Annotated in this window: 50 protein-coding genes and 2 pseudogenes; 26 read left to right on the forward strand and 26 right to left on the reverse strand. The window is 44.0% G+C overall.

Annotated features, from left to right (window positions below):
- The 3 genes from AB4323_RS15750 to AB4323_RS15760 all read right to left on the reverse strand — a co-directional run.
- Nucleotides 1–380 (reverse strand): transposase (locus AB4323_RS15750; protein ID WP_372152857.1); only part of this gene is annotated, 380 nt, incomplete at its 3' end.
- 82 nt (nucleotides 381–462) lie between these two features.
- On the reverse strand, nucleotides 463–753 hold the full coding sequence (locus AB4323_RS15755) for a type II toxin-antitoxin system RelE/ParE family toxin (RefSeq protein WP_005377002.1): 291 nt from the start codon (nucleotides 751–753) through the stop codon (nucleotides 463–465).
- Complete coding sequence (locus tag AB4323_RS15760) at nucleotides 743–991, reverse strand: type II toxin-antitoxin system Phd/YefM family antitoxin (RefSeq protein WP_229648144.1); 249 nt, start codon at nucleotides 989–991, stop codon at nucleotides 743–745. The genes AB4323_RS15755 and AB4323_RS15760 overlap by 11 nt, the downstream gene beginning before the upstream one ends.
- Nucleotides 992–1,195: 204 nt before the next feature.
- On the opposite strand from AB4323_RS15760, the gene AB4323_RS15765 reads away from it, so the two are divergent.
- Nucleotides 1,196–1,696 carry a hypothetical protein gene (locus AB4323_RS15765; RefSeq protein WP_104216111.1) on the forward strand — a complete coding sequence of 167 codons (501 nt, stop codon included), beginning with the start codon at nucleotides 1,196–1,198 and terminating at the stop codon, nucleotides 1,694–1,696.
- 61 nt (nucleotides 1,697–1,757) lie between these two features.
- On the opposite strand, the gene AB4323_RS15770 is transcribed toward AB4323_RS15765, so the two are convergent.
- The gene (locus AB4323_RS15770; RefSeq protein ID WP_102332896.1) at nucleotides 1,758–2,156 is read right to left on the reverse strand and encodes a hypothetical protein; all 399 of its coding nucleotides are present in this window, start codon (nucleotides 2,154–2,156) and stop codon (nucleotides 1,758–1,760) included.
- 96 nt (nucleotides 2,157–2,252) lie between these two features.
- Nucleotides 2,253–3,824 carry an EAL domain-containing protein gene (locus AB4323_RS15775; RefSeq protein ID WP_229648143.1) on the reverse strand — a complete coding sequence of 524 codons (1,572 nt, stop codon included), beginning with the start codon at nucleotides 3,822–3,824 and terminating at the stop codon, nucleotides 2,253–2,255.
- A gap of 345 nt (nucleotides 3,825–4,169) precedes the next feature.
- Here AB4323_RS15775 and AB4323_RS15780 point away from each other — a divergent pair, with 345 nt between their 5' ends.
- Both AB4323_RS15780 and AB4323_RS15785 read left to right on the forward strand, forming a co-directional pair.
- Nucleotides 4,170–4,580 (forward strand): lysozyme inhibitor LprI family protein, encoded by a 411-nt coding sequence (locus tag AB4323_RS15780; RefSeq protein WP_017067713.1) that lies wholly within the window; start codon nucleotides 4,170–4,172, stop codon nucleotides 4,578–4,580.
- 182 nt (nucleotides 4,581–4,762) lie between these two features.
- Nucleotides 4,763–5,554, forward strand: coding sequence for a carbon-nitrogen hydrolase family protein (locus AB4323_RS15785; protein WP_372146747.1), 792 nt, complete (start codon nucleotides 4,763–4,765; stop codon nucleotides 5,552–5,554).
- A 102-nt stretch (nucleotides 5,555–5,656) separates the two neighbouring features.
- Here the strand turns inward: AB4323_RS15785 and AB4323_RS15790 are convergent, their stop codons facing one another.
- From AB4323_RS15790 to AB4323_RS15825, 8 genes are all read right to left on the reverse strand, one after another.
- A complete protein-coding gene (locus tag AB4323_RS15790; protein ID WP_102428318.1) occupies nucleotides 5,657–8,116 on the reverse strand; it encodes a CHASE3 domain-containing protein in 2,460 nt (819 codons plus the stop codon).
- Between the two features lie 219 nt (nucleotides 8,117–8,335).
- Nucleotides 8,336–9,337, reverse strand: a complete 1,002-nt coding sequence (locus AB4323_RS15795; RefSeq protein ID WP_372152859.1) for a substrate-binding domain-containing protein — start codon at nucleotides 9,335–9,337, stop codon at nucleotides 8,336–8,338.
- 152 nt (nucleotides 9,338–9,489) lie between these two features.
- The gene (rbsK, locus tag AB4323_RS15800) at nucleotides 9,490–10,434 is read right to left on the reverse strand and encodes a ribokinase (RefSeq protein WP_372152861.1); all 945 of its coding nucleotides are present in this window, start codon (nucleotides 10,432–10,434) and stop codon (nucleotides 9,490–9,492) included.
- Nucleotides 10,435–10,625: 191 nt separating this feature from the next.
- Complete coding sequence (gene rbsB / locus AB4323_RS15805; RefSeq protein ID WP_017060856.1) at nucleotides 10,626–11,504, reverse strand: ribose ABC transporter substrate-binding protein RbsB; 879 nt, start codon at nucleotides 11,502–11,504, stop codon at nucleotides 10,626–10,628.
- Nucleotides 11,505–11,653: 149 nt separating this feature from the next.
- Nucleotides 11,654–12,640 (reverse strand): ribose ABC transporter permease, encoded by a 987-nt coding sequence (rbsC, locus tag AB4323_RS15810; RefSeq protein WP_017060855.1) that lies wholly within the window; start codon nucleotides 12,638–12,640, stop codon nucleotides 11,654–11,656.
- A complete protein-coding gene (gene rbsA / locus AB4323_RS15815; RefSeq protein WP_009844906.1) occupies nucleotides 12,637–14,142 on the reverse strand; it encodes a ribose ABC transporter ATP-binding protein RbsA in 1,506 nt (501 codons plus the stop codon). Before rbsA ends, rbsC begins: the two co-directional genes overlap by 4 nt.
- Nucleotides 14,143–14,241: 99 nt before the next feature.
- Entirely contained in the window at nucleotides 14,242–14,661 is a 420-nt protein-coding gene (gene rbsD / locus AB4323_RS15820) for a D-ribose pyranase (RefSeq protein WP_017060853.1), read from the reverse strand.
- Between the two features lie 200 nt (nucleotides 14,662–14,861).
- The gene (locus AB4323_RS15825; protein WP_372105148.1) at nucleotides 14,862–15,176 is read right to left on the reverse strand and encodes a transcriptional regulator; all 315 of its coding nucleotides are present in this window, start codon (nucleotides 15,174–15,176) and stop codon (nucleotides 14,862–14,864) included.
- A 64-nt stretch (nucleotides 15,177–15,240) separates the two neighbouring features.
- On the opposite strand from AB4323_RS15825, the pseudogene AB4323_RS15830 reads away from it, so the two are divergent.
- A pseudogene (locus AB4323_RS15830) lies at nucleotides 15,241–15,711 on the forward strand (porin family protein); the annotation flags it as partial.
- Nucleotides 15,712–15,826: 115 nt separating this feature from the next.
- On the opposite strand, the gene AB4323_RS15835 reads toward AB4323_RS15830, so the two are convergent.
- Nucleotides 15,827–16,870 (reverse strand): endonuclease/exonuclease/phosphatase family protein, encoded by a 1,044-nt coding sequence (locus AB4323_RS15835; protein WP_372152863.1) that lies wholly within the window; start codon nucleotides 16,868–16,870, stop codon nucleotides 15,827–15,829.
- A gap of 412 nt (nucleotides 16,871–17,282) precedes the next feature.
- On the opposite strand from AB4323_RS15835, the gene AB4323_RS15840 reads away from it, so the two are divergent.
- The 14 genes from AB4323_RS15840 to AB4323_RS15905 all read left to right on the forward strand — a co-directional run bounded on the left by AB4323_RS15840 (nucleotide 17,283) and on the right by AB4323_RS15905 (nucleotide 36,773).
- A complete protein-coding gene (locus tag AB4323_RS15840; protein ID WP_372152865.1) occupies nucleotides 17,283–19,178 on the forward strand; it encodes an extracellular solute-binding protein in 1,896 nt (631 codons plus the stop codon).
- Between the two features lie 12 nt (nucleotides 19,179–19,190).
- On the forward strand, nucleotides 19,191–20,279 hold the full coding sequence (locus AB4323_RS15845; protein ID WP_010429108.1) for a microcin C ABC transporter permease YejB: 1,089 nt from the start codon (nucleotides 19,191–19,193) through the stop codon (nucleotides 20,277–20,279).
- 31 nt (nucleotides 20,280–20,310) lie between these two features.
- A complete protein-coding gene (locus AB4323_RS15850) occupies nucleotides 20,311–21,333 on the forward strand; it encodes an ABC transporter permease (protein WP_372131844.1) in 1,023 nt (340 codons plus the stop codon).
- A gap of 9 nt (nucleotides 21,334–21,342) precedes the next feature.
- Nucleotides 21,343–22,992 (forward strand): microcin C ABC transporter ATP-binding protein YejF, encoded by a 1,650-nt coding sequence (yejF, locus tag AB4323_RS15855; RefSeq protein WP_372152867.1) that lies wholly within the window; start codon nucleotides 21,343–21,345, stop codon nucleotides 22,990–22,992.
- A gap of 368 nt (nucleotides 22,993–23,360) precedes the next feature.
- On the forward strand, nucleotides 23,361–24,383 hold the full coding sequence (locus AB4323_RS15860) for an ABC transporter permease subunit (RefSeq protein WP_372152868.1): 1,023 nt from the start codon (nucleotides 23,361–23,363) through the stop codon (nucleotides 24,381–24,383).
- A gap of 2 nt (nucleotides 24,384–24,385) precedes the next feature.
- Nucleotides 24,386–25,429 (forward strand): ABC transporter permease, encoded by a 1,044-nt coding sequence (locus tag AB4323_RS15865; protein WP_029235249.1) that lies wholly within the window; start codon nucleotides 24,386–24,388, stop codon nucleotides 25,427–25,429.
- 16 nt (nucleotides 25,430–25,445) lie between these two features.
- The gene (locus AB4323_RS15870) at nucleotides 25,446–27,269 is read left to right on the forward strand and encodes an extracellular solute-binding protein (RefSeq protein ID WP_102332888.1); all 1,824 of its coding nucleotides are present in this window, start codon (nucleotides 25,446–25,448) and stop codon (nucleotides 27,267–27,269) included.
- Nucleotides 27,270–27,282: 13 nt separating this feature from the next.
- Complete coding sequence (locus AB4323_RS15875; protein ID WP_102332934.1) at nucleotides 27,283–28,152, forward strand: ABC transporter ATP-binding protein; 870 nt, start codon at nucleotides 27,283–27,285, stop codon at nucleotides 28,150–28,152.
- 2 nt (nucleotides 28,153–28,154) lie between these two features.
- A complete protein-coding gene (locus AB4323_RS15880) occupies nucleotides 28,155–28,988 on the forward strand; it encodes an ABC transporter ATP-binding protein (protein WP_017064735.1) in 834 nt (277 codons plus the stop codon).
- A gap of 55 nt (nucleotides 28,989–29,043) precedes the next feature.
- On the forward strand, nucleotides 29,044–29,883 hold the full coding sequence (locus AB4323_RS15885) for a hypothetical protein (protein ID WP_372152870.1): 840 nt from the start codon (nucleotides 29,044–29,046) through the stop codon (nucleotides 29,881–29,883).
- 72 nt (nucleotides 29,884–29,955) lie between these two features.
- Nucleotides 29,956–33,903 carry a zinc-dependent metalloprotease gene (locus tag AB4323_RS15890; RefSeq protein WP_102332887.1) on the forward strand — a complete coding sequence of 1,316 codons (3,948 nt, stop codon included), beginning with the start codon at nucleotides 29,956–29,958 and terminating at the stop codon, nucleotides 33,901–33,903.
- A gap of 240 nt (nucleotides 33,904–34,143) precedes the next feature.
- Nucleotides 34,144–34,848, forward strand: a complete 705-nt coding sequence (locus AB4323_RS15895; RefSeq protein ID WP_017064732.1) for a response regulator — start codon at nucleotides 34,144–34,146, stop codon at nucleotides 34,846–34,848.
- A 19-nt stretch (nucleotides 34,849–34,867) separates the two neighbouring features.
- On the forward strand, nucleotides 34,868–36,157 hold the full coding sequence (locus AB4323_RS15900; protein ID WP_017064731.1) for an ATP-binding protein: 1,290 nt from the start codon (nucleotides 34,868–34,870) through the stop codon (nucleotides 36,155–36,157).
- A 79-nt stretch (nucleotides 36,158–36,236) separates the two neighbouring features.
- On the forward strand, nucleotides 36,237–36,773 hold the full coding sequence (locus AB4323_RS15905) for an RNA-binding S4 domain-containing protein (RefSeq protein ID WP_017064730.1): 537 nt from the start codon (nucleotides 36,237–36,239) through the stop codon (nucleotides 36,771–36,773).
- A gap of 136 nt (nucleotides 36,774–36,909) precedes the next feature.
- On the opposite strand, the gene AB4323_RS15910 is transcribed toward AB4323_RS15905, so the two are convergent.
- Nucleotides 36,910–37,791 (reverse strand): LysR family transcriptional regulator, encoded by an 882-nt coding sequence (locus AB4323_RS15910; RefSeq protein ID WP_017064729.1) that lies wholly within the window; start codon nucleotides 37,789–37,791, stop codon nucleotides 36,910–36,912.
- 106 nt (nucleotides 37,792–37,897) lie between these two features.
- On the opposite strand from AB4323_RS15910, the gene AB4323_RS15915 reads away from it, so the two are divergent.
- Nucleotides 37,898–38,860: a nitrilase family protein gene (locus AB4323_RS15915; protein ID WP_372152872.1), complete on the forward strand. Its 963-nt coding sequence runs from the start codon at nucleotides 37,898–37,900 to the stop codon at nucleotides 38,858–38,860.
- A gap of 158 nt (nucleotides 38,861–39,018) precedes the next feature.
- On the opposite strand, the gene AB4323_RS15920 is transcribed toward AB4323_RS15915, so the two are convergent.
- The 10 genes from AB4323_RS15920 to AB4323_RS15965 all read right to left on the reverse strand — a co-directional run bounded on the left by AB4323_RS15920 (nucleotide 39,019) and on the right by AB4323_RS15965 (nucleotide 47,520).
- On the reverse strand, nucleotides 39,019–39,462 hold the full coding sequence (locus tag AB4323_RS15920) for a F0F1 ATP synthase subunit epsilon (protein WP_017060844.1): 444 nt from the start codon (nucleotides 39,460–39,462) through the stop codon (nucleotides 39,019–39,021).
- Between the two features lie 14 nt (nucleotides 39,463–39,476).
- Nucleotides 39,477–40,862 carry a F0F1 ATP synthase subunit beta gene (gene atpD / locus AB4323_RS15925; protein WP_017060843.1) on the reverse strand — a complete coding sequence of 462 codons (1,386 nt, stop codon included), beginning with the start codon at nucleotides 40,860–40,862 and terminating at the stop codon, nucleotides 39,477–39,479.
- A gap of 44 nt (nucleotides 40,863–40,906) precedes the next feature.
- Nucleotides 40,907–41,776 (reverse strand): F0F1 ATP synthase subunit gamma, encoded by an 870-nt coding sequence (atpG, locus tag AB4323_RS15930; protein WP_017064727.1) that lies wholly within the window; start codon nucleotides 41,774–41,776, stop codon nucleotides 40,907–40,909.
- A 46-nt stretch (nucleotides 41,777–41,822) separates the two neighbouring features.
- The gene (atpA, locus tag AB4323_RS15935) at nucleotides 41,823–43,364 is read right to left on the reverse strand and encodes a F0F1 ATP synthase subunit alpha (RefSeq protein WP_017060841.1); all 1,542 of its coding nucleotides are present in this window, start codon (nucleotides 43,362–43,364) and stop codon (nucleotides 41,823–41,825) included.
- 9 nt (nucleotides 43,365–43,373) lie between these two features.
- Nucleotides 43,374–43,925, reverse strand: a complete 552-nt coding sequence (locus AB4323_RS15940; RefSeq protein WP_017060840.1) for a F0F1 ATP synthase subunit delta — start codon at nucleotides 43,923–43,925, stop codon at nucleotides 43,374–43,376.
- 11 nt (nucleotides 43,926–43,936) lie between these two features.
- Nucleotides 43,937–44,407 carry a F0F1 ATP synthase subunit B gene (locus tag AB4323_RS15945; protein WP_017060839.1) on the reverse strand — a complete coding sequence of 157 codons (471 nt, stop codon included), beginning with the start codon at nucleotides 44,405–44,407 and terminating at the stop codon, nucleotides 43,937–43,939.
- A 54-nt stretch (nucleotides 44,408–44,461) separates the two neighbouring features.
- Complete coding sequence (gene atpE / locus AB4323_RS15950) at nucleotides 44,462–44,698, reverse strand: F0F1 ATP synthase subunit C (RefSeq protein WP_004730405.1); 237 nt, start codon at nucleotides 44,696–44,698, stop codon at nucleotides 44,462–44,464.
- 47 nt (nucleotides 44,699–44,745) lie between these two features.
- Nucleotides 44,746–45,516 carry a F0F1 ATP synthase subunit A gene (atpB, locus tag AB4323_RS15955; RefSeq protein ID WP_017060838.1) on the reverse strand — a complete coding sequence of 257 codons (771 nt, stop codon included), beginning with the start codon at nucleotides 45,514–45,516 and terminating at the stop codon, nucleotides 44,746–44,748.
- A gap of 1 nt (nucleotide 45,517) precedes the next feature.
- Nucleotides 45,518–45,919, reverse strand: coding sequence for an ATP synthase subunit I (locus tag AB4323_RS15960; RefSeq protein ID WP_372058259.1), 402 nt, complete (start codon nucleotides 45,917–45,919; stop codon nucleotides 45,518–45,520).
- A gap of 716 nt (nucleotides 45,920–46,635) precedes the next feature.
- On the reverse strand, nucleotides 46,636–47,520 hold the full coding sequence (locus AB4323_RS15965) for a LysR family transcriptional regulator (protein ID WP_017071346.1): 885 nt from the start codon (nucleotides 47,518–47,520) through the stop codon (nucleotides 46,636–46,638).
- 157 nt (nucleotides 47,521–47,677) lie between these two features.
- Between AB4323_RS15965 and AB4323_RS15970 the strand changes: the two genes are divergently transcribed.
- From AB4323_RS15970 to AB4323_RS16000, 7 genes and pseudogenes are all read left to right on the forward strand, one after another.
- Nucleotides 47,678–48,076, forward strand: a complete 399-nt coding sequence (locus AB4323_RS15970; protein ID WP_017060835.1) for a RidA family protein — start codon at nucleotides 47,678–47,680, stop codon at nucleotides 48,074–48,076.
- Between the two features lie 187 nt (nucleotides 48,077–48,263).
- Nucleotides 48,264–49,724 (forward strand): aldehyde dehydrogenase family protein, encoded by a 1,461-nt coding sequence (locus tag AB4323_RS15975; protein ID WP_017064725.1) that lies wholly within the window; start codon nucleotides 48,264–48,266, stop codon nucleotides 49,722–49,724.
- A 206-nt stretch (nucleotides 49,725–49,930) separates the two neighbouring features.
- A complete protein-coding gene (locus tag AB4323_RS15980) occupies nucleotides 49,931–50,926 on the forward strand; it encodes a membrane dipeptidase (protein ID WP_017060833.1) in 996 nt (331 codons plus the stop codon).
- 230 nt (nucleotides 50,927–51,156) lie between these two features.
- The gene (locus tag AB4323_RS15985; RefSeq protein ID WP_372152874.1) at nucleotides 51,157–52,764 is read left to right on the forward strand and encodes a BCCT family transporter; all 1,608 of its coding nucleotides are present in this window, start codon (nucleotides 51,157–51,159) and stop codon (nucleotides 52,762–52,764) included.
- A gap of 278 nt (nucleotides 52,765–53,042) precedes the next feature.
- A pseudogene (locus AB4323_RS15990) lies at nucleotides 53,043–54,868 on the forward strand (hypothetical protein).
- On the forward strand, nucleotides 54,865–55,602 hold the full coding sequence (locus AB4323_RS15995) for a DUF3726 domain-containing protein (protein WP_017064722.1): 738 nt from the start codon (nucleotides 54,865–54,867) through the stop codon (nucleotides 55,600–55,602). The pseudogene AB4323_RS15990 and the gene AB4323_RS15995 overlap by 4 nt, the downstream one beginning before the upstream one ends.
- A 396-nt stretch (nucleotides 55,603–55,998) precedes the next feature.
- Nucleotides 55,999–57,291, forward strand: coding sequence for an alpha/beta fold hydrolase (locus AB4323_RS16000; protein WP_372152875.1), 1,293 nt, complete (start codon nucleotides 55,999–56,001; stop codon nucleotides 57,289–57,291).
- A gap of 172 nt (nucleotides 57,292–57,463) precedes the next feature.
- Here AB4323_RS16000 and AB4323_RS16005 read toward each other — a convergent pair whose 3' ends face one another.
- The gene (locus AB4323_RS16005) at nucleotides 57,464–57,646 is read right to left on the reverse strand and encodes a hypothetical protein (protein WP_004730424.1); all 183 of its coding nucleotides are present in this window, start codon (nucleotides 57,644–57,646) and stop codon (nucleotides 57,464–57,466) included.
- Between the last annotated feature and the right edge of the window lie 25 nt (nucleotides 57,647–57,671).

Below are 57,671 nucleotides of genomic sequence, written 5' to 3' on the forward strand. Positions count from 1 at the left end.
CTCATTCTATGTACCGATAGGATGGCTTGTTGCTCTGGTGATTTTACGGGCACAAAGCGAGTGGATGGTCGCTGAACAGCTTCGCAGATAGCTACTGCATCATTAAGGTCGTTCTTCCCTTTAGTTCGATAAGGAACCACGTATTTAACGGCCATGATACGGACGTCATGACCCAGTTTATTGAGTGTTCTTGCCCAATAATGTGCACCACCACACGCTTCAACGCCTATACGCATGAGTGGCATATTTGCTATTGTAGTCAGTAGTTTAGAGCGGGTTACTGACTTATGAAGTATGACCTTACCATTTTGGTCTACGGCATGAAGACTAAAGTGGTTTTTAGCTAGGTCGATACCGCAGAAATAAGAATAATCAGACATGGTGCCTCCGATGCATTTAAGTACCACATAAGTGTGGCAGATCCTCGGTAGGGGGAATCCATGTCATTCGTTGATACCGCAATCAATCATCTAACCTTTTCATAGCTTTACGGTAAACATCGCTACGTTCGCGTTTTCCGACTGCTAAGACGGTTACAATGATGACATCGTCTTCAACTTTGTAGACGAGACGGTAGCCCGATTGGCGCAGCTTAATCTTATACATGTTGTCAGCTCCAGAGAGTTTTGAAGCCGGAACATGCGGGTTATCTAAACGCTCGATTAGCTTTTTCTTAAATTGTTGTTGAAGCGTTGAGCCAAGCTTTTTCCACTCTTTGAGTGCACTCTTTTTAAAGTCGAGTTTATAGGTCATCAATATTTACCGAAATACTCTCTTCAGATTCACGCTCTTTCGCAATAGTTAGTAGTTCAAGATCTTCGAGTCTGTCCATCATCATTTCGTACGTTTCGGCTGGTACGCAATAAAATGCTGGCTCATTTCGGTTCAGTACAGCAACAGGTTCACCGTAAGCACTAGTTGCAACTTTCATAGGGTTAGCTTTCAACTCAGTAATGCTTGCAGCAACATCGGCTAAAATTCTAGTGGTCATTTAATAGGTCTCTTAAGTGGTCTTTATTTTGGTCATTTTAGCCTCAATCAAGCGGTATAACAAGTTGCTTAAGAGTGATTCGCAACACGTGGCATTTTTACTATGCGTTGGTTTATGTGTTTAAGGTATTATGCGGACGCTAAGGTATTGGGTTGCTTATACCTTTACGCGGCGTTTGCCTAATCCAATAGTAAGTGAGTCTATATGACAGATAACATTTGGGAAGACAGAGAAACACCAAATCTTGAGCACATTCTCGAATTGTTCAACAACACTGAGTTGGGTGCATATCTAACAGGTCATTTATTGCTTGAGTCAGTATTAGTTCAATTAATAGAGTTGAAGCTTGATGATAGTGAGAAGATAAACCCATTTAACATGAGTTTTCCTAATAAGGTTAAGTTAGCGCTTAATCGCGGTTTAATTTGGCAATCAATGGCTGATTTTTTGATCGAAATGAATCGTATCAGAAACAGGTTAGCACATCGTTTAGGTGAGCCCATTACTTTTGATTTAGTCTTTGGTTTAGCCAAGGTTGCTCACTTGGGCGGCGTTGATTTTTCTGATGACACCATACATTCTGATTATCAGTTGTCTCAACAGTGGTATGGTATTCAAGGAATCATCCAAGAAATATTCCAAAATGCCGCACAAGACCTTTCATTTATAATAGAAGAGCATGGTGGGGAATTTCAGTTTGCTTAGGCTAACAAACGTTTAAGAATCAACCCAACCAAAGAGGGCGCCAATAACGGCGCCCTTTGTATTAGTTGGCAACGCTGTAAGTGTCGTAATTGCGAAGTAAGAAGATTGCGATACAGGCTGCGAGCATTGGCCAAGAGGCGAAGAACAGTAGGTTGTTGAACGGGTCCATGTATTTTCCAAAAGAGGAAAAGGTTGAGCCTGCATGAAGGACTAAAATGGCTCCGTAGGTGTACTTTTTCCACATGCCTACAACGAATGCGCCTAAAAATCCGAGCTGCGCGACACCCAGAGCCATCATCGCATTGTTCGAGATGTCGATGCCGTAAAAGCCAGACAGTACTTTTGTCGCGTGCTCAGGGACAAGGATCTTATCTAAGCCCCAGAACAAGAAGACGATAAAAATGCCGATTCTCAGCAGTAGTAGGCTAGTCGCCAGTTTGGTTTGAAGTGTCTTTTCCATGATATCCCTTGTGATGCATTCAATGATGCGATGGTTTAAATGTTCATCAAAGGAGACCCATAGCCTTCGCATTTTCTTTCGTTGTTTTTTAGTGCCTTATGTAACAAGGAATGTCTGGTTGGTTTGTTCCTCAACGTTATCTGACTCAAAATGCTGTTGCTTGAGTAAGCTGACAGTCAGGTTTATCGGCATCGGCTTATAAAAATAGAAGCCTTGGATATAGTCGACACCGAGCTTAGATAAGATTTTCACTTGGGATTCATACTCGACACCTTCGACGATGACTTGCATGCCTAAGGAGCGTGATAGTTGAAGCATGGACTCTAGCAAAGGGAGACCAAAGCTGGATTCGTCGGATATGTTTTTCACAAACACGCGATCGATTTTGAGAATGCTGAACGGGAACTGTCTTACGAAATCTAACCCTGCGTAGCCTGTACCAAAATCATCAATCGCGACTCTGACGCCCCTGTTCGATAGCTTGGTTAGGTTGTCTCTAATTTTGACCATGTCGGCATCAGAACATTCACCATATTCGGTTACTTCAAAAACCACCTGCTTGAGGATCTCAGGGTGTCTTTTAAAGATGCTGATCACTTTGTTAGAGAAGTTACTGTTAGACACTACGTTGCGGCTGATGTTGACGCTGATGTACTTTGAGTCGAACACATCTTGATTGCTTTTCAACGTCATTAATACTTTGCGCAGCACGAAGTAGGTGAGCTCCTCAATTAAGCCTAAGCTTTCAGCAAGCGGAATGAAAATAGCCGGGGAGACGTTACCTTCAATTGGGTCGTTCCATCGTAATAGTGACTCACAGCCGACGATCTCATTGGTGTTTTGGTTAACGATAGGCTGCATGTGAACATGAAGGTGTTGGTTTTTTAGCGCACTTGAAAGCGAATATTCTAAGCTGCGTTGGCTCTGCTTTTTATGCTTGATGGAAAGGAGAATAATGGTGGTGATTCCGGCCATCAAAAAGCCAAACCATAAATAACTCAACATGAAGTGAAGATAAAACTGATACCCAATGTATGAGGTGATGGTCAATGGGTAGGTGTTTGATTGTATCCGCACCTTGGCGATTGATGAGTCAATATCGGTAGGGTGGATATCTCTTTTGATCACTTCAACTTTGGCCTGTATTCCATGGCTGCTCAGGTTTGTTTCAACAAGGTCATAGATGAAGTGTGGCGGAATCATCAGGCTCACTCCGGCATCTTCTTTGTTCGAGAAAATGAGCATGATGGACTGAACTTGCGTGATGGCCGAGTTGGAATACGACAGGGTTGTTAAATTCGGGTCGTCATTGAGTCGCTGCCTGATGGTGCTGTATAGGCGAAATGAAACGTCACCATCGGTGGTTGAACAGTAAAATCGGTTCTGTTTATTGAATACCGCTGCTTCTTTTACCCAATCGGCTTCAAAAACGTTTTGTCGAAGCTGTCTAACGATCGCGTCGCATGACTGTTCAGGTCTAACTTCAGATAAAAAACGGTCGAACCTTGATTGGATCCCTTCTAACCTGGTTTCGACTAACCTTGATGTGTCTTCGGTTAATGTTTGGTAGTGATACGGTGTAAAAGGAATGAGCATTGCCATGGAAAAAAAGAAAGAGATGGCAAAGTAAAATGAAGTCTTGGCAATGTTTTGGTACTTGATATCCATAGTTGGAGAAGCGTTACCGATTTATGTGAGCATTCGATTTAATTTATAAAGTTAGCGTTTAGGTAGCAATATAAATAATTAATAGTGTGAGTGCAGGCACGAATTATTGATATAAATAATATGTTTTCTAGTTTTACCAGCAAAATCTGAGCGTTATCTCATTTATTTGAGTTGGCGAGGCGTCATTTTTGATGATTTATGCGGATAACAAATGCTTATATCCTGATAAATTTTATTGTTATTTGCTCTGGCTGAATGAGCTGAATGAGCTAAATATTGAGCCACGTTTAAATAAATAAAGTCACGACACGATTCGTTTTGGTGGTGGCAGCATAAAGGATGATTATGACAAAACTGATATCGGCACTCATAGCGGTGTGCTTCTCATTCTCTGCGTTGGCCTACGAAGGTGTTGTTGATTGCGAGAATGCGATGAATACCATCGAGATCAATCACTGTGCGGCAATTGAGTTGGAATCTGCACAAGCGGAACTGGATAAATACCTTGCAGCCAGCTTTGAGCACAATGCTTATGATGCTGAGCTGGTGGCGTCAATTAAGAAGGCTCAGGAGAGCTGGCAGGCGTACATGACAGCACATTGTGATTCTGTGTACACCCAATGGCGTGAAGGTTCTATTCGAGGGGTTATGGCGCTTTCCTGCAAGATGACGTTAACCAAGCAGCGCACGCATGAGGTGTGGGTGAATTTCTTAACCTATATGGACAGCACGCCTCCCGTTTTACCAGAGCCTTAATTAGCGCCGTAGGCAGATTTGAAATGCGTACAGGACTGTGCGCCTGCTTCAACCTTTGGCGTGCGAATAAGAAAGCGATAGGGGATTGCCTTACTCTGTCGTTCTTAGTTCTTAGTCTCTAGTTTGAAGTATTAAAGCTTGAAGCGTTACAGTTTGAAGTATTACCTAGCAAGGATTCGATTTTGAATAATGTCAGCATCACTCTTATTCAGCTTGAGGTTGAATACAAAAACAAACAAAAGAACATTGAGTCGGTTTCTGATCTTTTGGAAGCGGAATCGACAGTCGGGGATATCACTCTGTTGCCTGAATTGTTCACTACTGGGTATATTTTTAACGATGCTGAAGAAATTCATGAACTGGCTGAAGACTTCAACGACAGTACTACTATTGATTCATTAACTCAGATGGCAGCGAAGTATCACACCTTGATTGTTGCTGGTATTGCCGAGAAAGATAGCGGCCAATATTACAATAGCGTCGTGGTGGTTGATGGTTCAGGTTTACTTCATAAATACAGAAAAGTCAGTCAAACCAAATTCGACAAACAGTATTTTTCACGTGGGTGTGAGCTCCTTACATTTGAGCACAAGGGCTTAAAGTTTGGTGTCGCAATTTGCTTTGATATTTGGTTCTCGGAGATCATGAGGGCGTATCAGTCGGTCGACGTTATTCTACATCCCGCGAATTTTGGTGGTCATCATAGCTTTGCTATTGCTCAAGCGAGAGCTTTAGAAGAGGGGTGTCATGTCGTGACGTGTAATCGCGTTGGGCAGGATGTGGTTGATGCGTTTGCCGCGACTTATTGTGGTAGCAGTAGAACCTATTCACCAAAGGGTGACTTAATGCTTCAGCTCAACGACAAGCAATCTGTAGAAACTGTGAGTATTCAAGATCTCTCGATTGCGCCGCAATATAATGGTATTGATGTCGAAGATGAGATCCAGCAAATAACCGCCCTGTTAAACCGTTAAACCGTTAAACCGTTAAATCGCTAGAACAGAGACTAGCACGGTATAAGATCGAAAAACGCAAGGTGATTAAGCCTTGCGTTTTAGCTTGGGAACGAAGCGTTCTTAAGCTTGATCGTTCATTTGATTCAGATGCTTGACTGAATGGGCGTTTTTCATCCGCTGAGCTTGATGGATATTGACCATAAGGCGATTGAGCAGTTTTTGCAGTCGTTCAATATCCGGCAATTGTTGATTTTTGGCTTCGACTTCTAGCTCCAATGCCTGCTTAGAAAGCATGTTAAGACCTAAGTTTAGCGACATGCCTTTAATGGAGTGCAGGGTGCGACAAAGTGGCTCTAATTCTTTCGCTAAATAGTATTCAATGACGCGATCAACTGACTGTTCGAACTCAATAATGGTCGAGTCTATGAGTAAGCTGAACCCTTCCGTGTCATCTTTCAGTATTTGTATCACTTCTGAATGGCTGATCTCTTCTTCCGTTAACCTTAACGTTTCAATAGGCTTACGATGAAGCTCGACAATGTTTTCATTCTCACTCGAACCTTCGGCTGCTGTTTGTTTCGGTAATCGACTTGAGAACTGTTGTAGGGCGTCGAAGAAACTCTCTTGCTGCAGAGGCTTGGTCAGAATATGGTCGACACCCGCCTGAATAAAGTTGTCATGCGCCTCACGGAATACATCGGCCGTGTAAGCGAATATCAAGGTATCGAGTTTCAGTTTTTCACGAATGTAATTTGTTGTCTCGACCCCGTTCATTTCAGGCATATGATTGTCCATCAAGATAAGGTCATATTGAGTTGTTTTGAGGCGTTCAATCGCCAATTTCCCGTTTTCCGCATGCTCAACATGATGGCCGAGTTTTTCACAAAAGCCTTGTGCAACAATGGCATTAATACGGTTATCTTCCACCAACAGGATACTTAACGAGTCAAAGCTGAGAGTTTCTGCATCGACTGTATGGGTCGCGATGTCTTTCGCTTTGCTTTCTTGCCATGTGATAGGCAGAGAGACTTGGAATTTTGTACCAAGCCCGACAGCACTGGTTAATGTGATTTCTCCATTCATGAGGTTGACTAGGTTCTTGACGATTGCGAGGCCAAGCCCTGTTCCGCCAAACTTCCTTGTTGTCGAAGTGTCGGCTTGTTCGAATGAATTGAATACCTGCTCGTGCTTATCTTTCGGGATACCAACCCCGGTGTCTGTCACGGTGAGGATCAACTGGTTGTTGGGGCGATTGAGGTCAGCTTGTATGGACACATGACCTTCTTTGGTGAATTTTGTCGCATTACCGCCCAAGTTGAACATGATTTGGCGCAGCCTTGCACAGTCTCCGAAGAGTTGGATGTTTTTCGGTATGTTATTTTCGATTAACAGGCGAATGCCTTTTTCATCGGCTAAGGGTTTTAGTGCGCTGCATACAGGCTGCATGACTTGAACAAAGTTAAAGGGAGCCACATCTAACTCAAGCTTGTTTTCTTCGACTTTTGAGAAGTCCAGAATGTCGTTGAGTATCGTCATCAAGTGGTGACCAGATTCGAGAATGATGTTGATGTTCTCTTTTGTTTCGGGTTCTTGGGTTTGGCTTGCAATGATCTGAGATATTCCAAGAACACCGTTCATTGGTGTTCTGATTTCGTGGCTCATGGTAGACAGAAAATCGCCCTTAGCTTTTACTGCGGCTTCAGCTTTGGTTCGTTCAGCGATTAGCTCCTGATTTTTCGCTCGCATTTCATTGTCGTTTTTTACCAGGTTTGTTGCCATTGTTTGAAAGCTATGGCTGAGGTGAGCTACTTCGTCTTGAGCGTTAATGTTTGAGGAAAGTTTGAGGGTCGATGCCCCTTCTTTTAAATGGCCAGCAGCAACTTGGTTTGCGGCTGCGAGCAGTATGTCTATTCTTCGTTTAATACGGTTTGATGACCACGCCGCCACAAGCAATGAGATAAATGCTGAAAACAGGGTACCGACAACCAGTACGTAAGTGGTTTGGTTGGCCGAGTTAACGGACTTATCGACTCTGACTCTGATAAGTTGCTGTTCAATATCGATAAATTGAGCGATCTCTTTACGGATCTTATCGATCAGTTGTTTTCCGGTCTGTTGTTGAGTGAGGTAGACGACACTTTGCATTTTCGCTTCGCCTTTATTGACGAGGTTGCGTTGCATGATCTCTTTCTCGCCCGACTCCTTTAGCCATGTCTTATGAGTATCATCGATTCTTTTGAGGCGTTCAACTTGAGGGGGGTTGTCACTCACTTGAGTTGATAGGCTTTGCATTTTTTGACGCCAAACATCCAGTGCCAGATGATAGGGCTCTAAAAATACGGGATCGCCCGTGATTAGGTAGCCACGTTGTCCGGTTTCCATATCCACAATTAGGTTGAGCAGCTCTTGAGCTCGGGCTATGGCTTTGTGAGTGTGAACAACCCAATGGTTATCTTTCACAATAGATTGGGTGTTTTCATACACAGAGAAAGAGACGATGACCATCAAAGTGATAGGAATTAAAAAGCTGACTAATAGCTTTTTTTGTAGGGATATATTGTCAAACCAACCCGCGATCATACAACTACGCTCTCCATGCCGTTGTTATTTAATATTAGTGTAGATGAATTAGTCGTTAATTGCGTGAATAGTTGCTGAGTGCGCAAATGCATATTTTAGCATGTAAGTTTCGCATATTGACGGCATTTTAGGGGCGATTAAGCGGCGTTATTATGTTTCAAAGACAAAAAAGCTAGCTCAATAAGCTAGCTTTCAACGGTGTGATGAGTGTGGCGAGTACTAAAGCGCTTTTACGCTGCTTCGTTCAACAAGAGTAGGTTCAAGTTCAACGACTTGCGGATAAGCATCTGGAGTTTGTAATCTGCTCAAAAGCGTATCCACTGCGGCTTTACCTAAACGATGTTTTGGCTGGTGGACAGTGCTTAACGCGGGTGTCATGTACTTCGACAGGTGGATGTCATCGTAGCCAATGATAGACAGATCATTCGGAATCGATGTGCCATCTTGCGCCGCAGCGTGAATCACGCCCATCGCCATCATATCGTTACTGACGAACAAGGCAGACGGCATTTCGCCACGAGTTTTCAATGTCTGATAAGAGTCAAAACCACCGTCACATTCAAAGTTGGATTCAACAATCCACTTAGGGTTGATCTCTAAATTGGCTTCTTCCATTGCTTGCTTGAAGCCTTGATAACGAGACGAAGCTTGATTACGGTGCAGTGGGCCAGTAATACAGCCAATATCCGAGTGACCGTTATCTATCAAGTGCTTAGTTGCCATGTAGCCACCTTGGTGTGAGTTGTCTTGGATCTTATCGCTCGCAAACAACATAGGGCCCCAATCCATGACTACAACAGGCAGTTCTGGGTAGCGCTCGAATACATCGATATGTTCGCCTTCAAGGGTAGAACACATTAGCATCAGGCCATCGACTCGCTTTTGCAGCAAGGTATCGATAGAGGATTTCATGCGTTCGCTATCGCCTTCGGTGTTACACAAGATAAGGTTGTAGCCTTTTTCGTAGCAACGACGTTCCACACCTTTTACCACTTCGCCAAAGAATGGGTTGGTGGATGTGGTCACTAGCATTCCCAAGGTTTTGGTTTGCTTCATTTTCAAGCTGCGAGCCAATGCAGAAGGCGCATAGTTGAGTTCTTTAGCCGCACTGTTAACACGCTCAGCAATCTCTTCACTGACAAAGCGTGATTTGTTGATCACGTGGCTCACGGTAGAAGTCGAAACCTTTGCGAGCCGTGCGATGTCTTTCATTGTTGCCATAAAAAATCCTTGTGGGAATAACCTTCCACGTTGGGCGATATTCTGCCTGAAAACAGGGGCTTATTCTTGTTATTTGTTGTTACCGAATTTGAAGGCTAACATCCGTTAACCACGGTTTAGCTCAGAAGTTAGGCCTTCAAATAGGTATCAAACTAAGCAGACAGTTGCTCTGCCAAAAACGCATCGGTTTCAGCACGGCTTGGAATCGACGCTTGAGCACCAAAGCGTGTCACAGAGATAGCAGCTGCAGCATGAGCAAATTTAATCGCACGCTCAAGTGGCATATCTTCAAGCAAGCCTGTCACCAACGCGCCGTTAAAGGTGTCACCTGCGGCAGTTGTATCTGTTGCTTCAACACGGAAACCTGCGATTAGTTCACCTTCGCTGGCTTCATTGCCTTGACCGCGATGACTCACCCACACGCCTTTCGCGCCTAGCGTGATCATTACCGTTTCTATGCCTTTAGCATGCAGAGCCAACGCAGCCTGATGAGCAGACGCGTTGTCCGTCACGGTAATGCCTGTCAGCACTTCTGCTTCAGTTTCGTTCGGTGTAATCACGTCAACACAAGCAAGCAGTGAATCCGATAATGGACGAGCAGGAGCTGGGTTTAGAATGACTTGCGTGCCACTCTCTTTTGCTACTTTCGCAGCGTATTCAATGCCTTCAATTGGCGTTTCAAGCTGAGTCAGCAAGTATTCAGCGCCGCGAATCTTCTCTAGATGCGGCTCGATTTGATCGCAAGTCAGCTTGTCGTTCGCTTCCGCAGAAAGACAAATGCTGTTTTCGCCGGTTGCTGATACTTGGATCATCGCAATGCCAGTCGGCGTGTTGTCCGCAACGATCACACTGTCGATGTTGATACCATCTTTAGCAAAATCTTGACGAATGTTGACGCCAAATGGGTCGTCACCAACACAGGCGATGAAGCCAATGTCTGCGTTTAATCTTGCTGCCGCTACGGCTTGGTTTGCGCCTTTGCCGCCAGGAATGACCTGATAGTTACCGCCAATCAAGGTTTCACCCGGACGAGGGAACGAAGGAACTTGCAGTACGTGGTCAGCGTTAACGCTACCTAAAACAATCAGTTGAGTCATGATACGAGCCTTATGATATATCGTATTTGAAAATGCATGGGTCTTTCTCATGGTGTTAAGTGCGCTCTCTTTTGTGAGCGGAATGAGAAACAGCGATGCACTGTCGGGGTTTGCTTTTGTTTGAGTCAGCGAGCCAATCAAAGCAGGGAGATAGGGAACTCCCTGCTTTATATCGCGTTACCTAGTAACGATTACTTAGCGATGATTTTTAGAGGTACTGGTACGTACTCGTCTACTGTTTCGCCTTTCAGTACTTTGTCTGCCATTTCGATACCTAGAGAACCGATTAGGTCAGGTTGTTGTGCAACTGTAGCGCCTAGTAGGCCGCGGTTAACAGCAGCGATGCCGTCGTCTGTGCCATCAAAGCCAACGATCATCACTTCTTTACCTGACGCTTGAACTGCGCGAAGTGCACCTAGTGCCATTTCATCGTTTTGAGCAAATACTGCTTGTACATCTGGGTTAGCAGCAAGCAAGTTTTCCATTACGTTCAGACCTTTAGTACGGTCGAAATCAGCAGGTTGGCTTGCAAGAAGCTCAAGGTCGCTGCCGTTTACTGCATTCATGAAGCCTTCACCACGTTCACGAGCTGCAGAAGTACCAGCAATACCTTCAAGTTGGATTACTTTCGCTTTTTCGCCCACTTTTTCCATGATGAAGTGACCTGCCATTTCACCACCGATTACGTTATCAGAAGCGATGTGGCTTACTACGTCACCACGGCTTGCACCACGGTCTAGTGTTAGTACTGGGATGTTTGAACGGTTAGCCATGCGAATTGCGTTAGACACGGCGTCTGAATCTGTTGGGTTGATCAGGATTGCCTTAACACCACGAATGGTTAGATCTTCAATGTTCGACAGCTCTTTGCTTGGGTCGTTTTGAGAATCCAGAACGATAAGCTTGTAGCCTAGCTCTTCAGCTTTCGCTTCTGCGCCATCTTTCATGGTTACAAAGAATGGGTTGTTCAATGTAGACAGAACGATTGCCATTGTATCTTGCGCCTGTGCAGACACAGATACTGTTGTAGAAAGAAGAGCAGCAGAAATAAGAGTCGCTAATTTTTTCATGGTGTAAGTCCTTTGTGTAGGGGGAGCTAAGAGGTGAGTCCTAGCTCGTTGTTACATTATTTATAGATTCTAATATTTTAAGGTAAAACAAACTGTTACTTTTATTAAACTAGAGTGTTACTTGTATTAACCTAGAGTGTGAATAGGTTTTATTTGTTTTTGTTGTCGACCAATACTGCCAGAAGAATAACCACTGCTTTTGCAATCATCTGGTAGTAAGAAGATACGTCTAGTAGGTTTAGGGCGTTGTTTAGGAAGCCGATAATCAGAGCGCCAATCAATGTGCCCATGATACGGCCACGACCGCCAGCTAAGCTTGTCCCGCCAAGAACTACGGCTGCGATAGCGTCTAGCTCATAACCCATACCTGCGGTTGGTTGAGCAGATGACAAACGCGATGCCACGATGATGCCTGCCACTGCAGCTAGCAGACCACAGATTGCGTAAACACCGATTTTTACTTTGTCTACGTCGATGCCTGATAGGCGAGTTGCTGATTCGTTGCCACCCAGTGCGTAAACGTAGCGACCAAAGCGTGTGTGGTTAAGTAGGTACCATACTGCTGCGAATACCACGACCATGATCCATACTGGAACCGGTACACCCATTGCGTAGCCAGTACCGAACCAAGCGAATGCGTCTGCTGTGTCTGTGAAGCCTGTTGAAATAGGACGACCATCTGTGTAAACCATGGTTACGCCGCGAAGTAGTGTCATGGTGACAAGCGTTGCGATGAAGGCTTGAACCTTACCCTTAGCGATAATCACACCACTAATCGCACCTAATGCTGCACCTGCTACAAGAGCGGTTGGTACTGCGATCATCACAGGGATTTCCATGCCAATCATGCTGGCTGCGAACGCACCACAAAGCGCCAGTACAGAACCAACACTCAAGTCGATACCCGCGGTTAAGATAACCAGCGTCATACCTACAGCGATAATTGCGTTAACCGAGGTTTGGCGCAGAATGTTTAGGATGTTGTCGACAGTAAAGAAGTTCGGGTTTAAGAAAGAAACGACAACAATCAGGAAGAGCAAAGCAATCAATGACTTTTGATCAATCAGCCACTCTTTGCTGATTAACGGTTTTTTCTTTGGAGCTTCAGTTGTTTTGCTCATGGTTTTAGTACTCATGCTGCGTCCTCGTTGATCTTTTTACCGACCGCACACGCCAGTAATAATTCTTGGTTTGCTTCTTTAGCATCAAATTCACCGCTTACACGGCCTTCATGCATCACCATGATGCGGTCACTCATTCCTAACACTTCTGGCATTTCAGATGAGACTAAAATGATGCTCATGCCGTCGGCTTTAAATTTATTAATGAGTTGGTAAATCTCTTTCTTAGCACCGACATCGACACCGCGCGTTGGCTCGTCGAGAATCAGTACTTTTGGTTTGGTCATCAAGCCCTTAGCGATAGCCACTTTCTGTTGGTTACCACCAGAAAGGTTGCCAATAATCTGTTCGCGCGTCGGGGTTTTGATGTTGAATAGCTTGATGAAGTCATCTACTGCAATCACTTCGTCTTTATGTTGGATTTGACCGCTCTTTGTTAGTAGGTCAAGTGAACATAACGACATGTTTTCTTTAACAGAAAGCCCTAGAACTAAGCCATCGCCTTTACGGTCTTCAGAGATGTAAGCAATGCCATTGGCCAAGCCGTCTTTCGGGCTTACAGGGTTGATGGTTTTATTTTCTAGGTTGATGACGCCGCGTTCACTTGGAAGGGCACCGTAAATCACTTTCATCAGTTCAGTTCGGCCAGCACCCATTAGGCCAGATACACCCAGGATTTCACCGCGTTTTAGCGTAAAGCTCACATCGTGAACACCAGAACCCGTCAGGCCAATCACTTCAAGACAAGTTTCACCATGGCTCTGGCCGATACGTGGATATTGTTCGTCTAACTTACGACCAACCATCATTTCGATTAGGCCATCTTCGTCGGTGTCTTTTACTTCACACTGACCAATGAACTTACCGTCACGCAGCACGGTGATGTCATCACAAATCTCGAAGATCTCTTTCAAACGGTGAGAGATGTAAACAATGCCACAGCCTTCATCGCGCAATTCGTTAATCACCTTAAACAGAGATTCAGTTTCGGTATCGGTTAGCGCATCGGTTGGTTCATCCATGATGATGACTTTAGATTCAAACGATAGGGCTTTCGCAATCTCTACCATTTGCTGCTCACCAAGGCTCAACTGACCTAGAGGCGTTTTCGAGCTGTGTTTCACGTTAAGGCGTTTAAGTAGCTTGTCTGCTTCTTGGTACATCTCGTTCCACAAGATACGACCCATGGTGCCCGTGATTTCACGACCTAAGAAGATGTTCTCGGCGATGGTCAATTCAGGGATTAGATTCAGCTCTTGGTGAATGATGCTAATGCCTGCTTGTTGAGAATCACGTGGCCCTTTAAATGCAGCAGGTTTTCCTTGGTAGGCAATAGTGCCGCCGTCCAAGTGGTAGATGCCTGTCAGCACTTTCATAAGCGTTGATTTACCCGCACCGTTTTCACCCATTAACGCCATTACGCGTCCTGGATAAACGTTGAGGCTTGCCTTATCCAGTGCTTTCACACCAGGGAAGGCTTTCTCAATTGAGCTAAGTTCTAAAATGGCTTGAGTCATGTCGGTTCCTTTACTCGGGGCCAGTTGTATTTGATTGTTCTGTCTATGTATTGTTTTGGTTCAGTGATGTCACTGAGCTGTCGTTGCGTTTTGCTTGAGCTAAAAGGTTACGCCAGCTTGGAAAATAACATTTGCGTATGGTGTGCACTCACCGGTGCGAATTACCGCGCGGCTTTCATGCGTACGCTGTTTGAATTCTTCATGAGTGATGTAAGTAATAGAAAGCGATTTGCCACAACGCGCTTCTTCTGTCTTGATTAAATCAATCAGCGCAGCGTGGTGCTCTGGGCTTACTTTCGCAAACTCTTCTGCAATCACAACACCTTCGATTTGAGATTCATCCAGCATGGTTTTTACCGTTTGCTGAAAGCTTGGGACACCGTGAGTTAAAGCAAGATCAATACGAGTTACGTGGTCTGGAATTGGTAAGCCCGCGTCACAAATCGTGATTTCATCTGTGTGGCCAAGAGTCGCCACTAGGTAAGAGAGTTCAGAGTTTATTAGAGTACTTTTTTTCATATCACGACCTATCGAAAAATAACGCTTGATGGGTTGAGAACAACTCAAGAAAAGCCATCGAAACGTTTCGATAGTGATAATAGTGTCTGATTTATCATTTGCACGTTTGATTGTTTTAGAGTGTGATAATGATCATCGAAACGTTTCGATGGGGCGTTTTTTGGTGATCTTAGTCACCGCCATTGATTGCATAAATCCTTTTACGTGGGTTCAATCGATAGCGCATATCCGAACTTACTAATGGTAATGATCTGGACGTTGGATGCTCTTAATCGCGCGAACACATTGCGTAGGTTATAGACTACGTTTGCAAGAACATGTGGTGACGAGATTTGTCCGTCCCAACACACATCAACAATATGCTCTCTTGAAATCGGTCTTCCCACATTTTCCAATAACAAGCAGAGCACTGCTAATAGGCGAGGGCGCAAAGTGATTTTGTTTCCTTGCTGGTTGGTAATCGTTCGAGCGTCGATATCAATGATTAAGCCGTTGAAGTCTATTGTGTGGTTCATCGTGTTTTCTGTTCGTCTTATTCTAAATTGTGGAGATTGAGCAAATTGGCCTGCTGTTGGAGCGGGTAATTATTTAAGTGTGCTAATGGTCGAAGTGGGCGGGTTAACTGACACGATCAAAGAACCTATTACTTTTAAAGCCGAAGACAATACTTACCGATTAATTGCTGGTTACAAATTTAACCGCATTGTTTCGGTTGAAGCTCAATACACAGATTTTGGTGATATAGCCCTGAAAACGAAATCTGGTAATAAGGTTTTCACTTGGACACCTCAAATCTTTTCGGTAACGGCGAACCTCGGTTACACGTTTGATAATGGCTCTCGCCCTTCAGGAGATGGTTTTGATGATTCGGGAGATGGCATCCGTATGGGTGTTGGTGTTGGATATACGCCACCTACAATGTCTTCGTTGAGCTTTCGCTTAGCGTACGAAGCCGATGCTTTTGATATCGAAGATTACGAAAACGGACACAAGACAGAAGATACTGTTGTTCTGGATTCTTTCTACTTAGGCGCAATGTACACATTCTAAGTTTCATACTTTGCTAAACGGTAAATCGGTTTCTAAATGGGGCGTCGGTTAGCTCAACCCGTTTAGCTAAAGTGGAAGGCCGCAGTTTTTGACTGCGGCTTTTTTATGTTTAACTTTAGGCTTCACGAATATGAGCGGTAACAGACACGATGGCATGGTCCGTACTGAATTGGTCGTGTTCAAAGCTTGGATTGGTGAGGTGATGGTCTAACACTGTGTAGCTAGAGATCTCCATCAAACTAGACGAGTTCTGACAATCAAACTCGTTCGACATCAAAATGTAGTCCAGTATAGACCCAGATGCGCCGTAGTAATGGGTTGGCTTACGCTGTTCAAGCAAATCTTCTTCATGTAGCTGATGGTAAAGATCCCAGCTGTCTTTTAATCGAAAGTGGGATAGCCAATGCTTGCTGTTTTCGTCTCGGTTGATTGAGTAACTCAACAGCCCTTTAAACTCATCATTAAATAGAGGCTTATTAAAATCACCCATCAACACAACAGGTTGATCGGTTTGGTAGCGTTGGTTGGTGATGTATTGATGCAGCATCTGAGCTTCTAGGCCGCGTTGGGCACTGGATAGCCAAGAGCCAAGCCGTTCTTGGTGAAAACGAGTGAGCGTGTCACTTTGTGGTTTTGCACCTTGCTGAGCGTTGTTCGTATCGACAGATTCTGCTTTTGGTTCTGTCGGACGTTGTGATTTGAAGTGCACCACATAACAGTCGGTTGAACCTAAATGGGGTAACGTAATCGTCGCGTGAACAGGTGTTCTGTTGAATGAGAATTTGTCGCCAAGGTTGAATGCTGTCAGTAACTTCGAATCTGGCGTAACAGGCTGCACGTTTTCAATCGGGTAACGGGAAGCGATCCCAACGACTGGTGAGGTGTATAGGTAATCATCTTCAACGTTGGCGCTATCGACCACTGCAAAGTATGGATAACCTAGCTCGTTCATCAATAGCTCTAAAGATTGCGGGCTAAATATCTCTTGGAAGCCAATCACATCGCAATCTAATGAGCGAATCGCTTCAGCCATCCAATGTTGCTTCTTCTGCCATTCTTCGAAGCTGTAGATGTTCTCAAAATCATAATAAGCATTCGGTGGCTCGAGATAGTTCAGAAGGTTGAACGTTGCGAATGTTATTTGGTTTGGTTTGTTCAAAGTGTCATTCCATTTAGACCTAGGCTGCAAGGATACTCCAGTAAAAGTATAGTTTGTTGATTATTTAGAGCCTAAATTTCACTTTAGAAGCCAACCAAAGGAATCTTAGCCGTTGAGGCTTGTGTCATTCAGGCTAGAGCAATCTTAGTGCTTCTGCCTTCCCCCGTGCTTTCCAACGCCACCAAGCTAATCAACTCAATCAAAGGAACCAAAGCAATCAAAGCTCACTGCATCCAATAACTTCGAGTGGTGACGAGTAATTTGTAAATAAACCGTCAGAGATAGAGTGCTGATGGTTTTATTAGTTATTACATGATGTTAGATTTGAACCTATACTTGATTTAACGGCATGCATTCAAAGCCGATAAATCAACTTGAATATAGAAGTCATGACATTTGAAGGGAGAGTCAAATGGGAACAGTTTTTCGACGCAAAGCTTCGCAACGCACTCAGTTTTTCAGGTTTAATTTGAAGTCATGTGCAATCATGTTGCCGCTTATTGCTTTACAACCCTCCGTTACTTACGCTTCTGAAACCCAAACAACTCCTGCTGTCACCGTTATTGAAACCACACAACTGGTTGGTTTTGGTGAAGCAAAATATCCAGCCGATTTCACTCACTTCGATTACGTTAATCCTGATGCGCCAAAGCAGGGCAAAGTGACCTATGGCAGCATAGGTACGTACGATAGCTTTAATCGATTCGGTTCCCGCGGCGTTGCTGCAAGTTATACCGGAGAGATTTACGATACCTTGATGTTTTCTCCGAGTGACGAGATTGATGCGTACTATCCATTGATCGCTTCAAAGGTTCGTTACTCCAGTGATTTCACTTGGATGGAAATCGACATCAACCCAAATGCTAAATTCCAAGATGGCGAGCCTATCACTGCGCATGATGTTGCCTTTACTTTTGACAAGTTCTCAACCGAGGGCGTGCCTCAGTATCGTGTGTATTACAAAGATATTAAGTCAGTAAAAGCGGTCTCTGATTTGGTTGTTCGTATTGAAATGAACATTCCAAACCGCGAAAAACTGTTCAGCTTTGCGCAAAGCACTCGTGTATTACCGAAACATTTCTGGAAAGACAGAAAGCTGTCTGAACCTCTAAGCGAGCCACCAGTCGGTAGTGGTCCTTATAAGATCATCAGTTATAAATCAGGCCAAAGTGTTACCTATGGTCTAGATGAAAACTACTGGGCAGCTGACCTACCGGTTAACGTTGGTCGTAATAACTTCAAGCAAGTGCAATACGATTACTACCGTGACGACACGGTAATGTTGGAAGCCTTTAAAGCTGGGGAGTTCGATCTTCGAACCGAGAACTCGGCTAAGTTCTGGGCCAACTCTTATACGGGCGCGAACTTCGATAAAGGCTACATCATTAAAGAAGAGATTAACCACGAGAAGCCTGAAACGACTCAAGGTTTCGTCTTTAATATCCAATCTCCTGTGTTCTCTGATCCTAAAGTGCGTGAAGCGTTAACCTACGCGATGGACTTTGAGTGGATGAACAAGAACATGTTCTATGGTCAGTACAAGCGTACTCGTAGCTACTTCCAAAATACCGACTACGAAGCGAAAGGCTTACCAAGCGAAGCTGAAGTCGAGTTGTTGTCTCAATACAAAGATCAGATTCCACCGCGAGTTTTCACCGAAGAATTCCAACCACCCGTCACCGATGGTAGCGGTCGTATTCGTAGCCAAATGCGTACCGCTTTCAAATTGTTGAAAGAAGCGGGTTGGGTGCTGAAAGACAAAGTCATGACCAACGAAAAGACTGGCAAGCCGATGTCATTTGAGTTGTTGATTTACAGCCCAACCACGGAACGTATCGCAACGCCGGTTCAAAAGAACCTTAAGCGCATGGGTATTGAGATGAAGATCCGTACCATCGATACCACTCAATACATCAAGCGCTTGCGTGATCGTGATTTCGACATGGTTTCGTCGTCATTTTCCGCAAACCCTTATCCTAGCCCGAACTTAATGATCGTTTGGAACTCTAACTACATTGATTCTACTTACAATACTGCAGGTGTTATCGATCCAGTGGTTGACGCGTTAACAGAAGAAATTGCGCGTAACCAACAGCACCCTGAAAAGCTTCTTACACTAGGTCGTTCACTAGACCGAGTATTGCAGTGGAATTTCTACAACATCCCGCAATGGCACGTTGGCGAGTATCGCGTAGCAATGTGGGACAAGTTTGAGCGTCCAGATGTATTGCCTAAATACGATTTAGGTATCGATACATGGTGGATTTCAGAAGAGAAGGCGGCTTTGCTTCCTGAAAAACGTCGCTAGGAGTTAGTTAGCATGGCCGCGTATATATTTCGACGTTTATTGTTGGTGATCCCCACGCTGTGGGCGATCATCACCATCAACTTTTTCATCATCCAGATAGCGCCTGGAGGCCCGGTAGAGCAAGCTGTTGCTCAATTAGAAGGGCATAACTCTGGCATTATGGAGCGTTTTTCTGGTGGTGGACAAGAAGTTGATTTAAGTGAAAGTGATCAAGCGTCTGCCAGTGGCTATAAAGGCTCACGCGGGCTTGATCCTGAAGTGGTTGAAGAGATCAAAAAGCAGTTTGGGTTTGATAAACCGATTCACGTTCGCTACTTCGATATGTTGAAAAACTACGCGACCTTTAACTTTGGTGAAAGCCTGTTTAAGGGTGGTAACGTGATTGATTTAATCATCGACCGTTTACCTGTCTCCATTTCCTTAGGGTTGTGGAGTACGTTAATCATCTATGTGATTTCGATACCCTTAGGCATTATGAAGGCGATACATCACGGCTCTCGCTTTGATATTTGGTCGAGCGCGGTGGTGATTGTCGGCTACGCGGTGCCGGGCTTCTTGTTTGCGATTATTCTGATTATCTTGTTTGCAAGCGGTAACTACTTCAGTTGGTTCCCATTGCGAGGGCTTGTGTCGAGTAACTTCGACCAGCTCAACTGGTATCAGCAAATTGGCGACTACTTCTGGCACTTGGCGTTGCCCATTTTCGCCATGGTTATCGGTGGATTCGCCACGCTCAGCATGCTGACCAAAAACTCCTTCCTTGATGAAATCAATAAGCAATATGTAGTGACTGCGAGAGCGAAAGGCTTGGACGAGAGCAGTATTCTTTATAAGCACGTTTTCCGTAACGCCATGCTGATCATTATTGCGGGTTTCCCAAGCGCATTTATTAGTATTTTCTTCACGGGTTCTATGTTGATTGAAGTGATGTTTTCACTCGAAGGAATTGGTCTGCTTGGCTTTGAATCAACCATTCAACGTGACTATCCCGTGGTGTTCAGCTCTCTCTATATCATGACCTTGCTTGGCTTGGTGCTGAGCATTATCTCCGACCTGACGTATACCTGGGTTGATCCTCGAATTGATTTTGAAGCGCGTTAATGGCGAACGAATAACAAGGTATTGATAATAAATGTTTAACAACCCTTTAGCTGAAGCTCGTTGGTTACGTTTTAAAGCAAACAAGCGTGGTTTTATCTCCCTTTGGATATTTACCATCTTGTTTGGCTTGAGCCTGTTCGCTGAGATCATCGCGAACGATAAGCCACTATTGGTTTCTTATGACAATCAATGGTTTGTGCCTGTCATTAATGAATACGCAGAGACAGAATTCGGGGGGGAGTTTGAAACCGAGGCTGACTATAAAGACCCGTATGTAATCGACCTCATTGAAGAGAGTGGCTATATCGTTTGGCCTATCATTCCTTTTAGCTACGACACTATCAACTTTGATATCGCAGGCGCGGTACCATCGGAGCCTGATTCGGTTAACTGGTTAGGGACAGATGACAAAGGGCGAGATGTATTAGCTCGTATCATTTATGGCTTCCGTATTTCCGTTCTATTTGGTTTTATTCTGACCATTGTATCGAGCGTGATTGGTGTCGTGGTTGGCGCAACACAAGGCTACTACGGTGGCTGGGTTGATCTATTCGGACAACGCTTCATTGAAGTCTGGTCTGGTATGCCGACCCTGTTCTTGCTGATTATTTTGTCGAGTTTTATTGAGCCGAATTTCTGGTGGTTGCTCGGGATTATGGTGCTGTTTAGTTGGATGAGTTTAGTCGGCATCGTGCGAGCGGAATTTTTACGCTGCCGAAACTTCGATTATGTGCGAGCCGCGCAAGCCATGGGTGTTGATGACAAACGTATTATGCTTCGTCACATGTTACCTAACGCGATGGTTGCATCGTTAACCATGATGCCGTTTATTCTTTCAGGCTCGGTGACCACACTGACTTCGTTAGACTTCTTGGGCTTTGGTCTTCCTGCGGGTTCGCCTTCGTTAGGCGAGTTGTTGGCGCAAGGTAAAGCTAACTTACAAGCGCCTTGGCTTGGCATTTCTGCCTTCGTCGTGCTTTCACTGATGCTTACGTTACTGGTCTTCGTTGGTGAAGCGGTGCGTGATGCTTTCGACCCGCATCAACAGAAGTAAGGATAGGTTATGACTTCAAATACAACGCCTGCTTCAGGGTCAACAGCAGAGGCTGCTAATGCCTCTCCAGTTCTGACCATTGATAAATTGTCTGTCGGTTTCGGGCGTAAAGACTCGATAGAGCAAGTGACTCATGATGTCTCGTTGGAGATATACAAAGGTGAGACACTTGCTCTGGTAGGAGAGAGTGGTTCAGGCAAATCGGTTACCGCTAATTCAGTATTGAAACTGCTGCCTAAAGGCTCGTCACATTACTTAAACGGTAAGATTAACTTCTCTGGCACCGATATTCTGAGTTGTTCTGAAAGACAACTGCGCGGGATTCGTGGTGGTCGCATCGGCATGATCTTTCAAGAGCCCATGGTGTCGCTGAATCCGCTTCATAGAGTCGGAAAACAGCTTGTTGAAACCCTCGCGATTCACCGAGGTATGAGAACCAACAAAGCGCAAGCCTTAGCGATAGAGTGGCTATCCAAGGTGGGGATTCGTTACCCAGAACAAAAGATATCAGCCTATCCGCACGAGCTATCTGGTGGAGAACGCCAACGCGTGATGATCGCAATGGCATTGATCAACGAACCTGAGCTGCTTATCGCTGATGAACCGACAACCGCATTGGATGTATCGGTACAAGCGCAGATCCTCGACCTTCTAAAAGACCTGCAACAAGAGCTCGGTATGGCGATGCTTTTTATCACTCATGACTTAAGTATCGTTCGTAAGATTGCCGACAGAGTAGCGGTAATGAAAGATGGTCGCTTGGTTGAAAGTAACGACTGTCATACCCTGTTTAACGCGCCTGCTCACCCTTACACTCAAAAACTTATTAACTCTGATCCGAAAGGTTTGCCCGTTCCTGTGTCACCCGAAAGCAAACCGCTACTCGATGTAAATCAACTTCGTGTTTGGTTCCCGATCACGGGCGGTTTATTCAAGCGCACCATTTCTCATGTTAAAGCTGTGACCGACATGGAGTTCACTTTGAAGAAAGGGCACTCAATCGGTTTGGTTGGCGAAAGTGGTTCTGGTAAATCGACGACCGGTATGGCGATACTTAAGCTGGTAGATAGTGAAGGGTCAATCACTTACTCGAGTGAACAGCTTCAAGGTTTAGATCGAAAACAGATGCTTCCGTTTAGAAGCCGTATGCAAGTAGTCTTTCAAGACCCGTTTTCTGCGCTAAACCCGAGAATGTCGGTCGCTCAGGTGATTGGCGAAGGTTTGTTAGTGCATCAACAATTGGATGAGCACGAACTCGACCAACGCATCTGTGACGTAATGAAAGAGGTTGACCTCGATCCTGAAACGCGTCACCGTTACCCAAATGAGTTTTCTGGCGGTCAAAGGCAGCGTATTGCGATTGCTCGTGCTTTGATTTTAAAGCCAGAGTTTATCCTGCTCGATGAACCAACATCGTCATTGGACAGAACCGTTCAAGCTCAAGTATTGGATTTGCTGAAGTCACTTCAAGAAAAGTATGGCCTGACCTATTTGTTTATCAGTCATGATCTGAATGTCGTGAAATCCTTGTGTCATTACACCATCGTCATGAAAGCTGGCGAGGTAATAGAGAAGGGCGACACTGAGACTTTGTTTGGTAATCCGCAGCATGAATATACCAAGCAGTTGGTGAATCTCTCGAACGTTGGTGGTGTGTAGCCAAATACATTATTCATAGATTAACTCCTCATTCATTAGACCAATAAATCGCTTCTGTTTAACAGTGGCGATTTTTTTGTATTTGATTTCGATTTGTCACCATATCAATGCAGCTTACAAACATGTTTGAATTGTCTAAGCAGTTCACTTTCTAAGTTACAAACAAAGATTACCCACACCTTCTAATTCAAAATTCCTTTCTGGTGTCCAATTTAAGCTTTTGATTATTAAGATTTAAATTTATTAAGTAAATTAATCCAAACTAAATGAAATTGTAAGTTAATGTAGGTAAATGTAACCATTTGACTACTTTGTTTTATTGATTAAATTGATGAACTATTGCTTTAAATGGAATTTGGCTAGTTAGGATGATTGCATATTTACTGAAACGTTTTGCTTTAGTTGTACCTACGTTTCTTGGTATTACGATTTTGATATTCGCGATTACGCGTTTTGTTCCAGGTGGCCCTGTCGAGAGGATGCTCGCTAACATGCAGCCTCAAGGGGATGGTGGTGCGTCTAGTCTCGTTGGCCAAAACTCAGCTTTGTCTGAAGACCAACTCGCCGATCTTAATAAATTTTATGGATTGGATAAGCCGGTAACGGAAGCGTATCTCGAATGGCTAGTTCGACTTGTTCATTTTGACCTAGGCGAGTCGACACGCTACTACGAACCGGTCAGTGACATGATTTTTGAGCGCCTGCCCGTCTCTGCTATGTATGGTGGTGTGACCTTTTTCATTAGTTATTTTGTCTCTATTCCTCTTGGTTATTTTAAGGCGATGAAGCACGGCAGCGTCTTTGATTCTGTTTCATCAATCATGATTTTTGTCGGCTATGCCTTACCAGGATATGTGGTCGGCGTGCTTCTTATTACGTTTTTCAGTTATCACCTAGAGTGGTTCCCAATGGGGGGCTTTGTGGATGATGACTTCGACGACTTCAATACTATCTCAGAGCAAATTACTGATATTTTGTGGCATGCGGTCTTACCTTTGCTTTGTTATCTGATAGGTGACTTTGCGACGTTAACCATGACCATGAAGAATAATTTGATGGAAAACTTATCGTCAGATTACATTCGCACTGCTATCGCTAAAGGTTTGCCTTTTAGAGAGGCGATTCGTAAACACGCACTACGCAATAGTTTAATCCCAATCGCTAGCCACTTTGGCAACTCTCTTCTTTTCTTCATGACGGGCTCTTTCTTAATTGAAGTCATTTTCGATATTAATGGCATAGGCCTGCTTGGTTATGAATCAATTGTAGAAAGAGATTACCCAGTGGTTATGGGTATTGTCGCAATCAACGCCTGCATATTGCTACTTGGCAATATCTTGTCTGATGTCTGCGTTGCATTGGTCGATCCTAGAGTGAAGTTTGGAGCTTGATGATGATTAAATTAAATCCGTTGACGCTAAAGCAGATCAAGCGATTCAAACAAATAAAGCGTGGATACTGGTCGCTGATCATTCTATCTGTAATGTTATTACTGTCTCTTTTTGCTGAAGCGTTGATCAACAGTAAGGCTTTAGTGGTGCGTTATCAGGGGGAATATTACTTTCCAATTGTATCTGATGTTTACTCCGGCAAGACATTTGGTTTGGAGTCTTCGGGAGAGGCAAACTATCGACTACTTCAATTAGCGCTTAAAGATAAAAACAATGGTGACTTTGCGATTTTACCTTTGGTGCCTTGGAATCCGTATGAACAAGACTTCTCTGGTGAATATCCGCCACATGCTCCAAGTGCTTACTCAAAGCACTATTTGGGCACTGACGTAATCGGGAGGGATATTTTAGCACGATTGGTTTACGGGTTTAGAACAGCAATGGGGTTTGCTCTGATAACTATGGTCATCGCATACAGCATTGGTGTAACGGTGGGGTGTGCGATGGGTTTCTTTGGTGGCAAATTTGATCTGATTGTTCAAAGAGCCATTGAGACTTGGTCAATGGTGCCGTTCCTCTACGTGATCATGATTTTGGTCTCGATAGCACAACCCACATTCATGCTGTTTGTATTGATCAATGTGACTTTTGGATGGATGGGTATTACTTGGTACATGCGAACGATGACCTACAGAGAATCTGCTCGAGAGTATGTGTTAGCTGCAAAGGCGCTAGGAGCATCAACAGCAAGAATCCTCTTCAATCATATTTTACCCAACACGATGGTGATGATCGTCACTCTGGCGCCTTTCACTATTGCAGCCAATATCACGGCATTAACTGCACTGGACTACTTAGGTTTAGGTCTTATTCCACCGACCCCAAGCTGGGGAGAGCTTCTTCAACAAGGCAAGTCGAATCTCGATTCGCCATGGATTGTTGGCTCTGTTGTGACGGCAATAGTCGGTGTGTTGGTCATGGTTACATTCATCGGTGAAGCGATAAGAACGGCTTTTGATCCCAAAAAATACACAGTTTATAGATAGGCACTAGGAAGTGATGATGTACAGATACGGACTATTCGCTTTGTTGTTGAGTTTCTTAGCTCAAGCACAACAAACACCAAATAACTTGGAATGGCAAAGTAATTGGGATGATCCCGTTTTTGCTTCTGAAGAGGCTAAGCGTGGCGGTACTTTACGTAGCTTTATGCCTAGTTTCCCACAAACATTACGTTCAGTGGGCCCCGACGCGAATTCAGGTATTCGTTTCTATTTAATGGATGGCACGCCTAAATTGGCACAACGACATCCAAATACCGACAATTGGATTCCACAACTGGCGAATGAATGGGCATTTGGGAACGATCACCAGACGGTTTATTTCAAACTGAATCCTGACGCGAAATGGTCTGACGGGGAAGCTGTAACGGCTGACGACTATCTATTTATGCTTACGTATTACCGTTCCAAAGACATTATTGATCCTTGGTATAGCGACTTTTTCCGCAATAGCATCACGACCGTTGAAAAATTCGATGACTATACGATAAGTATTACGATGGCCGAGCCTAAAAGTAATGATGAACTTATGGCTCTTATCAATATGCCGAGTCACGGAGTCCAGCCTCGTCCAAAGCATCATTTTGTTGATATTAACGATGGGAATAAGGATGGCATGGATGATAATTTTGTTCGCAAATACAACTTCAAGGCAGAGCCAACAACATCGCCTTATTTTATATCAAAAGTAAATAAAGGGCGCAGCATTACGTTTTCACATGTTGGTGATAGCTGGTGGGGTTACGGAAATAAATATTATAAAAACCGATTTAACGTGGAAAAACTTCGCATCAAGGTAATTCGTGATAGTGATATTGCACGCAAGCATTTTGAAAAAGGAAAGTTAGACACGTTTGCAATGGTACAGCCTCAACTGTGGCATGAGAAAACTAACTCAGAACCTTTTAGTCATGGCTTTATACAGAAATTCTGGGGCTTTAATCAAAGGCCACAAGGCGCAGGCGGTTTATGGATCAATACATCCATGCCACTGCTGAACGACATTAATGTTCGGAAAGGCATCACGTACGCGACTGATTTCGACGGCATGATCAAAAACGTGTTACGAGGCGATTACTCTAGAAAACCTCATGCTATGGGGTTTGGGCATGGAAAATACGATTTAGAAGGCGTAGAGCCGCCACCGTTTAGGCCTGAACTTGCGATTGGTTATTTTGAATCTGCAGGCTTCGATAATATCGGTTCTGATGGTATCCGAATGAATGCTAATGGGCTTCGTTTGAGTTTCAAGATTACGTATGGCTACAACATTTGGACACCAAGAATTGCCTATCTAAAAGAGCAAGCGAAGTTAGCTGGTTTAGAGCTCGACTTAAACCTTGTCGATGGTTCTGCTGCATTCAAATTTATTCTCGAGAAAAAGCACCAGCTTGCTTTTCTTAATATGGGCGGAGGGGAGATACCAGCTTACAAAGAGTATTTTCACTCGACAAATGCCAACCGTCCTCAAACTAATAACCATACAAATTTCAGTTCACCAGAGCTAGATCAAAAAATTGAGGCGTTTATTTCTGAGTTTGATATGGAAAGAAAACAGCAGCTATCTCAGAACATCCAAAGAAAAATAAAGGATGCGTATGTGATTGTGCCTGGCTATATGGTGCCTTATACGCGAGATGCCTACTGGCGTTGGATTAAGTTCCCAAAGAACCCAATGACGAAGAAGACTGGCGCCATGTTTAATATTTTAGATACCAGTAATTTCTGGATTGATACAGACCTAAAAGAAGAAACTCAGTTGGCTTCTAAAGAAGGTAAGGCATATCCACCCATCACCATCATTGATGACAGATATAAGCTCTAAGGATGACCGTGGAATGAACCAAAATATTATATTAAAAGTTCGTGACTTAGAAGCAGAGTTCAATACTGATGAGGGCATTGTCAAGATACTGAAAGGTGTGTCCTTTGACGTGAAATCAGGCAAAACACTCGGTTTGGTTGGAGAGTCGGGCAGTGGGAAGAGCGTAACTTCCATGTCTATTATGGGACTACTTCCTAAGCCTTATGGAAAGGTCACGGCTGGAAAAATAATTTATCGTGATACAGACCTTACAGAGGTACCTGAACATGAGATGCATAAGATGCGTGGGAACCGTATCTCAATCATTTTCCAAGACCCTATGACTGCCTTGAACCCTGTTCAGACAATTGGCAAGCAGATTGTCGAGGTTCTGGATTTGCACCATAGCCAGATGTCTAAGTCTGAAAAGATAGAGTACGCAATTGGTTTGCTTGAGAAAGTTGAAATTCCAATGCCGAAACTACGTTTTAAAGAGTACCCTCATAGCCTGTCTGGTGGGATGCGACAAAGGGTAATGATAGCGATAGCGCTTGCATGTAAGCCTGACATCTTGATATGTGATGAGCCGACGACTGCATTAGATGTAACGGTTCAAGCATCAATTTTGGAACTGATAAGAGAGCTTCAAGAAGAGACCGGGATGGCAGTGATCTTTATCACTCATGATCTAGGTGTTGTTGCGGAAATTTGCGATGAAGTCGCTGTGATGTATGACGGACGTATTGTTGAGCATGCAGAAATTTTCGAACTTTTCGATCACCCACAACATCCGTATACAAAAAGACTCTTGAGCTTAATTCCAGATCTCAATGTCGAGCCGAAACAAACCATTCAAATCAACCCAATTGATTTGAATGAATTCCCAGAATACAAGGGGAGTTGATTATGTCAGAAGTCATTAGAATTGAAGGGCTAAAGCAGCATTTTCTATCAGGTAAGAACCTATTTAAGAAAGGTTATGTAATCAAGGCTGTTGACGGCGTTTCATTCTCAGTGAAGCAAGGTGAGACGTTAGGTTTGGTTGGAGAGTCTGGCTGTGGAAAAAGTACGCTTGGTAGAACATTACTTAAACTGTATGAGCCATCCGCTGGGAAGATCTTTTTCGAAGGCGAAGACATCACCCATTACAGTACAAAAAGAATGCGTCCACTTCGTCGAGATATGCAGATTGTATTTCAGGATCCTCTAGAATCATTGAATCAGAGGCATACAGTAGGCGGCATACTTGAAGAACCTTTTATTATTCATGGGATTGGTTCAAAGAAAGACCGAAAGCAATGGGTTTTAGATCTACTCGATAAGATCGGATTACCTCACTCCGCCGTAACCCGTTATCCGCACGAGTTTTCTGGAGGGCAAAGGCAGCGTATAGGCATAGCAAGAGCAATAGCATTAAAGCCAAAGTTATTGATTTGCGATGAGTCAGTATCGGCATTAGATGTTTCTGTGCAAGCACAGATATTGAACTTATTACTAAAAATACAAAAAGAGATGAACCTTTCCATTATTTTTATTTCACATGATCTCTCTGTCGTTAAGCACATTTCAGATAATGTGGTCGTAATGAAAAAAGGTAAAATAATTGAGTTTGGAAGTGTGGAAGACGTTTATAAAAACCCAAAAGAAGAATATACAAAAACTCTATTGGCGTCGATTCCAATAACGCATCCATCTCAAAGGAATAAAATAAAAACAACGAGGTTAGCTAAACAGGCTTAAAACTGGAAAAAGAAAATGTAGATATAATACGGAAGTGTAATACAAGAAGGAAAATATGAATAAACTACTTATGTTGCCAGCGTTCATTCTGGTGGCGCCTTCGCTCGCCCTAGCAAATAATTTGCAAGATGAGTGGGAGTCCAAAAACAATGAAAACCCTTGGTCTGGATACATTAGTGCTGACTATTCTCGAAACGGATATGAAGACAGTGCGTCTTTAGCAAACCGTTCGGCTTCTGCAACTGGCGTTGTCCGATATTCGTTTTCAGACAAATCTCGACTCCAAGTTGTGGCGTCAGGTTACCACTTGTCCGACGGTGATGAATATGGGACTAGGGGACAGTTCTGGAATGATACGTCCATCTCATGGGGGCGCAATGGATTATTCAAACCAACTGATGGTTCATCACTGAGTGGTGAGGTGAGAGTAATATTGCCAACGTCCAAATGGTCAAGGAGGAACGATCTAACGTTAGGAACTAGGTTGAAAGTCAGGTGGAGTGCTCCATTCGATAATTGGATTGAAGGGCTTTCATTAAGTAATACGTTATTACTTAGAAAAAACTTTCACGAATATAAAACAGCTGGTGGTAATCAGCTTATTGAATACCAATTGAGCAGCCAATTTTCTCTTGATTATGTTTTTGCAGAAGACTTCTATTTTAACATTTTCGTAATGCCTAGACAGTCATGGGATTATAACGGGAGCACGTTTGACCCAACTTTATTACATGGGGAAGAGGTGGGTTACCAAATAACTAAGAGTATTTCTATTTCTGCTGGTTTGACTAATGGCATTAGTTATTACAATCCAGAAAGAGGCTCAAACCCTCTTAATGATTTAGTCGATTTAAAGAAAACAACTTATTACGCAGTGATTAACTATCAATTCTAATATTGCTCCGTTCGCATTGAATTTAAATAGTTAGAAGTAAAAATGTAATATAATTATAAATATAGGTAAATTATGTTTAAACAAGCAATTATCGCAGCAAGTATTGCCACAATCCTCAGCGGGTGTGGGGCCGAAGATCGTGCCTATGACACCTATGAAAAACCAACCGAAGAGATTTCTGTTCAATCTTTAGATACGGAATCACTTTGGATGTACATGCCGTCAACCGGCGATGCTCCTCGTTATGCAATGACTCAGCGCGGCTTTTTCCAAGGCGATCCAAAGTTGGTGACGCTTCGTTTTGATGAAACTAATGGTATTTATGTCGAAGAAGTTGATCGCGACAAAGTGAATTCGACAGATGAAAGTCGTTGGGATACGGAAATTAACCGTGCTCCTGTGCTTAAAATTCCTGGAGAATTCCGTCAGTATCGCTGTGCTGAGAACGGTTATGGCGAATGTACAAATAAAGAAGAAATTAACGCAGATGAAGACGTTTCTTGGGATCAAGCCACACACTTTGTACCTAAATATGAAGAGATTAAATCACTATCTCAAGACACAATTAGAGCTTGGTATACCTCCAGTAATGTTACGGAGTCTGCAGAGCCTCGTTTGATTTCATACGAATACGATCCTGAAGGTGGGGTAATTAACGTTGAAGTAGAACGAACCTTTACTGCAGAAGCGGAAGATCAATACCAGTTTGGTGGCGAGCTTAAAGACTTATCATTCAAAACACGTTTTTTCTATTCTCTTGTTAAGCTTGATAAGTTAGCAAGTGAAAATTACGAACCTATCTATTACCAAGGCCAAGACAGCGCATACTTTGGGTTCTTCAACGATAGCAAAGAAGTAAAAACTCACACTGGTGAGAGTAACGTACAGGGTTCTCGTTTTTCTTATATTAACCGATTCAATCCCAAGTTAGAGTCGATCGATTACTACTTAAGCGACAGCTACTTCGATGATGGCAATGAAGCGTACCTGCAACTTACGCTCGATACCATGAAAGAGGTAAATCAGTCATTAGAAGGCACAGGTGTTCCTCGCATTAACATTGTTAATAGTGACAAGAAAGCGGGTGTAAAAACGGGTGACTTACGTTACAACGTATTCAACCTGATCGAGGATCCGGTTGACAACGGCCTTCTTGGCTATGGCCCATCTGCCACTAACCCATTAACGGGTGAAATTATTCATGCGCATGTTAACCAATATTTAGGTGTGATTCGTTCCGCAAGTCGCCATACGTGGAATGATCTCGCTAAGCGTTACAACCGCCAAGAAATTGAAAAAGTACAACCTGTGGTTGTGGCGGAAAAAAGCAACGCTTCGAAATCAAGCTCTGAGCCAACCGAAATCGATTTGTTCAATAAAATGCTCGAGGAAGATCGAGGACCTTCGATCAATGTTCCAGCGTTGAGTGAACGCGAAATTAATTTGGTGGGCAAAGATAATTTAGTCGATTCACTGCCTGAAGCCGATTTGGATTTCAAATACGATACCAGCAACCAAGACCTCGCTTTGCAATCATTCTATAAACGCCAAGATATGTTGAAGCGATTCTCTGAGCAGAATGTATATAGCGTTGATGCGATGTGGTTAAGTACCCAGTCAAAGGGCTTAGTGAAGGGTTTAGACTATATCCAAGGTGGCTTCTTCGCCGATGCTGATCAGAGCAAAATGAAAACGTGGGAAGCGCTAACGATTGATCAGCAGAAGCTAGCAAGCCAAGCGATTTCAAAGCATATGTTTAAATCAACATTGATTCATGAGCTCGGGCATAACCTTGGTTTACGTCATAACTTTATGGGTTCAACGGACGAAAGCCATTTTTATACAGAGGCTGAGCTTGCACAAAGCAAAATTGGGCACCTTGATAAGCCAGCTGCGTACAGTTCGATCATGGATTACGGTGCATCAATATTTGATGAACTGTTGACGTTCGGTAAGTATGACAAGGCCGCTTTACGTTTCGCTTATGCTCGTCAGGTTGAAACAAATGAACTTATCGTTAACACCAATAGCGAGGGAGACGATGTCGCTGTAGTAGACGCCACAGGAGCACAAAAGCGCAAAGTCTATTCTTTGGCTGAGTATGACCGTCAGTTATCTAATGACTATAAGGTTTATCCGACGGGTGTTATTGCACACTTGAGAGCTAACGCTGGTCAAAATGGTATTCCAGATTCGTTAGTGAGCTATCGCTATTGTACGGATGAACACACGACCACTAACTTGTTATGTGATCGTTTTGATGAAGGTACAAGCCTTCAAGAAGCCACAGAGTTTAGAATTCAGCGATACAAAGATAGCTACGACACGGTTAACCAAAGAAATGGACGTGAGAGATTTGAACAATTTCATCAATATAGCTACTTCTTATATCGAATGGGGGAGTTCCAAAAAATTCGCGATATCGTTGAAAACGTTGGTGAAATTGACTTTATGTTTGCTCGTTACTTAGGTGCAAATACGACGAATAACAAAGGGCAGGTTTTTGAAGAAATAGCCGGAAACAACTGTGTGGATTTTCGCGGTAACGCTATTCCATTAGAGAACTTGTCTGCGGGTGTTCGTCCAATTTGTGATACTTATAATGCAGCAAATTTGGCAGCAGACTTCTTTTTAGAAGTGCTAACAGCACCAGATAAAGTTTGTGAATTAGAAGAATTGAGTGGTGTTGTTGGAGTTCCTAACCGCTATCGTTTCGCTAAGTTATCTGACCTTTGGTTAACCTACCAAGGCGGCATGTCGCAAAATCGCGATGTTCCAACCAGTTGTTTCGATGAGGAATTAGTTCAGATGTTAGCAAGTCAAGCTAACGAGATCGTCATTCGCTCTGAAACTCGAGATGGAAAAGTATGGGCGAGCTTAAAAGCGAACAACCCTTATCAAACATCGTCTTCTTCTGTCGATTTGTTAGGCGTATGGCCAGACAAACTACTAGCAGCACAGATGTTAGTTAGGCGTGATACACCATTCAAATCAACTGAGAATTCGAGCTTAGCGTTGGTTGATATGTCAGACAAAATTTCACACTTGTATACGTATCTATCCGATTTAACGGGTAGAGCTGAAGCTCGCCAAGCTATCTTTGTTGATGGGAAAGGGGATTACGTAGAAACGGTTCTGAAATACAAACAAGACATTACCGAAACAATTGAGGCTACACCTTCATACCTGTGGCCAATGAAGCGCTATTTCTCAATGGGCGGTAATGAAGCATTTGTGTATTGGACTGAGGGAGCTAGCCAAGATACGAAGGTGCCGTACTTTGGAACCTTATTGGCTAACCTAAACAAGTATAATCGTGCAAATGAATATGGTTTGAGTGACTCAGTATCTGGTTTTAGCGACTCTATCCATGTCAACTATGCAAATAGTAGTTATGCCGACGAAGATGGGATTAACTTTACTTGGAAAGGGACAAATTACTCGTTGAGTTCACGTAACACACTTGCAAATGCTTTAGCTTCACGCGCCTTATACACAGAAGAGCAGCAAGCTCGCGTAGAAAAATTAAACGGTTTGCCTTACCGAGTCCGTAACGCGCTGTCTGTGTTTAAGAATACGCGAGATCGCAACGAAGCTCGTATTATCGCTGTCGGTGATAAAGAGGCGCTCGTTGCTCTTCGTGACACCACTGGTTTCGCACGCTTTTTTATGTTTGATAATCAGTTCGAAGAATATGATGAAGATGGTCAGAAGTGTTTACGATTTAAAGTCGATGGCGAGTCGACCGAAGATCACATGAAACGTAAGTGTAACTCTCAATCCAGTTTGCAGACGGTACAAAATAGCTCGATTGGTAAATTCGAAGATGAAGAGCACGAACGTATATTCGATTTAGCACAAATCTTTGGTAATCAGATTGCGGATAACAACACCAGTTCCACAAATGCGGCTCATAAAGAAGTGTACAACTATGACCCAGAAGAATTGAGGTTATGGAGCTCTAATGAGTACGTGAATTATCGTCGCGCATTTGAACAGTTCCCTGTTTATGATGACTAGACAACAAATGTTTAATTAAACCCATAAATTGAACCGGTTACCTTACTAAGGTGACCGGTTTTTTTGAGTCTAAAATTAAGAGCTTTTGGTCTATTTTTAGCTGCATTACCTTATATTTATATGTTATATAGATGTTTTTGTTAATTTTATAAATACAAGCTACGTAAAAAGAATATGCTGAATTTCGCAATAGAGAGGCGGGGGTTCGCAAGGTAGCAATAGGAATGGTGAGAAGGATTTATGACCAACCCGAAACTAGTGATCGTAGAAGACGATCCCATCTTAAGAGAGATGTTACAGGAATATTTTGAAAGCCAATCTTTTGATGTAATCACTATTTCTGATGGCGCATCAGCGAGTGAGCAAATCTTAAATATTCAGCCCGACATTGTTCTACTTGATCTTATGTTGCCAGAAGTTGATGGGCTAACTATCTGTAGGCAAGTCCGGAGTCAGTTTAAGGGAAAGATACTCATTCTTACAGCTAGTGATGATGATTTTGACCATGTTGCAGCGTTAGAAACTGGCGCCGATGACTTTATTAGTAAACCAATTCGCCAAAGAGTATTACTTGCTCGAGTGAGGATGCTTTTGCGTCGCACTCCTGACAGTTCAATAAGTGCTGAAGTGAGTAAGAATGAGTTAGTTTTTGGTAAGTTAAATTTAAACCGCACAACCAAAGCCTGTACGCATATTGGAAAAGATATATCCATAGCGGAGAGTGAATTTGAACTGCTTTGGCTATTGGCTTCCTCGCCAGAACAGGTGTTATCACGTAATTTTTTGACTCAACAGTTGAGAGGTATTGATTACGATGGCATTGACCGCTTTATCGACAATAAAATCGTAATCTTACGTAAAAAGCTTAATGACATAACTGTCCCACCTAAAAAGATCATCACTGTAAGAGGTAAAGGCTACTTGTTCGTACCAGAACGTTGGTAACGGTAGCTGAATAAATAATATGCGACGTATCTATTTTGAATACCTAGCGGGGCTGACAGTCATCTTCTTAGTGAGTATATATTCCTATGCTTTTATTGTTTACAAGTTAAGCACTGACTACGAATACATATTACGAGACCATGAAGCAGAAGCTTATCAAGAATTAATTGATGTGGTTTTCCGTGAAAAAGGTTTGCTTGAAACGCAGAATCTATTAAAAAGTTATGCGGATAAGACTCGGCAGAACCTGCGAATCATACCTTTTGATAACGCTCCAGAACTAGTGAGAAAAGCGTTTCAGCAGCAAGGCCGAAATGTTTACTACCATGACGAATACTTCCTGTGGTTAAGGTTAGTTGGAAGTGATGATTTATATGAGTTATCTAAGAACAAAAATTCTTATCTGAGGAAGCAAATCAAATTTGAAAACCGGCTTATTTGGGTTTTTGCAATAACAGGTTTCGCGTTTAGCGGCTTGTTTTTGGTTTGGAGAATCAAGCGCCGATTAAATAACCTTGAAATGGCGACGGTTGCTTTTTCTCATGGGGATCTACTAGAAAGAGCTTCCGAAAAAAATAGCATAAAATTAGGTACGTTAAACCGTAGCTTTAATGTTATGGCGGACAAGATAAGAGACTTAATCAATAGTAATAAGTCTTTGACTAATGCCGTTGCTCACGAGCTAAGGACGCCTATATTCCGAATTCAGTGGCAGGCTGAGTTGTTGAGTGACTTAGCACCAACTCCGCAACAATCTAAGGCGATAGCCCGTATTCTTGCTGATACGGATGAAATGGAAGACATGGTTGATGAGCTATTGTATTACGCTCGATTGGAAAGAGGGGGCTTTGAATTGCTTAAGCAACCTATTGATGCCAATGAATGGCTAAACGAGCGTTTTAGCATTTGGGAGAAAGAGACAACACTCGATCTCATTAAGGTGCCACTAAAAGTCCCAGCCTCTTTGTATGTCGATCTAAAGTTATTCAATAGGGCGGTGGATAATATAGTAAGGAATGCTTTTAAGTTTGCCGATACTAAGATCGTTATTGAGTTGTGGTATACCGACAATGAATTTGTTATTGAGGTTCATGATGACGGTAAAGGCGTTGAAGCGGAGCATTGGCCTTTTTTGTTTGATCCTTTCTACAGCGCTAATGCAGCGAGGAACAAGGGGAAAACGGGCCATGGTTTAGGGTTAGCTATTGTTAAACAGGTGTGTGACCGTCACCAAGCACATGTCACTGTTGGTGAAAGTTACTTGGATGGTGCGTGTTTTGCCTTGTCGTTTCCTCGGCTTGAGCTATAAATTCAACATGGTCATTTAGTTGTTTTAAGATTACACTGCGCCCAATATTTCAGAAGTACATATTTAGGTAGAGGTCACCATGGACCAAGAACATTACGAAGACGCTGATTACGAAGGCCAAGAGCTGGGCGAAGAAGGCGAAGAGATTGAAATTGAAGCAATTGGTATTGATGTTTCATCACAGCCAATCGAGCTCTACAAAGTGTTTAAAATTGCTAACCTAGTGAGTGGTGGCGGCGAAGCTAAGCACATCATCTCTGAAGGCTACGTAGCGGTAAATGGTGAGCTAGAAACCCGTAAGCGTCGTAAAATGTACGATGGCGACTTCTTTGAATTCAACCAAGAATACTATGTAGTGGTGTGTGATCAGCCAGTACAAGAAGAATCAGAAAAGCCGAAAAAGAAAGAAACGCCTAAAAAAGAGAACAAGGCGAAGAAAGGTCAGTCTAAAAAGGATTCTAAGAAGAAGGAATCTAAGAAAAGCAAAGCAGAAATGCTAAGCGCAAAGGCTGAACCAAAGAAAGAGAAAAAAGAGAAGAAACCGAAAAAGAAAGCGGATACGCCAAAGCCAACACGTGATGACAAAAGCGGCCGTAATTCGATTGAGTTCTTCTAAGTTATAGCTCTAACCTACTGATCTAAAGCTATTCTTTCAAAACGCAAGCAACCTTAGACTTAGGTTTACGTTAAGAAAATATCAAAAGGCTCACTATTTAGTGAGCCTTTTTTGTTGGTGAAATTTAGCTTCTGGTCTAATTTCCTTTTTGATGAGCCACAAACTCTACAAACCTATCCCTGAGTGGGTTGTCACTCTCTCCATTCCAGATTAACCCGACAGGCCAAGTCGCGTGTTCACCTTCTAACGCAATGAATTCCACATCGGTGTTACTAATGTACTGCGCACTGCTGGGTACGATGGTGAAACCGATATTGGCCGAAACCAAGGCAAGCAGGGTGAGGATATCATCGGCTTCTTGTGTCTTAGATAAGTCGATTTTATTGGCAAGACAATATTGTTGAATCTGTCTGTCTAATCCGGGGCCACGGTGCTGAGCCAATTTTAGATAAGGCCATTTCGATAACTCAAAGAGAACCTGATCGTTACCTGGCGCTTGCTTGAGAATATCTTTGTGAACCGCAATCACAAGCGAATCATTGAAAAGCGTTAGGCTCTTTAAATCCGAGGAGTCGGGTATTCGATTGAAGCTGATATCGAGTTCATGGCTCAATAGCTCGTCGGTCTGCTGCTTAGACGGTGTGTCATTTAAGGTGATGTGAACGTCTGGGTACTGTTGTTTATAGGCGGCAATCAGTTTAGGTGCTTCGTGATAATTAGATACGCCAAAACCAATGTTCAAATGCCCCTGAGTTCCATTCACTACGGAGCCTGAAAGCTGCTCAAACGCTTGCATTGAATGAACCAAACGTTGGGCTTCGGGTAGTAAGGTTTTACCTGCGTGTGTCAGTTCTGCGCCGTTCCTGCCGCGAGAAAATAGACTCGCTCCTATATTGGATTCCAGTCGTTGAATCTTTTTGGTCAGTGCCGACTGAGTAATGTAGAGCTGCTCTGATGCCATACGATAATTGCCCGACTTAGCCAACTGACAAAACGCCTTCAGTAAATCAAATTCCATTCCGAATGCTCATTGAACTAAGAATATCTTTCATTATATGGAATTGAATCGATTTTTTATACTGAGTTCATACCAAATCAGATAAAGCGAAATTTGAGGACGAATAATGAAAAGAGACATCAAAGTAGCGTCGGTTCAATTTAACCACCACGCAGGTGATAAGGCGTATAACTTTTCGGTTATAGAGCAATATGTTCGACACGCTGCAGAAAGTGTTGTGGAGATCATCAGCTTCCCGGAGATGTGTATCACTGGCTACTGGCATGTGTCTGCTTTGTCGCGAGATGAGATTGAAGCGCTAGCGGAACCTGTGCCGAACGGTGAATCGACTCAAAAGCTGATTGCACTGGCAACACAGTTTGGAATGAGTGTTGGGGCTGGTTTGATAGAGCAGGACATCGATGGCGAGTTATACAATACCTACGTATTCGCTATGCCCAATGGAGAAGTTCAGAAACACCGTAAACTGCACACCTTCGTTAGCCCACATATGATCAGCGGCGACCAATACACGGTGTTCGATACGCCTCATGGTTGTAAAGTCGGTATCTTGATTTGTTGGGATAACAACTTGGTCGAGAACGTACGAATTACTGCATTGAAAGGCGCTGATATATTGATTGCGCCACACCAGACGGGCGGTTGTCAGTCACGTAGCCCGAATGCAATGAAGCGAATTGACCCAGATTTATGGTTTAACCGAGATGAAAACCCAGAAGCGATTCGTGCTGAAATGCAGGGTAAGAATGGGCGCGAATGGCTAATGCGTTGGTTGCCTGCAAGAGCGCACGATAACGGTATGTTTGTGGTGTTCAGTAATGGTGTCGGCGTTGATATGGATGAAGTGAGAACCGGTAATGCGATGATTTTGAGCCCTTATGGTGAAATCATCACCGAGACGGACAGCGTTGATAACGATATGGTGATTGCAGAGCTAAAAGCCGAAGAGTTGGATATGTGTACTGGCAGGCGCTGGATTCGTGGTCGTAAGCCTGAACTGTACCATTCACTGACGCAGTCGCTAGGTCATGAATTGGACCCACACCAAGCGCGCTTTGCAGAGAAGTAATGTTGTAAGCTCAGGTGAAAAAGGATGTATTAGTAGCGGTTAAAAGGGTGGGGAAGTTGAAAGAGAAGTGAGGGTTTCTGATGTAGTCTACCCACTTAAATCATGTTTAAGTGGGTAGACTATTTACACATCAAGTATCGAGCATCTAAGTTCTATTCTCAGTGTCTTGTGTGAGAAGAAGTTAGCTCTGATGCACGTAACTGAGCAACGGCTTTCGCTAGTTCTAGCTGAGCTTGTGCAAAGTTAATGTCTATGTTGCCCTTGTTGATGTTCTCTAGAGCGGCATATTTCGCTTCTTCTGCGCGAGCGCGGTCAATGTCTTTACCATGCAAGGCCGTGTCGGCTAATAACGTAACCACATCCGGCTGAACTTCCAGCATCCCACCAGAGACATACAGCACTTGGCCTTCTGATTTAGGGTCTGTAACAAACACGGTTACGCCCGGTTTGATCTTACTGAGAAGCGGGGAGTGACCGGGGCGGATCCCCAGTTCACCGTCAGCGCCAGAAACGGCTAGGGCATACGCTGGACCTGAAAACAGCGTACCTTCCGCACTTACAATATTAAGTTGAAATGTATTATCTGTAATTCCGATAGCCATGGTGCACCTGCCTCTTAGAGTGATTTTGCTTTGTTAAGCACTTCGTCGATAGAGCCACAGTACAAGAACGCTTGCTCTGGGATATCGTCATATTCACCGCTCAATAGACCTTTAAAGCCTCTTAGTGTTTCGCTTAGCGGTACAAAGACACCTTTCTGACCGGTAAACACTTCGGCTACGTGGTAAGGCTGCGTTAAGAAACGTTCAATCTTACGAGCGCGAGATACGGTCTGTTTGTCTTCAGTAGACAGCTCATCCATACCAAGAATCGCGATGATGTCTTTTAGCTCTTTGTAGCGTTGCAGCGTTGTTTGTACTTTTTGTGCAATGTCGTAGTGCTCTTGGCCTACGATCAGCGGATCTAACTGACGTGACGTTGAATCTAACGGGTCAATCGCAGGGTATAGACCCAGTGCCGCGATATTACGAGACAGTACAACGGTCGCATCTAAGTGAGCAAAGGTTGTTGCTGGTGATGGATCGGTTAAGTCATCCGCAGGTACGTATACTGCTTGGATAGAGGTGATAGAGCCTTGTTTTGTTGACGTGATACGCTCTTGAAGTACGCCCATCTCTTCAGCCAGTGTTGGTTGGTAACCTACTGCTGAAGGCATACGACCTAGCAGAGCTGATACTTCTGTTCCCGCAAGCGTGTAACGGTAAATGTTATCAATGAACAACAGTACGTCACGACCTTCATCACGGAAGCGCTCAGCCATAGTTAGGCCTGTAAGTGCTACACGTAGACGGTTTCCCGGTGGCTCGTTCATTTGACCGTAAACCATGGCTACTTTGTCTAGTACACCTGCTTCTTTCATCTCGTAGTAGAAGTCGTTACCTTCACGAGTACGCTCACCTACACCGGTAAACACAGAAAGACCTGAGTGGGCTTTGGCGATGTTGTTGATAAGCTCCATCATGTTGACGGTTTTACCTACACCAGCACCACCGAACAGACCAATTTTACCACCCTTAGCGAATGGACAGATAAGGTCGATAACCTTAACGCCTGTTTCTAGAAGCTCAGTGCTGTTTGCTTGTTCTTCATAAGAAGGGGCTTCACGGTGAATCTCGTAGTTTTCTTTCTGACCGATTTCACCACACTCATCGATAGGTTGACCAAGCACGTTCATGATACGGCCTAGCGTTTCTTCGCCGACAGGAACCGTGATTGGAGAGCCTGTGTTTTCAACCGTTAGGCCACGACGTAAGCCATCTGACGTACCCATTGCAATACAACGAACGATATTGCTACCCAGTTGTTGTTGTACTTCCAATACTAACGAGCTTGCTTCGTCGCTAGTCACTTTCAATGCATCATAAACGCGTGGGCTGTTGCCGCCGCTGAACTCGACGTCAACCACCGCGCCGATTACTTTAACTATTTTTCCAACACTCATTCTTAAATCCTCAAATTCTGTTCTTGACCCAGTCTTTTCTAGCCCTAGACAGCTTGGGCACCTGAGACTATTTCACTCAGCTCTTGGGTAATGGCAGCCTGACGCGCCTTGTTGTAGACCAACTGCAAGTCATCAATGAGTTGGCCTGCGTTATCAGTCGCCGCTTTCATAGCGACCATTCGGGCTGCTTGCTCACAGGCAATGCTCTCAACAATGCCTTGATACACTTGCGATTCGATGTATCGATGTAACAGTTCTGAGAGTATGTCTTTGGGTGCTTGCTCATAGATGTAGTCCCAACGACGCGCTTTTTTAGGCTCACCACCTTCCTCAGAATCCGAAGGGTGGGGGAGCAACTGCAAGGTCGTTGGCGCTTGAACCATGGTGTTGACGAACTGGTTGTAAACGAGATACAAGCTATCGATTTTACCTTCGTCGTAATGCCCGAGCATCGCATTCACCGTACCTAAGATGTCTTCTAACTTAGGTGTATCGCCAAGACCTGACGTTTGTGCAATAACGTTGCCGCCGCGTTGGAAGAACGAGATAGCCTTAGATCCCACTAAGGTTGTTTCTACCTCGACTCCCTTGGTGCGCCATTGCTCCATTTCTTCTAACACTTTCTTGAACAAGTTTGAGTTCAAGCCACCACACAAGCCGCGATCGGACGAGATAATGATGTAAGCGACACGCTTAGGTTCACGCTGTTGCAGGTAAGGGTGCTGGTACTCCAGGGAACCCGATGCAACATGAGAGATAACTTTTCGCATGTTCTCGGCGTAGGGGCGAGTTAGCGTCATGTTGTCTTGAACCTTGCGCATCTTACTTGCTGCAACCATTTCCATTGCGCTAGTGATTTTCTGAGTGTTACTAACACTGGCTATCTTGGTGCGAATTTCTTTAGTACTTGCCATAATCTGCTCCTATTTGTTTTGATTTCCAGCTAACAAACCGGAGCACTTACCAAGCTTTCATCCCAACAAAACCTTCTAGGATCTCTTTAAGAGCACCGTCGATTTCGTCATTGTAATCGCCTGTCGCGTTGATTTTTTCGAACAACGCAGGGTTCTGACCTTTGGCATAAGCAATCAGCTCTTCTTCAAAACGGGCAATGTTGTTTAGCTCAACACCGACCAAGTAGCCTTTCTCTGCTGCGTAGATAACCGTTGCTTGCTCAGCGACTGACATTGGAGAGTATTGTTTTTGCTTCATTAATTCGGTAACACGCTCACCATGGTCTAGCTGTTTGCGCGTCATCTCATCTAAGTCAGAAGAGAACTGAGCAAAGGCCGCCAGCTCGCGATATTGAGCTAATGAAGTACGGATACCACCAGACAGTTTCTTGATGATCTTGCATTGCGCCGCACCACCCACACGAGATACCGAGATACCTGGGTCTACTGCAGGACGTAAGCCTGAGTTAAACAATTGGGTTTGAAGGAAAACCTGACCATCGGTGATTGAGATTACGTTGGTTGGTACAAACGCTGATACGTCACCCGCTTGAGTTTCAATGATCGGAAGCGCCGTTAATGAGCCAGTTTGACCTTTCACTTCACCGTTAGTGAACTTCTCTACATACTCTGCATTCACTCGTGCTGCACGTTCTAGAAGGCGTGAGTGAAGGTAGAATACGTCGCCAGGGAAGGCTTCACGACCCGGTGGGCGTTTCAATAGCAACGAGATTTGACGGTAAGCAACGGCTTGTTTTGATAGGTCATCATAGATGATCAGTGCATCTTCACCGCGGTCACGGAAGTATTCACCCATGGTGCAACCCGCATAAGGGGCTAGGTATTGAAGCGCTGCAGACTCTGATGCTGATGCCACGACTACGATGGTGTTTTTAAGCGCATCGTGGTCTTCGAGTTTACGAACCACGTTAGCGATAGTGGAGGCTTTTTGGCCAATCGCTACATACACACATTTGATGCCAGAATCTTTCTGATTGATGATCGCATCGATAGCTAACGCTGTTTTACCCGTCTGACGGTCACCGATGATAAGTTCACGTTGACCACGACCGATTGGCACCATGGTATCAACCGCTTTATAACCAGTTTGAATAGGTTGATCAACAGACTTACGTTCGATTACACCCGGTGCAATCACTTCTACAGGGTCGAGTCGGTCACAACTCACTGGGCCTTTGCCATCGATTGGCTCGCCTAATGTGTTGACTACACGACCAAGAAGTCCGTTACCTACAGGTACTTCTAAGATACGACCTGTACCTTTCACTTTCATACCTTCAGAGAGGTCAGTGTAGGGGCCCATAACCACCGCACCTACTGAGTGGGTATCGAGGTTAAGTGCGAGTGCGTATTTGCCACCTGGTAGCTCAATCATCTCGCCTTGCATAACATCAGCAAGGCCATTGATTGTGATGATGCCATCACGAACCGATACGATAGTGCCTTCATTGCGAGCCTCGGTGCTCACATTAAATTTCGAGATGCGTTCTTTGATTAGATCGCTGATTTCATTTGAATTTAATTGCATAATTGTTACCTATCTCGCGTGAAGTTGATGAGCCAATCGGTCAATTGATGTGTTTAAAGAACCATCGATAACGGTTTCACCCGCTTTGATGACCATTCCACCCACTAACGTGTCATCAATAACCTGCTTCATTTCAACCTGACGCTCTAATTTCTTCTCAAGTGCAGCTGTTAGTGACGTAACTTGATCCTGTGTCAGCATTTCTGAACTGGTGACAGTGACAGGCACTACACGTTCATGTTCGTCCTTTAGCTCGCAGTACAATTCAAATAGGTCTCTTACAACAGAAAGGCGGCCGTTCTCGGCCAAGACTCGAATAAGATTAATGACGTGGTCATCAACGAGTCCTTGGCAAATATGAATGATGAGGTTTGCCAGCTCTTCTGTTTGGTGTGTAGAAGCACCTTCTGCTGAAGAAATCTGACTAGCGATCGTTTCTTCTTCCGCGACAGCCACAAGAATGGACAGCATTGAGTGCCACTCTTGTAACTGGTTTTCACCTAAAGCAAATTCAAACGATGCTTTGGCGTAGGGATGAGCAATATTGGTGTAATCTGACATATTGCCTCTCCTTAGAGTTCGCTAATCATTTGGTCAACTAGCGCTCGGTTCGTTGCGGAATCTAGGTTTTTGCTAATCAGTTTCTGTGCACTTTGAATTACTGCGTCTGCCATATCTGCCTGAAGTTCACGGCGTATCTTTTGGCGTTCGCCTTCTAGCTCAGCTCTACCTTGTTCTAAGATGCGTGCCTTTTCTTGCTCGGCTTCTTGTTGCGCTAAGCTGATGATTTCATTGCGGCGTTTTCGGCCCTGTTCAACCAGTTCAGTCACATCTTTTCTTGCATCTTCGATGAGTTGCGCGCCATTTGATTTTGCTAGTTCTAGCTCTTTCGCAGCGTTCTCTGAGTGGCGTAAACCATCAGCGATTTCTTTTTGGCGCTCGTCTAACATCGCGGTGAGAGGGGGCCATACATATTTCATGCAGAGCCAAACAAAAATCACGAATGAGATTGCTTGTCCAAACATGCTTGCATTTAAGTTCATACCTTCCTCACTAAATCTTGATTATTTACAAATCGATCTTTCAAAGCGGTTTGATTAAGCCACGGCGAAGATGATGTATAGACCGATACCAACACCGATCATCGGTACTGCATCCACAAGACCCATCATGATGAAGAATTGAGTACGAAGCATTGGAGTAAGGTCTGGTTGACGCGCAACACCTTCAAGGTATTTACCTGCTAAGTTACCAATACCAGATGCTGCACCTGCTGCACCTAAACCGATCAGTAATGCACCTGCTACATATAAAACTGCGCTTACGATATCCATTTGTATCTCCGATAAATAATTTGTTAGTTAAATTTTTTAGTTATTAATTAGTGGTGTTCTTCTGTTGCCATACCTAAATAAACAACGGTCAGTACCATAAATATAAATGCTTGCAAGAATACGATTAATATGTGGAATAGTGCCCAAGGAACACTCAGTGCCCATTGCATCCACCATGGCATTAATGCGATCAGAATAAATATCATCTCACCTGCATACATGTTTCCAAATAATCGTAAGCCTAGTGATATAGGTTTTGAAATTAATGTTATTAATTCAAGAACTAAGTTAACAGGGTATAAAAGAGGGTTATCAAATGGCTGCGTAGTAAGCTCTTTGATAAAGCCTTTCAATCCTTTATTTTTAAATGTATAAGTCAACAGTAAGATAAATACACCGAGTGCCATCGACATTGGAATATTTACGTCCGCCGTTGGTAGATCTCTAAAGTGTTCTAGACCCATTGCACGACTTAATGCTGGTATGAAATCTATTGGTAATAAATCGACCGCGTTCATTAACAACACCCAAACAAAAGTGGTTAATGCCAGTGGCCCTATTAATTTATCCTCCGCTTGAAAAATCTCTTTTACTAGGTTGTTTACAAAATCAAATATCAGTTCGATAAAACATTGAAATCGACCTGGAACACCGCTGGTGCCCTTAGTCACTACGTATCGAAAAGCTCCAATAAACAGTAAACCCGTAATCCAAGATACCAACATCGAGTCGATGTTGAACGCCCAGAAACCATCACCTGTAGTTAAGAAGGTTAAGTGATGCTCTATGTATTCGTGAGCGGTAGTTACTTGATCCATACTACACGTACTCCGATCTTGTAGAGGCAGTAATAAATGGTGTTAAGAAGTACCCAACCATAGTGAGAATATATGCGTACAATATTACTGGGTTATCCAATTTGAAAAACTGGAACGCCAAGATAAACATTAAGAACGTATAAGTTATTTTCACGACACGACTCATTTGCATTAAGTCACGTAAACTATAATTAGGATTCTTGCGCACCTTTAGGCTTGCATATATAAAACCAAACAGCGGAGGTAGCATCGCAATTCCGATACCCAAAGCCGACGATTCCATATCTAATTTATTACCAAAAAACACTTCATATAAAACTACACCGACGGCTAATACTACTTGGCAGAGAACAACTCTTTTAGCAGCAACAAGAATGTCACCACTTATCCCATTAAGCCTCATAATAAAACCTTATATTTAACAGTGTAAGCTCATATAAAACACAGTTTGAATATGTCTTGCTACTCGCATTTACTTGTTAATAAAACTTTGCTTGTTAACAAAGAGATAATCTTGCTGGTTTTATATCTCCTGACGAAATAGAACGATATAAACTAGTTCGCTCTCGTTTCGACAAAATATAAACTACGCCTAAAATTATGTGATCAAAACGACAAATATTGATATCAATAATTCCATTTTTGAAATGAATGTTTTTCATTTATGAAAGTAATAGTTCTATCACTTTATTCATGAATATTTAAGATGCTTTATCCTTGTGAAAAGAGGGTCTTTTTAGAAGGGAGTAGCGAGCTAAATTTTCAACTTATGATCTTATCAATTACGACTATTCAAACACTTAGGTTCATTTACAAGCTGAGTTGTGAAGTGTGATTTTGGTAGGGGTTAAGCTTGTTTGAGGCAATGATGGAAGATCTGGTTTTTCTGGTAAATTAAACGTACGTCGCTCCTTATCAATAAGCGAATATTTTTTATATTGTCGTCAGCTTGTCACTATTTGCGTGCGCGAGAGTGAAAATTCAGCGCCTAAATGTTGATGATATAGGAGTGAAATGGGGGACTGGGTGTGCGAGAAGCATGGTGCGGAGAAGAAACACCGAGTTTTGAGGAAGTAAATGGCAGCAGAGCGCTGCCTAATTTACTTAATCTAGGCTCTCTTATGACTCTTCATAACTGAGGTATTGAATACATAAGTCATGGAAAGCCTGTGCTTGTGGCGAGATCGTACGATCAGACAGTCTGAAAATGCCGATTTGTCGTTGCAAGGGTGGGTCAATTAGCGGAATCCACACCAAGCGGGTTTCATTGGTTGGGAAAGCCAGCTTAGGTAGCGTGGTCACGCCTATCCCGAGCTCTAACACCGAAAAAAGCGAGGTAATGTTCTCGACAGAGTACAGGGCTTGTTCGCTGAGCATGCGCGCAGGTGTTGGGTCCAGTAGGGTGCAAGTCCCGTTACGAATGAAGGGCTGCTTTAACAAGGTTTGCCATTCGATTCCTTCCTGTTGAGAGGCGATAGGGTTATCTTTGAGGCACACCACACCGATAGGATCAGAAAGCAAAGGCGTGAAGTCGATGCTCTCTTCTTCTAAATGGGAGCTATTACCGAGGGCAACATCCACCTCGCCAGAGAGTAATCTTGCTTCTACCCCTGCCGCATTATCATCAATCAAACTCACTTCTACATTCGGGTACTGCTCACAAAATGCCCCTAAAACACTAGGGATGAGTTTTGCGGCCACCGAAGGCACGCTCGCTATTCGAACTCTTCCTTGTTGTCCTGCTGCCGCTGCGCGTAAGTCATTGTCTAATGCTTTGTAAACGTTCAGAAATTGAATGATCTTGGGCAAACATATTTCTCCAAAAGGCGTCAGTGTCGATTTGTTGCCTGTTTCAAACAGAGGTTGGCCGAGTATTTTTTCCAACTCTTTTATCGAAGTCGAAAGTGCCGCTTGCGATCGATTTGCACGGTGAGATGCCGCTCTAAATCCACCTTCTTCGACCACCAAAACGAAATGTTTTAACTGTTGTAGCTTAATACTCATGACTCCGATCCTTCTCTAGCCCTTGCTATACCTTACTTTTTGCAAGGTGATAGATTTTATTTATCAAATGAACAAAATTTACCGTTAGATTTATCAGGCGTCAAGGTGCAGTATTTAACCATCTTGAAACATAGTTGTTACAAAGTTGGATGAAATCGTGAACGCACAAACTAAAAAACACCCAGTAAAAACCTCTCTTTTTGCTTCAAAAGCACCACTAGAGTGGGCAATCGTTAATAACGGCACTCTATACACTGCGCAGATTCCAATCGATGAAACGGGCGCAGTAGTAGAAGGCGGTATTGAAGCGCAAACGCGTCAGACTTTTAACAACCTTGTTCATACCTTGGAGTGTGCAGGCGAATCGATGGATTCTGTGCTGCAGGTTCTGATTTACGTGACTGACCGTGAATACCTGAAAACGGTAAACAGCGTATACGGAGAATACTTCAACGCACCTTATCCAAATCGTGCAGCAGTCGTTGTTGCAGGGCTAGCTAGAGAAGAGATGTTGGTTGAGTTCGTGGTTTATGCATCGGCGTCTCAACCTGAATAAATGGACTGTGAACTGAGGCAATTTGCCAATCAAAGCTGTTTGTCTACGCAGATCTTTACTAATACAAGCGAATAGTTTTACGTCTAGATACAAAATTAATACTTATTCTCTATATGAATTAACAATTTATTAATTAATCCGATGGTTGCCAGACTCAACCGCAACCTAACGTTACAAGGACAGAATGATGACTCACTTACAGAATGTTCAAGCAGAAAACGCACTTTACATTGGCGGCGAATGGCAAGCGGGTGTAAGCACCGTAGCGAACATTAACCCATCCGATATTTCTGAAAATATTGGCAACTTTGCACAAGCAAGTGCTGAACAAGTTCAACAAGCGATTTCAGCGGCGAAACACGCTCAACCAGAGTGGGAAAAAACGCCGATTGAACGCAAGCAAGCGGTGCTTCAAGCGATTGGTGATGAGCTGATTGCCCGTTGTGATGAGCTGGGCACTTTGCTATCTCGTGAAGAAGGTAAGCCTTTTGCTGAAGGTCGCGGTGAGGTTTACCGTGCAGGTCAGTTCTTCCAATACTTTGCGGCTGAAGTGCTTCGCCAAATTGGTGACAACGCAGATTCTGTACGCCCGGGTGTTTCTGTTGAAGTGACTCGCGAAGCGGTGGGCGTTATCGGCATTATCTCTCCTTGGAACTTCCCGACAGCAACAGCAGCTTGGAAAATTGCTCCAGCATTGGCTTTCGGTAACAGCGTTATTTGGAAACCAGCAAACCTAACACCAGCAAGTGCGGTCGCGCTTACAGAGATCATCCACCGCCAAGGTATCCCTGCAGGTACGTTTAACCTTGTACTAGGTAGCGGTTCAACAGTAGGTGATGCACTGATCAACTCTAAAGAAGTGAACGGTGTGAGCTTTACCGGTTCTGTTGATACGGGTCGTAAAGTGGCAGCGGCTACAGCGCCAAACTTCGTTCGATGCCAACTAGAAATGGGCAGTAAGAACGCACTTGTTATTGCTGACGATGCTGATATCCAAACTGCGGTTGATGCAACGATTGCAGGTTCTTTCTCTGGCGCAGGCCAAAAATGTACCGCGTCTTCTCGCCTTGTGGTTATGGATAGCATTCACGACCAATACGTTGAAGCACTGATTAAACGTATGAGCGAGCTGAAAGTGGGTCACGCACTGGAAGAGGGTGTGTTCATGGGCCCTGTCGTTGATGGCAACCAACTTGAAGCAAACCTAGGTTGGGTTGAGAAAGCACGTCAAAGCGGCGGTGAGCTGGCATTTGGTGGCGAACGCTTGAGTATGAAGCACGAAGGTTTCTACATGTCTCCAACGCTGTTCTTGAACACTAAGAACGATTGGGAAGTGAACCAAGAAGAAGTGTTCGCACCAATGGCAAGTGTGATTCGTGTCGCTGACCTAGAAGAAGCGATTGCGACAACCAACGACACTCGCTTCGGTCTAACAGGCGGCATCATTACTCAGAGCCTACGTACTAGCGCAATGTTCAAGCAACAAGCGCAGACCGGTTGTGTGATGGTCAACCTACCAACAGCAGGCACGGATTACCACGTACCGTTTGGTGGTCGTAAAGAGTCTAGCTTCGGTCCTCGTGAGCAAGGTCAATACGCGAAAGAGTTCTACACAGTGGTTAAGACGGCTTACCAACGTCCTTACTAATCCACTTTCTAAATAAGAATTGGATAGCTGAATTAACTTCCTAGCTATCCAGCTATCGAATTGGCCTGATTCACAGAGTCAGGCCAACATTCAAACCAAAGCAGCAAACGAACTTAGACAAGTGATTTAACCCATTTTTGAAAACATGTTATTTGAGCGTGTTTTCAAAACCGAGCTAGAACACTGAGCTTTCAATAGGAGTGGTTATGTACCAGCAACGGATTGTTATAGATGGATTGCAATACTGCAATTGGAACAGAGAATATTTCCAAACACTAAAGGCGAGCGGCATTACAGCAGTTCACGCTACCGCGGTTTACCACGAGACGGCTCGTGAAACCTTATCTCGCTTTGCAGAATGGAATTTAAGATTCGAGCAGAACGCAGACCTTATCATGCCGATTCACTCAATGGCTGATGTCGAGACTGCAAAAGCGACTGGCAAAGTCGGCATTTTCCTTGGTGCTCAAAACTGTTCTCCAATCGACGATGAGATCGGTCTTATCGAAGTGATGCGTAAGCAAGGTCTTTTGATCATGCAACTGACGTACAACAACCAGAGCTTATTGGCGACGGGTTGCTACGAGAAGAACGACACAGGTATTACTCGCTTTGGTAAACAAGCCATCGAAGAGATGAACCGAGTGGGCATGATCATAGATATGTCTCACAGTGCAGAGCGCTCAACACTTGAAGCTATCGACTTGTCTTCTCGTCCTATTTGTATCAGCCATGCGAACCCGACGTTTGCTCATGATGCACTACGAAATAAATCAAACGATGTAATTAAAGCTCTAACCGCACGCGGCGGCTTAATCGGATTCAGCTTGTACCCATTCCACCTACCAAACGGCAGCCAATGTACCTTGGAAGATTTCTGCCAGATGGTAGCGACTACGGCTGACATGGTCGGCGTAGAGCACCTCGGTATTGGCAGTGACCTATGCTTAAACCAACCTCAAGCCGTTCTTGAATGGATGAGAAATGGTCGTTGGTCTAAAGCAATGGACTACGGCGAAGGCTCTGCGAACAACTCAGGTTGGCCAGATGCGTTGCCTTGGTTCTGTGGTAGTGCGGGTATGGAAAACATATATAACGGATTGATGCGTCATGGTTTCAGCGAGTCTGAAGCTGGGCAAGTCTTGGGAGAAAACTGGTTTAACTTCTTGAAAGATGGCCTAGAGCCTCAAACCAAGGGTTAACGGTTTCTCGCGAGCCATCATCGAATTAGCAGCCTTCTAACAAACGTTCAATAAGCAAGTGCTGCTTAAACCAATTTCACTATTCAAAAGGAACAACGGTCTATTTCGCAACGCGGTAACCCAAACATGGATTAGCCTGCCCAACACAAAAAACAATAGGGCAGGTGTTAAATACACCCTTGTAGTCATCATTCAAATGACAGCTGCAAAGAAACCTCTGGAGTCAGAGTATGTCTGATTTAACCAATAGCGTGAAATCTTCAAGCTTAAATGCGGGTCAAGCACACACAACAATTAATGCAAAAAGCAACACAAACGAGTCTGAGTCTACGTCAGACAAATTAGGCCTATCCAACCCAGCACTTTGGTACAGCGGCGGTTTTATCGCTCTGTTCGTGGCACTTGCTCTATTTGATGGCGAGCTGTTATCAAGCCTAGTAAATACGGGCTTTGCATGGTCTGTAAAAGTATTCGGTCCTTACTGGCAAATGCTTCTTCTTCTGACTTTTCTTATTGGTCTTGGCCTGGCGGCAGGGCGAACAGGCAAGGTTATCCTAGGCGGCATCGCTAAACCTGAAATGGACGGCTTCCGTTGGATGGCGATCATCTTCTGTACGCTACTGGCAGGTGGCGGTGTATTTTGGGCAGCAGCAGAGCCTATCGCTCACTACGTTAGCCCACCACCATTGTACGGCGCACAAGAGAACGCACAGCAAGGTGCCGTGAACGCTTTATCGCAATCTTTCATGCATTGGGGTTTCTTGGCATGGGCAATCGTCGGCAGCTTAACGTCTATTGTGGTGATGCACCTTCACTATGACAAAGGCTTACCGCTTAAACCTCGAATTCTGCTTTATCCAGTATTGGGCGAACGCGCGCTGAAAGGTCACACCGGCGCTTTGATTGATGCATGTTGTATTGTCGCGGTAGCGGCAGGCACTATTGGTCCTATCGGGTTTTTGGGCTTGCAAGTGAGCTACGCACTGAACGCACTGTTTGAGATTCCTGATGGCTTCACAACGCAGCTTATCATCATCTTGTTCGCTATCGTTCTTTACACAATGTCAGCATTAAGCGGTCTAAACCGCGGAATGCAAATGCTAAGCCGATACAACGTGATTCTGGCAATGGCACTGATGGTTTACATCCTGATCTTTGGCCCTACAAACTTTATCTTTAACGGCTACATTCAAGGTGTAGGTAGCATGATCGATAACTTCATCCCAATGGCGACATACCGTGGTGATGAGGGGTGGTTGAGTTGGTGGACTGTGTTCTTCTGGGGTTGGTTCCTAGGGTACGGCCCAATGATGGCAATCTTCATCGCACGTATCTCACGTGGCCGTAGTATTCGCCAATTGGTTTCAACCATTAGCTTAGTTGCACCGTTTGTTACTTGTTTCTGGTTCACGATTGTTGGTGGCTCTGGCCTTGCGTTCGAAATCGCAGATCCAGGCAGCGTAAGTAAAGCGTTTGAAGGCTTTAACTTACCAGGTGCTCTGTTGGCGGTAACTCAGCAACTTCCAATGCCGATGCTTATCTCTATCTTGTTCCTGATCTTAACCACGATTTTCATCGTAACGACTGGCGACTCAATGACTTACACCATCAGTGTTGTAATTAGTGGTGAGACAGAACCGAATGCAATCATCCGTACTTTCTGGGGCGTGATGATGGGCGTAACAGCGTTGATTCTGATTTCTCTAGGCTCTGGTGGTATTTCAGCGCTGCAATCTTTCATCGTAATTACAGCGGTTCCGGTGTCCTTAATCTTACTGCCATCGCTTTGGAATGCGCCTCAAATCGCAATCAAGATGGCGAAAGAGCAAGGTTTGTAGAAAGCAGAGTTTGTAGAAAAGCAGAGTTTGTAGAAGAGCAGGATCTGTAAAGAAGCTGTAGAGGTAACGCTCTCTAAAAATTAAAGAGAAGCAAGGTATCAGCCTTTGAAATAAGGCTGATACCAGATTCCGAAAGGAAGAGAAAACCCGTACTGGTGAAGATACATCGGACGGCAACTATTTAGGTCAAGAGATCTAGTCAGGACAAATAATAAGGGGCGAGTTCGCTTGCCTCGACAACATCAATAACGATTAAAACGTGAAAGCTAACCAACATCCTGTCGCTATACACGCTTCAAAAGACAGCAACGATCGGTTCTGAATGGCTAGCAAAACCCTTATAACTACAAAGGTGGTGAGCAAAATGGATGCACATCGTTCTACCTACACTGAATCAGCACTACGTGACGCAACGGTCGTTATGGCACCGGAAAGACTGGGTGCTATGCACCAAACACGCATCAGCTTCGTAAGAACTCTGATTCGTAAAATGGCGCAACAGCAATGGAAAGTGACTAAACATGAGTGGCAATTAGACCCTCAAGGGTATGGTCATGCTATCTATAAGCTACAGACGCCAAACCATGTTTATCATTTGGTTGTGTTCTGCGATGAGATTGCAGACGACGAACGAAATGACCGTGTAATTGCTGAAAAGTGGGACGTAACATTTGCTTTGGTTCTTGGTGATGTTGATGTCACCCTACTTGAGAGACTTCGTGCGAATGTGCCGCTACAAGAAGCAGGCCGTAACCCTAACAATGTGCTTGTTTTAGCGCGTGCCAACAAAAGTGTACGAGTGTTTGAACATATTGTTAGTCACTTGGCTAAAGGTGTTCAACCAACGCCAAAAGAGCTAGCGGAAGTTGGCTACATCCTACGAACCACAGCGGTTTATGGTAATGGTAAGTTTGGTATTGCTGACTTTAAAATCTTGGAAAAGAATCCAGATTTTAATCAATCGTTCAGTGCTCAAATGTGTGCTGTTTATATGCTGCGTGAGTTCAGCCTAGATTGGGTTCATTACCTAGCGGAGCAACAAGGCGGTGAACAAGCGATTACCTTGCACAGAGGCTTACAACGCTACCTAGGTGTGGGTAATGCCACAGGTTTAGGTATGGCGCCATATTTGATTAACCACCCAAGTATTGTCGATCAATGGATGACAACCCGTGAGCATGCATTAGCTGACGTGTTAGCTAATCACACGGATACGGCATTGATTGAGCCCCTACGTACATTAGTTAAAAAAGCGATTTGTCATTTAGAACAAGTTGTTACCATCAATGAAAATCAGCAAGAGTTGAACAAAACCGCTGTTGATGAGTTGAAACACGCAGAACAGTCACTAGAAGCTTCTGTAAACCATTGCGATACATGGGCGCAGTTAGTTGAACAATCTAAGCACATGAGTATGGAAGCCCAAGAAATCCTTATCTCATGCTTGATGGAATTGTACCCAGAATTAGTGGACGCCCATCAAGAGCAAATGAATTGTAGCGAAACACTCTCGCTTCCTAGTGGCAAAAAGATCCAAGACCTATTGGTTGTGTTAGAAGAAAAGTACCGTTGGGCGATCACGACTGACTTTACGAAAGCAGAAAATAACTACTGGTTCTGGTATCGCTCTCAGGACAAAGAAGAGCCAAGGCTCGGTGTTCGAGGCGAGGAACTCGGCGAAGAGCGCGAACTGCCGTTGGATATCGGCCGTCAAGCTTACCGTCTGTACCATGCTTTATTGCAATTCGCGCCAGAGCTTTCATTGGCTGAATTCCTTGTTAAACAACCGCAGCATCGTGCCATTGCGCGCCGTGTGTGGACGTTAGGTAACAAGGCGATGGGCGACATTCAAATGAACGTGCTGCACCAAGACTCGCCACCAATGCATTTGCTGCGTTGTAAGCTAGCGATGTTTGGAGCGACTAAGTTTGATCCTCGCTCAGACCGTTGGGTACGAGTGACGTTTTTCCAAGGTGCACCGTTGCTTGATGAAATTCATCAGGACGAATGGGTGTTCCCAATCTTACCAAGTGAAGCGGAGATCGCTGACTCAAATAAAGTTCCTACACATATCAACGCTCAACATGGAGGTAAATCGTTATGATCGTTTCTCACAATGAACTGGTAGCGGCCGTTAATAAAGCCTTTCTGGGTATGCGTCGTACATGTGGTGAAGCCGATGTGATAGCGAACATGGTGGCAGATTTACAAATGGTTGGCTTGGATGGTGTTCGTCATTTTAACAATGCGAGCAACTTTATGGGGCTAGAAGACGATTGCCCTGTAGACATCCAAGTGACAAGCGACAACACAGTTGAAGTGGACCTGCACAAGGCGAGCTTAGCGTGTCATCTTCCTGTGGTGATGGATTACGCCATTGAAAAAATGGTCGGTAAAAAGACGCTGAAAATCGAGCTAAACAACTGCCATAACCGTTGGTTAGCGTACAGTGAGCTTGTAAAACTGGCAGCGAAAGGCATCGCATGTACCGCACGTTGGGATAATGGCTCAAATCCTAAGAGCACCTTGTATGTGCTTAACCGTGGTTGCGTTGCACCAGAACTGTTTTTATCAGATTTGCCTCTGGCATCGGACGATCATATCCACAATATGACCATCGAGCTTTCCGTCCAGGATTTCGATATCGAACGTTTGTCAGATGGCTACCAAACACACATTGAATCGGAAGCGCTTTTTAAAACTCAAGAGAAGGCGTGGAACGAGGGCATTGAAGTTGACGATGGAGAGTGGGGCGCGTTGAAAGAAACGGCGACGGCTATCCTTGTTGAAAACAGCCAACGTTCAATTCAAGGTGCAGGTGAGCTCGAGGCTTCTTAGCTTTGTTTTATAGAGCTATAAGTTACAGAAGCTCAGTTTATAGATCTTTGGCTTATAGAAACTAAACCTATAAAGCCTGAGCTTGTTCAACCTAAAAACCTCATTTACAACAGATAAAACCAAAGAGCTTAACGTATCCTCACCTCGTTAAGCTCTTTTTATTTGTGTCCCACTTTTGTTCTTCTTCTCAATAGATCACATCTTAAACTCTCTGTTTTGACACAAGTTGTTACGCGTATAAAGCTAATTTGGCGATTTAATGAAGTACCTTCACATTCAGGTTCAACAAACGGTTTCATTTACAAGCTAGTATGCGTATCTTGCTAACTACGGTGCCAAAGGGTGCCATTTTTATTCGTACCAATGACTTTAGAATCAGATAAAAAGGAATGAAGCGTGCAAGCTAACTTTATTGATGGAACCACCCTGTACCGTCAGCACTCTTTCGAGTTGCCACTTGATTATCAAGCCAAAGATGGACAACAGATCCAAGTCTTCGCACGTGAGCTGGTTGATCTCGCTAAAGATGAGCAAGAGCTGCCGTGGTTGATCTACTTTCAAGGCGGCCCAGGTTTTCCTTCTCCACGGGTGAGTGGTCAATCGGGTTGGCTAAAGCGTGCATTACAAAACTACCGTGTTCTGCTTCTAGACCAACGTGGTACTGGCAACAGCACGGTTATCAGCCATGAAACTTTGGCGCATTTGTCTCCAGAACAACAAGTCGAATACTTAACGCATTTCAGAGCGGATAACATCGTTCGTGACGCTGAAGCGATTCGTGAACAGTTTGGTATTAAGCAATGGTCGACGATTGGTCAAAGCTTTGGTGGCTTCTGTACACTGAGCTATTTGTCACTGTTCCCACAGAGCTTGCAGCGTTGTTATGTGACGGGCGGCATTCCTTCTATTGAACGAGAAGCTGACGATGTTTATCGTGCGACTTACAAGCGTGTAGAAGACAAAAACAGAGCTTTCTTTGCTCAGTTCCCACAAGCACAAGCTATGTGTCGCGAGATCTCTGATTACCTGCTCAACAACGATGTGAGACTGCCAAACGGTCAGGTGTTCACAGTTGAACAGTTCCAGCTAATAGGTATTAATCTTGGTGGCGGCGAAGCAAACCTTCCAATGTATTTCACACTGGAGAGTGCGTTTGTTGAAGTGAACGGTAACAGACAGCTGAGCTACAGCTTCCTAAATCAAATGCAGCAAGAGCAGGGTTACTTAACTAACCCAATTTACGCAATCTTGCATGAATCGATTTACTGTCAAGGTACAGCGTCTAACTGGTCTGCATATCGTGTTCGTGAGCAGTACCCACACTTCAACTACCAATCGGGCAGTGAGTTCTGGTTTACTGGTGAAATGGTGTACCCATGGATGTTCGACCAACTTGAAACGCTGAAGCCACTGCGTGAAGCCGCGAACATGTTGGCTGAAAAGTCGGACTGGGGCACTTTGTACAACGCAGAGCAGTTGAGCAAGAATACAGTGCCAATGGCGTGTGCCGTTTACGCCGATGACATGTACGTTGAGTTGGATTACAGCCGTGAAACATTGGCGAACATTCCTAACTCGAAAGCGTGGATCACCAATGAATATGAACACAATGGCTTGCGAGTAGACGGCGAAAGGATTGTCGATAAATTGATGACGATGGTTGAAGCGTTAGAAAATCTGCCAAAGTAATCAAGCTATTTGCACTAGAAACAAGATGCGTTAGAAGCTTTCTACTTTAGAAACTATCTACGTTAGAAATACGATACGCCAGAAACAAGAAAACGCTGCATCCGTGCAGCGTTTTTTTTATGTCATCGAACTATTCGATTTAAGGAACTAGGAGGGGTAGCCCTTGAAGCCATTAAGGTTGGATGACGATATCTTGATTTTCAGTGGTCGATAAGCTGGCGCGGTTCTGTTCGATAAGTTGAGCCGCATAAGAGGGAGTCACAGCTTGAATTTCACCTTTTGAACGAATCGTTAATGCTTCCCACGCATGATCACGGTATTTGCCTGTTTGTGTATATTCAATAAGTACTCTCATGATTCTTCCATCCGATGTGTGGTTA

The organism is Vibrio sp. 10N.261.52.C11 (assembly GCF_041471405.1).
GTDB lineage: Bacteria > Pseudomonadota > Gammaproteobacteria > Enterobacterales > Vibrionaceae > Vibrio > Vibrio crassostreae_C.

What these genes read in the sequence shown, in the direction of transcription:
- AB4323_RS15755 (WP_005377002.1), bottom strand. Translation starts at nt 753, where the DNA reads ATGACCTATAAACTCGACTTTAAAAAGAGTGCACTCAAAGAGTGGAAA.
- AB4323_RS15760 (WP_229648144.1), bottom strand. Translation starts at nt 991, where the DNA reads ATGACCACTAGAATTTTAGCCGATGTTGCTGCAAGCATTACTGAGTTG.
- AB4323_RS15765 (WP_104216111.1), top strand. Translation starts at nt 1,196, where the DNA reads ATGACAGATAACATTTGGGAAGACAGAGAAACACCAAATCTTGAGCAC.
- AB4323_RS15770 (WP_102332896.1), bottom strand. Translation starts at nt 2,156, where the DNA reads ATGGAAAAGACACTTCAAACCAAACTGGCGACTAGCCTACTACTGCTG.
- AB4323_RS15775 (WP_229648143.1), bottom strand. Translation starts at nt 3,824, where the DNA reads ATGGATATCAAGTACCAAAACATTGCCAAGACTTCATTTTACTTTGCC.
- AB4323_RS15780 (WP_017067713.1), top strand. Translation starts at nt 4,170, where the DNA reads ATGACAAAACTGATATCGGCACTCATAGCGGTGTGCTTCTCATTCTCT.
- AB4323_RS15790 (WP_102428318.1), bottom strand. Translation starts at nt 8,116, where the DNA reads ATGATCGCGGGTTGGTTTGACAATATATCCCTACAAAAAAAGCTATTA.
- AB4323_RS15795 (WP_372152859.1), bottom strand. Translation starts at nt 9,337, where the DNA reads ATGGCAACAATGAAAGACATCGCACGGCTCGCAAAGGTTTCGACTTCT.
- rbsK (WP_372152861.1), bottom strand. Translation starts at nt 10,434, where the DNA reads ATGACTCAACTGATTGTTTTAGGTAGCGTTAACGCTGACCACGTACTG.
- rbsB (WP_017060856.1), bottom strand. Translation starts at nt 11,504, where the DNA reads ATGAAAAAATTAGCGACTCTTATTTCTGCTGCTCTTCTTTCTACAACA.
- rbsC (WP_017060855.1), bottom strand. Translation starts at nt 12,640, where the DNA reads ATGAGTACTAAAACCATGAGCAAAACAACTGAAGCTCCAAAGAAAAAA.
- rbsA (WP_009844906.1), bottom strand. Translation starts at nt 14,142, where the DNA reads ATGACTCAAGCCATTTTAGAACTTAGCTCAATTGAGAAAGCCTTCCCT.
- rbsD (WP_017060853.1), bottom strand. Translation starts at nt 14,661, where the DNA reads ATGAAAAAAAGTACTCTAATAAACTCTGAACTCTCTTACCTAGTGGCG.
- AB4323_RS15825 (WP_372105148.1), bottom strand. Translation starts at nt 15,176, where the DNA reads ATGAACCACACAATAGACTTCAACGGCTTAATCATTGATATCGACGCT.
- AB4323_RS15840 (WP_372152865.1), top strand. Translation starts at nt 17,283, where the DNA reads ATGGGAACAGTTTTTCGACGCAAAGCTTCGCAACGCACTCAGTTTTTC.
- AB4323_RS15845 (WP_010429108.1), top strand. Translation starts at nt 19,191, where the DNA reads ATGGCCGCGTATATATTTCGACGTTTATTGTTGGTGATCCCCACGCTG.
- AB4323_RS15850 (WP_372131844.1), top strand. Translation starts at nt 20,311, where the DNA reads ATGTTTAACAACCCTTTAGCTGAAGCTCGTTGGTTACGTTTTAAAGCA.
- yejF (WP_372152867.1), top strand. Translation starts at nt 21,343, where the DNA reads ATGACTTCAAATACAACGCCTGCTTCAGGGTCAACAGCAGAGGCTGCT.
- AB4323_RS15860 (WP_372152868.1), top strand. Translation starts at nt 23,361, where the DNA reads ATGATTGCATATTTACTGAAACGTTTTGCTTTAGTTGTACCTACGTTT.
- AB4323_RS15865 (WP_029235249.1), top strand. Translation starts at nt 24,386, where the DNA reads ATGATTAAATTAAATCCGTTGACGCTAAAGCAGATCAAGCGATTCAAA.
- AB4323_RS15870 (WP_102332888.1), top strand. Translation starts at nt 25,446, where the DNA reads ATGTACAGATACGGACTATTCGCTTTGTTGTTGAGTTTCTTAGCTCAA.
- AB4323_RS15875 (WP_102332934.1), top strand. Translation starts at nt 27,283, where the DNA reads ATGAACCAAAATATTATATTAAAAGTTCGTGACTTAGAAGCAGAGTTC.
- AB4323_RS15880 (WP_017064735.1), top strand. Translation starts at nt 28,155, where the DNA reads ATGTCAGAAGTCATTAGAATTGAAGGGCTAAAGCAGCATTTTCTATCA.
- AB4323_RS15885 (WP_372152870.1), top strand. Translation starts at nt 29,044, where the DNA reads ATGAATAAACTACTTATGTTGCCAGCGTTCATTCTGGTGGCGCCTTCG.
- AB4323_RS15890 (WP_102332887.1), top strand. Translation starts at nt 29,956, where the DNA reads ATGTTTAAACAAGCAATTATCGCAGCAAGTATTGCCACAATCCTCAGC.
- AB4323_RS15895 (WP_017064732.1), top strand. Translation starts at nt 34,144, where the DNA reads ATGACCAACCCGAAACTAGTGATCGTAGAAGACGATCCCATCTTAAGA.
- AB4323_RS15900 (WP_017064731.1), top strand. Translation starts at nt 34,868, where the DNA reads ATGCGACGTATCTATTTTGAATACCTAGCGGGGCTGACAGTCATCTTC.
- AB4323_RS15905 (WP_017064730.1), top strand. Translation starts at nt 36,237, where the DNA reads ATGGACCAAGAACATTACGAAGACGCTGATTACGAAGGCCAAGAGCTG.
- AB4323_RS15910 (WP_017064729.1), bottom strand. Translation starts at nt 37,791, where the DNA reads ATGGAATTTGATTTACTGAAGGCGTTTTGTCAGTTGGCTAAGTCGGGC.
- AB4323_RS15915 (WP_372152872.1), top strand. Translation starts at nt 37,898, where the DNA reads ATGAAAAGAGACATCAAAGTAGCGTCGGTTCAATTTAACCACCACGCA.
- AB4323_RS15920 (WP_017060844.1), bottom strand. Translation starts at nt 39,462, where the DNA reads ATGGCTATCGGAATTACAGATAATACATTTCAACTTAATATTGTAAGT.
- atpD (WP_017060843.1), bottom strand. Translation starts at nt 40,862, where the DNA reads ATGAGTGTTGGAAAAATAGTTAAAGTAATCGGCGCGGTGGTTGACGTC.
- atpG (WP_017064727.1), bottom strand. Translation starts at nt 41,776, where the DNA reads ATGGCAAGTACTAAAGAAATTCGCACCAAGATAGCCAGTGTTAGTAAC.
- atpA (WP_017060841.1), bottom strand. Translation starts at nt 43,364, where the DNA reads ATGCAATTAAATTCAAATGAAATCAGCGATCTAATCAAAGAACGCATC.
- AB4323_RS15940 (WP_017060840.1), bottom strand. Translation starts at nt 43,925, where the DNA reads ATGTCAGATTACACCAATATTGCTCATCCCTACGCCAAAGCATCGTTT.
- AB4323_RS15945 (WP_017060839.1), bottom strand. Translation starts at nt 44,407, where the DNA reads ATGAACTTAAATGCAAGCATGTTTGGACAAGCAATCTCATTCGTGATT.
- atpE (WP_004730405.1), bottom strand. Translation starts at nt 44,698, where the DNA reads ATGGATATCGTAAGCGCAGTTTTATATGTAGCAGGTGCATTACTGATC.
- atpB (WP_017060838.1), bottom strand. Translation starts at nt 45,516, where the DNA reads ATGGATCAAGTAACTACCGCTCACGAATACATAGAGCATCACTTAACC.
- AB4323_RS15960 (WP_372058259.1), bottom strand. Translation starts at nt 45,919, where the DNA reads ATGAGGCTTAATGGGATAAGTGGTGACATTCTTGTTGCTGCTAAAAGA.
- AB4323_RS15965 (WP_017071346.1), bottom strand. Translation starts at nt 47,520, where the DNA reads ATGAGTATTAAGCTACAACAGTTAAAACATTTCGTTTTGGTGGTCGAA.
- AB4323_RS15975 (WP_017064725.1), top strand. Translation starts at nt 48,264, where the DNA reads ATGACTCACTTACAGAATGTTCAAGCAGAAAACGCACTTTACATTGGC.
- AB4323_RS15980 (WP_017060833.1), top strand. Translation starts at nt 49,931, where the DNA reads ATGTACCAGCAACGGATTGTTATAGATGGATTGCAATACTGCAATTGG.
- AB4323_RS15985 (WP_372152874.1), top strand. Translation starts at nt 51,157, where the DNA reads ATGTCTGATTTAACCAATAGCGTGAAATCTTCAAGCTTAAATGCGGGT.
- AB4323_RS15995 (WP_017064722.1), top strand. Translation starts at nt 54,865, where the DNA reads ATGATCGTTTCTCACAATGAACTGGTAGCGGCCGTTAATAAAGCCTTT.
- AB4323_RS16005 (WP_004730424.1), bottom strand. Translation starts at nt 57,646, where the DNA reads ATGAGAGTACTTATTGAATATACACAAACAGGCAAATACCGTGATCAT.